Annotated in this window: 53 protein-coding genes, 2 tRNA genes and 4 pseudogenes (2 of these 59 running past the window's edge); 37 read left to right on the top strand and 22 right to left on the bottom strand. The window is 58.6% G+C overall.

Annotation, left to right across the window (positions count from 1 at the left end; translation table 11 throughout):
• The 9 genes and pseudogenes from BVL55_RS07445 to BVL55_RS07410 form a co-directional block, all read left to right on the top strand.
• On the top strand, positions 1-604 hold the 3' portion of the coding sequence (locus BVL55_RS07445) for a GNAT family N-acetyltransferase (RefSeq protein ID WP_083649431.1). Its footprint begins 5 nt before the window's first position; 604 of the gene's 609 nt are visible here — the last part of the coding sequence; its start codon lies off the left edge, out of view; its stop codon occupies positions 602-604.
• An 81-nt stretch (positions 605-685) separates the two neighbouring features.
• A complete protein-coding gene (locus BVL55_RS07440; protein ID WP_075996354.1) occupies positions 686-922 on the top strand; it encodes an HP1242/YdcH family protein in 237 nt (78 codons plus the stop codon).
• Positions 923-987: 65 nt separating this feature from the next.
• On the top strand, positions 988-2,433 hold the full coding sequence (gene lpdA, locus BVL55_RS07435; protein ID WP_075998000.1) for a dihydrolipoyl dehydrogenase: 1,446 nt from the start codon (positions 988-990) through the stop codon (positions 2,431-2,433).
• A 47-nt stretch (positions 2,434-2,480) separates the two neighbouring features.
• A complete protein-coding gene (locus BVL55_RS16475) occupies positions 2,481-2,645 on the top strand; it encodes a hypothetical protein (RefSeq protein WP_156892466.1) in 165 nt (54 codons plus the stop codon).
• 34 nt (positions 2,646-2,679) lie between these two features.
• Positions 2,680-2,928, top strand: coding sequence for a GlsB/YeaQ/YmgE family stress response membrane protein (locus tag BVL55_RS07430; RefSeq protein ID WP_075996353.1), 249 nt, complete (start codon positions 2,680-2,682; stop codon positions 2,926-2,928).
• Positions 2,929-2,951: 23 nt separating this feature from the next.
• Positions 2,952-3,281, top strand: a complete 330-nt coding sequence (locus tag BVL55_RS07425) for a hypothetical protein (RefSeq protein ID WP_156892465.1) — start codon at positions 2,952-2,954, stop codon at positions 3,279-3,281.
• 6 nt (positions 3,282-3,287) lie between these two features.
• Positions 3,288-3,566: pseudogene (locus BVL55_RS07420) on the top strand (GlsB/YeaQ/YmgE family stress response membrane protein); the annotation flags it as partial.
• Positions 3,567-3,722: 156 nt separating this feature from the next.
• A complete protein-coding gene (gene lipA, locus BVL55_RS07415; RefSeq protein ID WP_075996351.1) occupies positions 3,723-4,721 on the top strand; it encodes a lipoyl synthase in 999 nt (332 codons plus the stop codon).
• Positions 4,722-4,775: 54 nt separating this feature from the next.
• Entirely contained in the window at positions 4,776-5,198 is a 423-nt protein-coding gene (locus BVL55_RS07410) for a type II toxin-antitoxin system RatA family toxin (RefSeq protein ID WP_205410864.1), read from the top strand.
• Between the two features lie 403 nt (positions 5,199-5,601).
• On the opposite strand, the pseudogene BVL55_RS07405 reads toward BVL55_RS07410, so the two are convergent.
• A pseudogene (locus BVL55_RS07405) lies at positions 5,602-6,081 on the bottom strand (CinA family protein); the annotation flags it as partial.
• Between the two features lie 4 nt (positions 6,082-6,085).
• On the bottom strand, positions 6,086-7,348 hold the full coding sequence (locus tag BVL55_RS07400; RefSeq protein ID WP_075996348.1) for a bifunctional 2-C-methyl-D-erythritol 4-phosphate cytidylyltransferase/2-C-methyl-D-erythritol 2,4-cyclodiphosphate synthase: 1,263 nt from the start codon (positions 7,346-7,348) through the stop codon (positions 6,086-6,088).
• Positions 7,349-7,628: 280 nt separating this feature from the next.
• Here BVL55_RS07400 and dusB point away from each other — a divergent pair, with 280 nt between their 5' ends.
• From dusB to hflX, 11 genes and pseudogenes are all read left to right on the top strand, one after another.
• Entirely contained in the window at positions 7,629-8,630 is a 1,002-nt protein-coding gene (gene dusB / locus BVL55_RS07395) for a tRNA dihydrouridine synthase DusB (protein WP_428977282.1), read from the top strand.
• On the top strand, positions 8,630-9,826 hold the full coding sequence (locus tag BVL55_RS07390) for a two-component system sensor histidine kinase NtrB (protein ID WP_075996347.1): 1,197 nt from the start codon (positions 8,630-8,632) through the stop codon (positions 9,824-9,826). The genes dusB and BVL55_RS07390 overlap by 1 nt, the downstream gene beginning before the upstream one ends.
• Positions 9,823-11,259 (top strand): nitrogen regulation protein NR(I), encoded by a 1,437-nt coding sequence (gene ntrC, locus BVL55_RS07385; protein ID WP_075996346.1) that lies wholly within the window; start codon positions 9,823-9,825, stop codon positions 11,257-11,259. The genes BVL55_RS07390 and ntrC overlap by 4 nt, the downstream gene beginning before the upstream one ends.
• Before the next feature lie 172 nt (positions 11,260-11,431).
• Positions 11,432-13,432 (top strand): sensor histidine kinase NtrY-like, encoded by a 2,001-nt coding sequence (locus tag BVL55_RS07380; protein ID WP_156892464.1) that lies wholly within the window; start codon positions 11,432-11,434, stop codon positions 13,430-13,432.
• The gene (locus BVL55_RS07375) at positions 13,429-13,794 is read left to right on the top strand and encodes an ATP-binding protein (RefSeq protein ID WP_075996344.1); all 366 of its coding nucleotides are present in this window, start codon (positions 13,429-13,431) and stop codon (positions 13,792-13,794) included. The genes BVL55_RS07380 and BVL55_RS07375 overlap by 4 nt, the downstream gene beginning before the upstream one ends.
• Positions 13,794-15,152 (top strand): annotated as a pseudogene (ntrX, locus tag BVL55_RS07370) (nitrogen assimilation response regulator NtrX); the annotation flags it as partial. The gene BVL55_RS07375 and the pseudogene ntrX, both read left to right, overlap by 1 nt.
• Before the next feature lie 204 nt (positions 15,153-15,356).
• On the top strand, positions 15,357-16,733 hold the full coding sequence (gene trkA / locus BVL55_RS07365; RefSeq protein WP_075997998.1) for a Trk system potassium transporter TrkA: 1,377 nt from the start codon (positions 15,357-15,359) through the stop codon (positions 16,731-16,733).
• 8 nt (positions 16,734-16,741) lie between these two features.
• Entirely contained in the window at positions 16,742-18,208 is a 1,467-nt protein-coding gene (locus BVL55_RS07360; protein ID WP_075996343.1) for a potassium transporter TrkG, read from the top strand.
• 49 nt (positions 18,209-18,257) lie between these two features.
• Positions 18,258-18,674, top strand: coding sequence for a hypothetical protein (locus BVL55_RS16470; protein WP_156892463.1), 417 nt, complete (start codon positions 18,258-18,260; stop codon positions 18,672-18,674).
• A gap of 61 nt (positions 18,675-18,735) precedes the next feature.
• Entirely contained in the window at positions 18,736-18,984 is a 249-nt protein-coding gene (gene hfq, locus BVL55_RS07355; protein WP_075997997.1) for an RNA chaperone Hfq, read from the top strand.
• Positions 18,981-20,330, top strand: a complete 1,350-nt coding sequence (hflX, locus tag BVL55_RS07350) for a GTPase HflX (RefSeq protein ID WP_075996342.1) — start codon at positions 18,981-18,983, stop codon at positions 20,328-20,330. The genes hfq and hflX overlap by 4 nt, the downstream gene beginning before the upstream one ends.
• A gap of 19 nt (positions 20,331-20,349) precedes the next feature.
• Here the strand turns inward: hflX and mazG are convergent, their stop codons facing one another.
• Positions 20,350-21,195 carry a nucleoside triphosphate pyrophosphohydrolase gene (mazG, locus tag BVL55_RS07345; protein ID WP_075997996.1) on the bottom strand — a complete coding sequence of 282 codons (846 nt, stop codon included), beginning with the start codon at positions 21,193-21,195 and terminating at the stop codon, positions 20,350-20,352.
• 1,489 nt (positions 21,196-22,684) lie between these two features.
• Here mazG and BVL55_RS07340 point away from each other — a divergent pair.
• Positions 22,685-23,941 (top strand): L,D-transpeptidase family protein, encoded by a 1,257-nt coding sequence (locus tag BVL55_RS07340; RefSeq protein ID WP_162841466.1) that lies wholly within the window; start codon positions 22,685-22,687, stop codon positions 23,939-23,941.
• A gap of 315 nt (positions 23,942-24,256) precedes the next feature.
• Here BVL55_RS07340 and BVL55_RS07335 read toward each other — a convergent pair whose 3' ends face one another.
• The 9 genes from BVL55_RS07335 to BVL55_RS07295 all read right to left on the bottom strand — a co-directional run bounded on the left by BVL55_RS07335 (position 24,257) and on the right by BVL55_RS07295 (position 34,497).
• Positions 24,257-25,114, bottom strand: coding sequence for an MBL fold metallo-hydrolase (locus BVL55_RS07335; protein WP_075997994.1), 858 nt, complete (start codon positions 25,112-25,114; stop codon positions 24,257-24,259).
• A 5-nt stretch (positions 25,115-25,119) separates the two neighbouring features.
• Positions 25,120-25,920, bottom strand: a complete 801-nt coding sequence (locus BVL55_RS07330) for a TatD family hydrolase (protein WP_075996341.1) — start codon at positions 25,918-25,920, stop codon at positions 25,120-25,122.
• 21 nt (positions 25,921-25,941) lie between these two features.
• Positions 25,942-26,427 (bottom strand): YbaK/EbsC family protein, encoded by a 486-nt coding sequence (locus BVL55_RS07325; RefSeq protein WP_075996340.1) that lies wholly within the window; start codon positions 26,425-26,427, stop codon positions 25,942-25,944.
• Positions 26,424-27,974, bottom strand: coding sequence for a methionine--tRNA ligase (metG, locus tag BVL55_RS07320; RefSeq protein ID WP_075996339.1), 1,551 nt, complete (start codon positions 27,972-27,974; stop codon positions 26,424-26,426). The genes BVL55_RS07325 and metG overlap by 4 nt, the downstream gene beginning before the upstream one ends.
• A gap of 147 nt (positions 27,975-28,121) precedes the next feature.
• Positions 28,122-29,162 carry a DNA polymerase III subunit delta' gene (locus BVL55_RS07315; RefSeq protein ID WP_075996338.1) on the bottom strand — a complete coding sequence of 347 codons (1,041 nt, stop codon included), beginning with the start codon at positions 29,160-29,162 and terminating at the stop codon, positions 28,122-28,124.
• A 24-nt stretch (positions 29,163-29,186) separates the two neighbouring features.
• Positions 29,187-29,888, bottom strand: a complete 702-nt coding sequence (gene tmk, locus BVL55_RS07310) for a dTMP kinase (RefSeq protein ID WP_244530633.1) — start codon at positions 29,886-29,888, stop codon at positions 29,187-29,189.
• Positions 29,889-30,080: 192 nt separating this feature from the next.
• Complete coding sequence (locus BVL55_RS07305) at positions 30,081-31,268, bottom strand: D-alanyl-D-alanine carboxypeptidase family protein (RefSeq protein ID WP_244530605.1); 1,188 nt, start codon at positions 31,266-31,268, stop codon at positions 30,081-30,083.
• Positions 31,269-31,467: 199 nt separating this feature from the next.
• Positions 31,468-32,706, bottom strand: coding sequence for a septal ring lytic transglycosylase RlpA family protein (locus BVL55_RS07300; RefSeq protein WP_244530604.1), 1,239 nt, complete (start codon positions 32,704-32,706; stop codon positions 31,468-31,470).
• Between the two features lie 162 nt (positions 32,707-32,868).
• Positions 32,869-34,497: a trimethylamine methyltransferase family protein gene (locus tag BVL55_RS07295; RefSeq protein ID WP_075996335.1), complete on the bottom strand. Its 1,629-nt coding sequence runs from the start codon at positions 34,495-34,497 to the stop codon at positions 32,869-32,871.
• A gap of 411 nt (positions 34,498-34,908) precedes the next feature.
• On the opposite strand from BVL55_RS07295, the gene BVL55_RS07290 reads away from it, so the two are divergent.
• The 3 genes from BVL55_RS07290 to BVL55_RS07275 all read left to right on the top strand — a co-directional run bounded on the left by BVL55_RS07290 (position 34,909) and on the right by BVL55_RS07275 (position 38,776).
• A complete protein-coding gene (locus BVL55_RS07290; RefSeq protein ID WP_075996334.1) occupies positions 34,909-35,220 on the top strand; it encodes a PilZ domain-containing protein in 312 nt (103 codons plus the stop codon).
• Between the two features lie 280 nt (positions 35,221-35,500).
• Positions 35,501-36,211, top strand: a complete 711-nt coding sequence (locus BVL55_RS07280) for a BRO-N domain-containing protein (RefSeq protein WP_075996332.1) — start codon at positions 35,501-35,503, stop codon at positions 36,209-36,211.
• Positions 36,212-36,958: 747 nt separating this feature from the next.
• On the top strand, positions 36,959-38,776 hold the full coding sequence (locus BVL55_RS07275) for a phage tail tape measure protein (protein ID WP_075996331.1): 1,818 nt from the start codon (positions 36,959-36,961) through the stop codon (positions 38,774-38,776).
• Between the two features lie 14 nt (positions 38,777-38,790).
• Here BVL55_RS07275 and BVL55_RS07270 read toward each other — a convergent pair whose 3' ends face one another.
• Complete coding sequence (locus BVL55_RS07270) at positions 38,791-38,967, bottom strand: helix-turn-helix domain-containing protein (RefSeq protein WP_244530632.1); 177 nt, start codon at positions 38,965-38,967, stop codon at positions 38,791-38,793.
• 130 nt (positions 38,968-39,097) lie between these two features.
• Here BVL55_RS07270 and BVL55_RS07265 point away from each other — a divergent pair, with 130 nt between their 5' ends.
• The 7 genes from BVL55_RS07265 to BVL55_RS07235 all read left to right on the top strand — a co-directional run bounded on the left by BVL55_RS07265 (position 39,098) and on the right by BVL55_RS07235 (position 44,244).
• Positions 39,098-39,559: a hypothetical protein gene (locus BVL55_RS07265; RefSeq protein WP_075996329.1), complete on the top strand. Its 462-nt coding sequence runs from the start codon at positions 39,098-39,100 to the stop codon at positions 39,557-39,559.
• Positions 39,560-39,648: 89 nt separating this feature from the next.
• Positions 39,649-39,834: a hypothetical protein gene (locus tag BVL55_RS07260; RefSeq protein WP_156892462.1), complete on the top strand. Its 186-nt coding sequence runs from the start codon at positions 39,649-39,651 to the stop codon at positions 39,832-39,834.
• Positions 39,835-39,846: 12 nt separating this feature from the next.
• On the top strand, positions 39,847-40,104 hold the full coding sequence (locus BVL55_RS07255) for a hypothetical protein (protein ID WP_075996327.1): 258 nt from the start codon (positions 39,847-39,849) through the stop codon (positions 40,102-40,104).
• Between the two features lie 145 nt (positions 40,105-40,249).
• Positions 40,250-40,828, top strand: coding sequence for a hypothetical protein (locus BVL55_RS07250; protein WP_075996326.1), 579 nt, complete (start codon positions 40,250-40,252; stop codon positions 40,826-40,828).
• A gap of 54 nt (positions 40,829-40,882) precedes the next feature.
• The gene (locus BVL55_RS07245; protein WP_075996325.1) at positions 40,883-42,766 is read left to right on the top strand and encodes a phage major capsid protein; all 1,884 of its coding nucleotides are present in this window, start codon (positions 40,883-40,885) and stop codon (positions 42,764-42,766) included.
• 174 nt (positions 42,767-42,940) lie between these two features.
• The gene (locus BVL55_RS07240) at positions 42,941-43,144 is read left to right on the top strand and encodes a hypothetical protein (RefSeq protein ID WP_075996324.1); all 204 of its coding nucleotides are present in this window, start codon (positions 42,941-42,943) and stop codon (positions 43,142-43,144) included.
• Positions 43,141-44,244: a tyrosine-type recombinase/integrase gene (locus BVL55_RS07235; protein ID WP_075996323.1), complete on the top strand. Its 1,104-nt coding sequence runs from the start codon at positions 43,141-43,143 to the stop codon at positions 44,242-44,244. The genes BVL55_RS07240 and BVL55_RS07235 overlap by 4 nt, the downstream gene beginning before the upstream one ends.
• 22 nt (positions 44,245-44,266) lie before the next feature.
• Here the strand turns inward: BVL55_RS07235 and BVL55_RS07230 are convergent.
• Positions 44,267-44,343 (bottom strand) — tRNA-Arg (locus BVL55_RS07230).
• Between the two features lie 227 nt (positions 44,344-44,570).
• Between BVL55_RS07230 and BVL55_RS07225 the strand changes: the two genes are divergently transcribed.
• Both BVL55_RS07225 and BVL55_RS07220 read left to right on the top strand, forming a co-directional pair.
• Positions 44,571-44,647: transfer RNA gene (locus BVL55_RS07225), tRNA-Pro, on the top strand.
• Between the two features lie 45 nt (positions 44,648-44,692).
• Complete coding sequence (locus BVL55_RS07220; protein WP_075996322.1) at positions 44,693-45,004, top strand: ETC complex I subunit; 312 nt, start codon at positions 44,693-44,695, stop codon at positions 45,002-45,004.
• 2 nt (positions 45,005-45,006) lie between these two features.
• Here BVL55_RS07220 and BVL55_RS07215 read toward each other — a convergent pair whose 3' ends face one another.
• The 7 genes and pseudogenes from BVL55_RS07215 to BVL55_RS07185 all read right to left on the bottom strand — a co-directional run bounded on the left by BVL55_RS07215 (position 45,007) and on the right by BVL55_RS07185 (position 53,733).
• On the bottom strand, positions 45,007-45,471 hold the full coding sequence (locus tag BVL55_RS07215) for a DUF192 domain-containing protein (protein ID WP_083649641.1): 465 nt from the start codon (positions 45,469-45,471) through the stop codon (positions 45,007-45,009).
• 113 nt (positions 45,472-45,584) lie between these two features.
• The gene (scpB, locus tag BVL55_RS07210; protein WP_075996320.1) at positions 45,585-46,343 is read right to left on the bottom strand and encodes an SMC-Scp complex subunit ScpB; all 759 of its coding nucleotides are present in this window, start codon (positions 46,341-46,343) and stop codon (positions 45,585-45,587) included.
• Positions 46,344-46,353: 10 nt separating this feature from the next.
• Positions 46,354-47,151: a segregation and condensation protein A gene (locus tag BVL55_RS07205; protein WP_075996319.1), complete on the bottom strand. Its 798-nt coding sequence runs from the start codon at positions 47,149-47,151 to the stop codon at positions 46,354-46,356.
• Between the two features lie 138 nt (positions 47,152-47,289).
• The gene (nagZ, locus tag BVL55_RS07200) at positions 47,290-48,306 is read right to left on the bottom strand and encodes a beta-N-acetylhexosaminidase (RefSeq protein WP_075996318.1); all 1,017 of its coding nucleotides are present in this window, start codon (positions 48,304-48,306) and stop codon (positions 47,290-47,292) included.
• Between the two features lie 142 nt (positions 48,307-48,448).
• Positions 48,449-50,218 (bottom strand): SPOR domain-containing protein, encoded by a 1,770-nt coding sequence (locus tag BVL55_RS07195; protein ID WP_156892461.1) that lies wholly within the window; start codon positions 50,216-50,218, stop codon positions 48,449-48,451.
• Between the two features lie 440 nt (positions 50,219-50,658).
• Positions 50,659-52,433 (bottom strand): annotated as a pseudogene (gene argS, locus BVL55_RS07190) (arginine--tRNA ligase).
• 82 nt (positions 52,434-52,515) lie between these two features.
• Positions 52,516-53,733: a deoxyguanosinetriphosphate triphosphohydrolase gene (locus BVL55_RS07185; protein WP_162841532.1), complete on the bottom strand. Its 1,218-nt coding sequence runs from the start codon at positions 53,731-53,733 to the stop codon at positions 52,516-52,518.
• Positions 53,734-53,882: 149 nt separating this feature from the next.
• On the opposite strand from BVL55_RS07185, the gene BVL55_RS07180 reads away from it, so the two are divergent.
• The 4 genes from BVL55_RS07180 to BVL55_RS07165 all read left to right on the top strand — a co-directional run bounded on the left by BVL55_RS07180 (position 53,883) and on the right by BVL55_RS07165 (position 56,624).
• Positions 53,883-54,215 carry a HesB/IscA family protein gene (locus tag BVL55_RS07180; RefSeq protein ID WP_075997991.1) on the top strand — a complete coding sequence of 111 codons (333 nt, stop codon included), beginning with the start codon at positions 53,883-53,885 and terminating at the stop codon, positions 54,213-54,215.
• 85 nt (positions 54,216-54,300) lie between these two features.
• Positions 54,301-55,089, top strand: a complete 789-nt coding sequence (gene xth, locus BVL55_RS07175) for an exodeoxyribonuclease III (protein WP_075996316.1) — start codon at positions 54,301-54,303, stop codon at positions 55,087-55,089.
• A gap of 52 nt (positions 55,090-55,141) precedes the next feature.
• On the top strand, positions 55,142-56,125 hold the full coding sequence (locus tag BVL55_RS07170; protein WP_156892460.1) for a DMT family transporter: 984 nt from the start codon (positions 55,142-55,144) through the stop codon (positions 56,123-56,125).
• A 160-nt stretch (positions 56,126-56,285) separates the two neighbouring features.
• Positions 56,286-56,624 carry a hypothetical protein gene (locus BVL55_RS07165; protein WP_075996314.1) on the top strand — a complete coding sequence of 113 codons (339 nt, stop codon included), beginning with the start codon at positions 56,286-56,288 and terminating at the stop codon, positions 56,622-56,624.
• An 80-nt stretch (positions 56,625-56,704) separates the two neighbouring features.
• Here BVL55_RS07165 and BVL55_RS07160 read toward each other — a convergent pair whose 3' ends face one another.
• A protein-coding gene (locus tag BVL55_RS07160) for a tetratricopeptide repeat protein (protein ID WP_075997990.1) crosses the window boundary here: on the bottom strand, positions 56,705-57,448 show its 3' portion. It continues 84 nt past the right edge of the window; the window shows 744 of its 828 coding nt (coding positions 85-828); its start codon lies off the right edge, out of view; it ends in the stop codon at positions 56,705-56,707.

Below are 57,448 nucleotides of genomic sequence, written 5' to 3'. Positions count from 1 at the left end.
GGCGGCAGACGCAATCACCATCCGCCCGGCAGTGCGGCGCGATGCGGCCGATCTTGCCATCATTGACAACATGGCAAGCCACGGGTTGTCGCTGGCCTTTTGGCAGCAGGCTGTTGGCCGGGGCGAAGCGGAAGATCCCCTGAGCTTTGCCCGGGAGCGTTTTGCCGATGACCATGCCGTGTTCGGATGGCCGAATGCGCTGGTGGCAGAAGAGGACGGCAGGATCATCGGTGGCTGCACGGGCTATGAAGCGGAAAAAGGCGAGGATGCTGTTGACGACTTCAAGAGTACCTTTCCGGCCTTTGTTCCGGTTTTTGAACTGTTCGCCCGGGCCGTTGGCGACTGGTTCGTCGACGCCTTGGGCGTTTATCCGGCAGCGCGCGGCAGGGGCATTGCGGGCATGTTGCTCGATGCGTGTCTTGCCCGCGGGAAAGGCGGCAAATACCGCCAGGCTTCGCTGGTGGTCGAAAGCGACAATGCGCCGGCCGTGCGGCTTTACAGGAGCCGTGGCTTTGCAATACGCGGCAGCCTGCCATTTGCCGGAAAAACGAATGACGGTGACCGGAACTGGCTTTTAATGTCCGCTGATTTGGCAGCGAAGTGACTGATATGATTGACATGAATCAAGGAGGAACAAGTCGGCGCAACTAGGCTGGTCTTATCCAACACTGGAAGGAGACATTGCATGTCAAACGTGCCGCATGAACTGGCCGAGGAATTTCCCGAACAGGCCGGCAAGATTCACGAAATGAAAACGGGCAATGCCCATTTCGCGAAGCTTTTCGACGAATACCATGAGGTAAACCGGGCAATCCACCGGGCCGAAACCGATATCGAGCCGACCGACGACTTCCACATGGAAGAAATGCGAAAACAGCGCATGCGGCTCAAGGATGAACTGTACGGGATGCTGGCAGGCTGATCACGGCCATTTGCATCCCGGACCTGGCCGGACGCAGCAAGCCGGCCCAGCAAAGGAGCATGCAAGTGGCAGACAGTTACGACGTTATCATCATCGGTTCGGGACCGGGCGGATACGTTACCGCGATCCGCTCGGCACAACTGGGGTTCAAGACCGCGATTGTCGAGCGTGAGCATCTGGGCGGCATCTGCCTCAACTGGGGCTGCATCCCGACAAAGGCCCTGCTGCGCTCGGCGGAAATCAAGCACTATGCCGACCATATCAAGAATTACGGGCTGAAGCTGGAAGGCACCGTTACCGCTGATGTCAAGGCAGTGGTGGAGCGTTCGCGCGGGGTTTCGGCACGGCTTAACGGCGGTGTCGGGTTTTTGATGAAAAAGAACAAGATCGACGTCATCTGGGGCGAAGCGAAACTCGCCGGCAAAGGCAAGATCAAGGTCTCCAAATCCTCGAAGAAGCCGATGGAACCGCAGCATCCCGCGCCCAAGGGGACGCTGGGGGAGGGAGAGTATTCGGCCAAGCACATCATCCTGGCCACCGGCGCAAGGCCGCGGGCCCTGCCGGGTATCGAACCGGACGGCAAGCTGATCTGGACCTATTTTGAAGCCATGGTGCCGCCGGAACTGCCGAAGAAGCTGCTGGTGATGGGGTCGGGCGCCATCGGCATCGAATTTGCCTCTTTCTACAATGCCATGGGCTGCGATGTGACGGTGATCGAGCTGATGCCCACCATCATGCCGGTTGAAGATGCCGAAATCTCCACCCTTGCCCGCAAGCAGCTGGAGAAGGCCGGCTTGAAAATCCATACCGACGCCAAGGTCAGCAAGGTCGAAAAAGGGTCCAACTCCGTCAAGGCTACGGTGGAAGTGAAGGGCGGAAAAACCGAGATAATGGAAGCCGACCGGCTGATCTCGGCCGTCGGCGTTCAGGGCAACATCGAAAACCTCGGTCTTGAAGACCTTGGCATCAAGACCGACCGGGGCTGTGTGGTGATCGACGATTACTGCCGCACCAATGTGGACGGCATCTATGCCATCGGCGATGTGGCCGGCCCGCCCATGCTGGCACACAAGGCCGAGCATGAAGGCGTTGTCTGCGTTGAGAAGATTGCCGGGGTTCCGGGCGTTCATGCCATGGACAAAAACAAGATTCCCGGCTGCACCTACTGCCATCCCCAGGTTGCCTCGGTCGGATTGACGGAAGCAAGGGCCAAGGAAGCGGGCAGGGACATTCGCGTCGGGCGGTTTTCATTCGGCGCCAATGGCAAGGCGATTGCGCTTGGCGAGGATCAGGGCATGATCAAGACGATCTTCGACAAGAAGACCGGCGAACTTATCGGCGCGCACATGGTCGGTGCGGAAGTCACCGAACTGATCCAGGGGTTTGTCGTTGCCATGGGGCTTGAGACCACCGAAGAAGAACTGATGCACACCATCTTCCCACATCCAACGCTTTCTGAAATGATGAAGGAAAGCGTACTGGATGCCTATGGCCGGGTGCTGAATGCTTAAAACAGCCGGTCCGGCGGTCTTAAGTCACATATGCGTGGAGAGAAAACATGGCGAATAATCCGGCGCTGGTGGTTGTATGGGCGGTTCTTGGATTGCTGATCGGCGGTGCCATGTATTTCGTTCTGGGCGGTAATCCCTATATTCACATGATGATCGGTGTTGCCGGCGGGATTGTCGGCGGCAGCTATGCGGCAAAGCGCAGGCGGTCTTGAGCCCAAACACCGGAACCGGCAAAGGAGCAAGCAAATGGACGCAAAGGCAATTTTGATCTTTCTGGCAGTGGGTGCGATCGCCGGCCTGCTGGCAAGCATAGTGGTAGGCGGCGGCGGGCTGTTCTACTACGTCATCATCGGCGTGATCGGCTCGTTTGTTGGCGGCTTTTTGTTCAATGCCCTGAACATCAATATTGCGACCGGCAGCGTGATCGCCAACCAGATCATCACATCGACGATCGGCGCCATCATCGTGGTGATCCTTGCCAGGGTCATTGCCTGAAGGCTCAATGAAGGTTTGAAACCGTGACAGCCGCCCAAAAACCACGATGGCCCTTGCCGCTGCTGGTCGGCGGCTGGATTTTTCTGGTGATAACGCTGCTGGGGCTTTTGGTGGGAACGCTGAACCTGCTCAACCCGCAGGCCGTTCACATTCCCTTCGGGCCGAATGGTGAAAGCGCCGAGGGGCTGGACGGGGTTCTGGCCTCGGTCGCATCGAGCGCGGTTCTGGGGCTTGTGCTGGGATTGCCGGCGGCACTGATATTCAAGCTGGTGGCCGGCGGAAAACCTCCCAACCAGAACAAGGCGATGGCGGCGGATGAAACTGCCAGTGGACAGAAAAAGAAGGCGCACTAAGTCATGATGCATGCATACGGACCGGAATTCGGGATCATGGGCATGGCCGGGGTTGGCTTTTTCGGCATGCTGCTGATCGGGTTTCTTGCCGGATGGATCGCAGAACGGGTCATGAACCGCGATCACGGTCTGCTGACCAATATCCTGGTCGGCATTGCCGGTTCGTTTGTGGGTGGTACGGCGGCCGGTTTTGCCGGATTTCAATGGTACGGGTTTTTCGGCAATCTGGTGGTGGCAACCCTGGGCGCCATCGCAATCCTTTGGCTGTTCGGGCGCAGCGGCAAGGCGCCTCGCATGCGCGAACCGCAGCCGGGAGACTGGCCGACCGGCACCACGAACATCCCCGCAAATGATCCGGGCAGGAGCGATGCCCGAAAGAACGAGGCGGGCAAGGGCGGCGATACCCCCATCTATCATACGAAGGACGGCGAGAAATAAGCCATGGTAACCCTGATCGACACGGCACCGCGCACCGAACCCGGTTCCGGTGAGAACAAGAGCAGCGAAAACAGGCCGCGCCACCCAGAAAAGGCGAAGCGGCCCGACAATGACGTGCTGCGCAAGCCGGACTGGATACGCGTCAAGGCCGGCGGCACGCCGGTCTATGAGGAAACGCGGAAAATCGTGAAGGAAAACAACCTCGTGACCGTTTGCGAGGAAGCCGGGTGCCCGAACATTGGCGAGTGCTGGTCAAAAAAGCACGCCACGATGATGATCATGGGCGAGATCTGCACCAGGGCCTGTGCCTTCTGCAATGTGCGCACGGGACTGCCCGGCCCGCTTGATCCCGACGAACCGCGAAATGTCGCCGAGGCGGTGCTCAAGCTCGGCCTTAATCATGTGGTGATCACCAGCGTCGACCGGGACGATCTTGACGACGGGGGTGCACAGCATTTTGTCGAAACGATCGGGGCAATCCGGGCCGCTTCACCGGCTACGACGATCGAGATATTGACGCCCGATTTTCTGCGCAAGGAAGGCGCGCTGGAAACCGTCGTTGCAGCCAAACCCGACGTCTTCAACCACAATCTGGAAACCGTGCCGTCGAACTATCTGACCGTTCGTCCCGGCGGGCGCTATTTTCACTCGATCCGGCTGCTGGAGCGGGTCAAGGAAATCGATCCCGCAATCTTTACCAAATCAGGCATCATGGTGGGGCTTGGCGAGGAGCGCAACGAAGTGTTGCAGTTGATGGACGACTTGCGCACCGCGCAGGTGGACTTCATCACCATCGGGCAATATCTGGCACCATCGCGCAAGCACCATCCGGTAAAGCGCTTCGTTACACCGCAGGAGTTCAAGTCCTACGAGACGATTGCCTATACCAAGGGCTTCCTGATGGTTTCATCCTCACCGCTCACCCGTTCCTCCCACCATGCCGGCGAGGATTTCGCCAGACTGCGCAAAGCGCGCGAACGGCAGCTTCAAAAAACCGCCTGAACCACCTTGCCAGCCTTTGCCAAAGTTCATCCGGTACGCCATACGGCACAGGACATGTTCGATCTGGTTGCAGACATCGAGCAGTATCCCGAGTTCGTGCCGCTTTGCGAAGCGCTGGACGTGCGCTCGCGGCGCGAAAAGGGCGGCCGCATCATCCTGATCGCCGACATGTCGGTGGGCTATAAGGCCATCCGCGAAACCTTCACCAGCCAGGTGCTGCTCAACCCGGCAGCGCTGGAAATTCATGCCAAATATCTCGACGGGCCGTTCCGCTATCTCGATAACCACTGGTCCTTTTCAAACACCGGCCCGCAAAGCTGCAACGTCCATTTCAGCATCGATTATGAGTTCAAGAGCCGGGTACTGGCGGTTTTGATGGGAAGCATGTTCGAAAGGGCGTTTGCCAGGTTTACCCGTGCCTTCGAGGAGCGCGCCGATGCCATTTATGGCAGGCCGGGCAAATCTTCCTCCGCATAGGGGCGCTGAAAAGAAAAGACCCCGGAGTGTGGGGAGCACTCCGGGGCACTTTTGGCCTGATGCGGGGATGGGGGGACTGGAGGTCAGGCCAATGAGTTTTGTTTCTTTTTCACCGGTATTGGTTCGTTACCGATGAACCCAATATAGGGTGTCAATTATGGCAAGTGTGTGTATTTCGTCACACTCCAGCACTTTTTTTCATCATACGCGCTTTTTCTTCGCCGTAAACCGGAAATTTGATCACAGCTGCGTGTACAGAAGCCGCCCATGACGATGAACAAGGTTTTTCCAGTAAAAACAGAGCTATAGACGGGGCAGACGGAACCATCCAGAAATGTTCTGCTTCCGCCTCAATTGAATTCCGGCTCTTGGGGGATTCTCCCTCTTCCTCATCAAGGCCAAAGGCAACGAGCATTTCCAGGGCTGCCTGGGCGGTTTGGGCGCGAATCTGTTCCCGTCCCACCGCGCCGAGCTGCAATTCCTCCACAAACAGGCCCATGGGGCCGGCTATGCCGACAAAAACCAGCCCCACCGGCTTTTCGGCGCTGCCGCCGCCGGGCCCGGCAATGCCGGTAACGGAAACCGCCACCGTGGCCTTTGAGCGGGCAAGCGCGCCCTCGGCCATTGCCATGGCGGTCTCGGCCGATACAGCGCCGTGTTCTGCCAGCGTTTCAGCGTGCACACCAAGGCAATCGATTTTCGCTTCGTTGGAATAGGTGACGAAGCCCCGCTCGAATACATCGGAAGCACCGGCACTGTCGGTCAGCAGGGCTGCAATCAGCCCGCCCGTACACGATTCGGCAGAAACAATGGTCTGGCCTGCTTCGCGGAAAGCGGAAAGGACATACCGTGCGGTCTCCCCCAGTTCCGAAGTCACGATCATCGCTTTATCCTTGTGCGGTTTCCTCTTCGCCGGCCACCAGACCGGCAGACATGGCCGGCATCATCACCGTCGCTGTTGCCATGGCAGCAATGCCTTCGCCCCTGCCAATTGTGCCGATGCGCTCATGGGTCGTGGCCTTTACCGATACATGGCTGGCGGAAAGGCCGCAGATCCCGGCAATACGGCTGCGCATGGCATCGCGATGAGGACCGATTTTCGGCGCCTCGCAGATCAGCGTAACATCGAGATGGACAATGTCACCGTCTTTTTCCCGCGCCAGCCGGCAGGCATGGGCAAGGAAACGGTCGGATGAAGCACCTTTCCACCGGGGATCGGAAGGCGGGAAATGGCTGCCGATATCGCCATCGCAGATCGCTCCCAGGAGTGCATCCGTCAATGCGTGCAGCCCCACATCGGCATCGGAATGGCCATCGGCCCGCAACTTCGAGGCAATCTCGATGCCGCACACCACGATCGGTCCGCCCTGAACCAGGCGGTGCACGTCATACCCGTGACCAACATGCGGATGCTTTACATCAAGTTTTTTGTTTACTTGCATGATATCAAAAGCTTTATTCAAATCCCGTTTGGTTGTAATTTTGAAGTTCTCAGCATTTCCAGGCACGATGACGGTGCTGAGCCCGGCCCATTCGGCGACGGCGGCATCATCGGTGAAACCTGAATGCCCTTCGGCTGCCGCGTTATCATGGGCTGCCAGCAAATCGCCGAACAAAAAACCCTGCGGGGTTTGCGCCAGATAAAGCCCGTCCCGGGAAAGGGTCTCCTCGATGAGGCCATCGCTCCTGGCCCGTTTGACGGTGTCCGGCACGGCAAGCCCCGGCAGGGCGCCGGTGCTTTCTTCAATGCCCTGCAAAACTGCGGTGATCGTCGATGCGCTGATGAACGGGCGGGCCGCATCGTGAACCAGAACCGTGTCCGGTTTTGTCTCACGTTCAGCCAGTGCCTTGAGTCCGGCATGGACACTTTGCTGGCGCGTTGCGCCGCCAAAGACCGGCGCGAGCAGATCGGGATGGGGCGACACGGCTTCGTTGAACAAGGAAACATCGCCGGGGTGGATGACCGGCAATACCACAGCCACATCGCCATGATCGAGGAACGCCTTGCAGCTATGGGCCAGCAGCGATTGTCCGCCGAGCCGGGCATATTGCTTGGGCGCAGAACCTGCATCGCCCATTCGGCTGCCGCGTCCGGCTGCAACAATGATGGCGGCGGTGAAGCCGGCCGGGGACTGAGAGCTGCCTGACACGCGAATTCCTTTGCTACCAGGTAATAAACAAACCTTGCCTTGCTGCGGCGCCCCATGACCTACGCGGTGCCCTGCGGCATTTCAACCATTGTGCATCCAGGTTCAAATGTCTAGAAAAGCGGCAATCTGGAACTCGGATTAATTTATGGGCAATTCCCCGGCAAGCAGGACGGCCCAAAACGGGCGTAAAATACCGGCTGAGGCAGGAGCAATCCCGCTGGATCGTTCCGTGGCAGGCGCCGGCACCGATGCTAACCCTGACCCTGACACTGGCACTGGCATCGTTCGTCCGCTGACCATTGGCGGCGTTCAATGGCGCAACAATGTCCTGCTGGCGCCAATGTCTGGGGTAAGCGATGTGCCGTTCCGCCGGGCTGCCTGGCGCTGTGGTGCCGGCATGGTGTTTTCGGAGATGGTGGCAAGCGAAGCGCTGGTTACCGGCCACATGGAAATGCGGATGAAGGCGGAAAGCGCCGGATTGCCCTTTCATGTGGTGCAACTGGCCGGGCGCCAGGCCAAATGGATGGATCATGCCGCCAGGCTCGCCGAAGCCAATGGTGCCGACATGATCGACATCAACATGGGGTGTCCCGCACGCAAGGTGACCAACGGGCTTTCAGGGTCGGCGCTGATGCGCGATCTGGACCATGCCATGACGCTGGTCGAAGCGGTGACCGGGGCCGTAAAACTGCCTGTCACGCTGAAAATGCGGCTGGGCTGGGATCACACTTCCATCAATGCGCCGGAACTGGCGCGCCGCGCCGTTGACGCCGGCGTTAAGATGATCACGGTGCATGGCCGCACGCGCTGCCAATTCTACAAGGGCAGGGCGGACTGGCATGCCGTTCGGGCGGTGTGCGATGCGGTCAGGGTTCCCCTTATCGTCAATGGCGACATCGGGTGCGCGCAAACGGCTCACGCCGCAATGGCTGCGTCAGGCGCTGACGGTGTCATGCTGGGCCGTGCCTGTTACGGGCAACCCAACCTGCCGGGAGACCTTTCCCGCGAGCTTTCAGGCGAGGTGCTCAGCAGCGAACATTGCTATTCCATCGTCGAGCACTACCGCGACATGATCGCCTTTTACGGCGAACCCCTGGGGTTGCGGTGCGCGCGCAAACATGCCGGCTGGTGGATGGAACGGCTGCCGTTTGCTGTAGCGGGGGGGGTGAAGCGGGAGATCATGACCAGCCGCAGCGCCGCCCTGGTCGAGGACAGGCTGGCGGCCCTTGAACGAGAACTGTACAGCGGTGTTCTGCCCGGCACCGGGAAGCGGGTTGCCTGATGGGGGCACGGCAGACCGAGCGGGCAAACGGCACGGCGATCCTCGACTCGCTGCCGCATCCGGTATTGCTGGTCGATGCTGACAACCGGCTGCGCCATGCCAATCTTGCGTCGGAAGAATTTCTGCGCTCTTCGGTGCCGTTCATCTGCCGCCAGGAGATTTCCTATTTTCTGCCGTTCGGCAGTCCGGTCCTTTCCCTGATCGAACAGGTGCGGGTGGAACAGTCCGGCATCAGCGAATACCGTATCGATGTTTCCTCGCCCCGCCTCGGCAAGGAGAAGGTGGTCGACGTCTTTGCCGCCCCTCATGGAGAAGAGGCGGGATGGGTGGTGTTGCAGTTTCTTCCCAAAACGGCAGCAGAAAAGCTCGACCGCCAGCTGACCCACCGCAATGCCGCCCGCTCGGTGACCGGGCTTGCCGCCATGCTGGCGCACGAAATCAAGAACCCGCTATCGGGCATTCGCGGTGCAGCCCAGCTTCTGGAAATGTCGGCGGGCACCGATGACCGGGCTCTCACATATCTGATCAAGGAAGAAACCGACCGCATCGTCCACCTGGTCGACCGCATGGAGGTGTTTTCCGACGAACGGCCGCTGGAAAAGGATCCGGTCAACATCCATTCGGTGCTGGAACAGGTGCGCCTGTCGGCCCAGTCGGGGTTTGGTGCGGGCGTATCGTTTCGCGAACTGTATGATCCCTCCCTGCCGCTGGTAACGGGAAACCGCGATCAACTGATCCAGGTGTTTTTGAACCTGGTGAAGAACGCCGCAGAATCGGTTGAAGCGGCCGATGCGCCGGAAATCACGCTGACCACCGGCTACCGGCCGGGCATTCACCTGTCGATCCCCGGCGCAGGGGAGCGCGTGGGGCTGCCGATTGAAATCTGCGTGCGGGACAACGGCCCCGGCATTCCCGAAGACCTGCGCGGGGGACAGATTTTCGATCCCTTTATCACGACCAAGACCAACGGAACCGGCCTTGGCCTGGCACTGGTTGCCAAGATCATCGGCAATCATGGCGGTGTCGTGGAATGCGACAGTGAAGGCGAGGGCGCCTGCTTTCGCATCCTGCTGCCGGTGCACCGTACCGATCATGACCGCACGGCTGGCGATAGGGTGAAAGCGGGGGCCGGGGCGTTGCAACAAGCCGGGCACGATGCTGCCCCTGGACCGGCAAAAAGCGGAGATATCGCATGAGCAAGGGGCTGGCATTCATCGCCGATGACGATGCGGCAATCCGGACCGTGGTAAGCCAGGCGCTCAGCCGGGCAGGGTTTGAAGTAAGGATCACCTCGAACCTGGCCACGCTTTGGCGCTGGATTTCTGCCGGTGAGGGCGACCTCGTTGTTACCGACGTCATGATGCCCGATGGGGATGCCTTCGAATATCTTCCCAAGTTCCGGCGCAGCCGCCCCGAACTTCCGGTCATCGTCATGAGCGCCCAGAACACGTTCATGACGGCCATAAGGGCATCGGAATTTGGCGCCTATGAATATCTGCCGAAGCCTTTTGACCTGCAGCAATTGATTGCCATTGCAGAGCGCGCGGCAAGCGAGACCCATGGCAGCAAGGGGGAAGCCGACAGCGCGGCTGCACCGCCCGACATGCCGCTGGTGGGGCGCTCTGGCGCCATGCAGGACGTCTACCGCGTGCTGGCGCGGCTCATGCAGACCGACCTTACCCTGCTGATCAGCGGCGAATCTGGAACCGGCAAGGAACTGGTCGCCCGCGCCCTGCATGAATACGGCAAGCGCAAAAACGGCCCGTTTGTTGCCATCAACATGGCGGCAATCCCGAGAGACCTGATAGAAAGCGAATTGTTCGGTCATGAGAAAGGCGCCTTTACCGGCGCACTGACCCGTTCGAGCGGGCGGTTCGAGCAGGCCGAAGGGGGCACGCTGTTTCTCGATGAGATCGGCGACATGCCGATGGAGGCGCAAACCCGGCTGCTTCGCGTCCTTCAGCAAGGAGAATACACCACGGTTGGCGGGCGCACGCCGATCAAAAGCGATGTGCGCATCGTTGCGGCTACCAACAAGGATCTTCGGTCGGCCATCAAGAACGGTGAATTCAGGGAAGACCTGTTTTTCCGGCTCAATGTGGTGCCGCTTCGCCTTCCGGCCCTGCGCGAGCGGCGTGAGGACATCCCCGATCTGGTGGAGCACTTTCTGGCGCTCAACGAACGCAACGGCCTCGACAGAAAGGTGGTCGATGCGGGCGGGATTGAAGCCATGCGGCGCTATGACTGGCCGGGCAATGTGCGCGAACTGGAAAACCTCATTTTGAGACTCTCCGCCCTTTATTCACAGGATACCATCGGTGGCGAGATTGTCCGCCGTGAATTGTCCACGTCGGAAGCAGCGCCGCCGGCGGTTTCCAGCGCCGGCGATTTTGCCGACATTTCACTGGCCACCGAAAACTGGGTGGCAAACCACTTCCAGGCCTATGAAGCGGGCAACGCACCGGGCGGCCTTTACCGGGACGTGCTGAAGCGCCTTGAAAAGCCGCTCATTCTCGGCACGCTTTCCTATACCCGCGGCAACCAGATACGGGCCGCGGAGGTCCTTGGTCTCAACCGCAACACGCTGCGCAAGAAGATTCGCGAGCTGGATATCGATCCGCGCCGCTGAATAACAGGCCGGCAGGGATGCAATGCGCCGGAACGCTTAGCGATGGCTTCACGCAATTCGTTTGATTTTGTGTTTCCTTTTTGCCACATTCGCGTTGCAGAGATGCAACAGGTCATCCATGGGGGCGGCGTGACCCCCGGCGCATTTCGTTTAACCACTGGAATAGGGCAGCGTGAGCAACACTACGGTTTCACCGGCCATGGAGAACGCCCGGATGGCAGGCGGGGAGAAAACGCGCGAAGCGCCGGCTTCCGCCGCCGTCAATCCGTCTGAATACCGCTCCATAACGCGCAAGCTCGGCACCGTGACCGTGGTTTCGCTGCTGATCACCGGTGTTTTCAGCTTTCTTATCCTTTTCGGTCTGACGCCTCTGGAGCCAAACCGGACCGTTGTAACGATTGCCCTTGCCGCCAATACGCTGCTCGCGCTCGTGCTGGCCTCGCTGATCGGCATGGAAGTCGCACGGCTGCTGCGCTCCCGCCAAAAGGGACGGGCGGCGGCAAGACTGCACATACGCATTGTCGGCCTGTTTGCCCTGGTGGCCGCGCTCCCGGCGATCATGGTTGCGATCGTCGCCTCCATCACCCTCGATCTCGGCCTCGACCGCTGGTTCGAACTGCGCACCAAGGCAATCGTCGAGGGGTCGATGTCGGTTGCCAATGCCTATCTCGACGAAAGCACGCAGGTTCACATCAACGCGACGGTTTCCATGGCCAGTGAGCTTGACCGGGCGCGGCGGCTCTACAGCCTGGACCGGACGGGCTTTACCGAGTTGATGAGGCTGCAGACGCGGGGCAGGGGCATGATCCAGGCGCAACTGGTCCGCGCCGACGGCGAGCCGATCATCACCACCAATGTCAATCCGGACATCAAGGTACCCGAAGTTCCGCCCGAATCATTTGAGGCGGCGGAAAGCGGAGACGTGATCTTCATCCCCCATGGCAATTCAAACCTGGTGGGGTGTGTGTTGAAGATGCGGGTCATTCCCGACGCCTTTTTGTACACGGTAAGACCCTTGCGCGAAGACGTGCTGTCAGCCGTGCGGCAAATGGAAGCCAACACCAATGAATATAACGAGCTGGAGCTGAGCCGGCTTCCCGTCCAACTCACCTTTGCCGTGCTGTACCTTGCCATGGCGCTGATGATCCTGCTGGCGGCGATCTGGATGGGCATTTCCGTTGCCGACCGCTTCGTGCGGCCGATCCGGCGGCTTATCGGCGCGGCAGACGAGATTTCACATGGCAATCTCGATGTTCGCGTCGATACCAAGCACAATGAGGGCGACTTCAAAAACCTTGGCGACACCTTCAACATCATGACCACGCAGCTCAAACAGCAGCGTGGCCAGTTGCTGCAGGCCAACAAGGACATCGACCGCCGGGCACGCTTTACCGAAGCCGTGCTTTCCGGCGTTACCGCATCGGTGATCGGCGTTGACAACGAGGGGAAGGTGGGCATTGCCAATTCGGCGACAGCCTCAATCCTCGGGCAGCCGCTTGCGCCGGGCACGCCGATCGGCAAGGCCTTTCCCGAACTGGGCGAGGTACTGGAAAGAGCGCGCAAGGGCGGCCGCAGCGAACACCGTGAACAATTGACCTTGCTGATCGGCGGGCAGAGCAAGACGCTGAACGTACAGGTGACCCAGGAAAGGGAGGAAACGAAACAGCATTCCTTTGTCATCACCATCGACGATATTACCGAGCTTGTGGCCGCCCAGCGCAGCACCGCCTGGTCGGATGTTGCACGCCGCATCGCACACGAGATCAAGAATCCGCTGACCCCCATCCAGCTTTCCACCGAACGCATCAAGAAGCGCTACAGCAAATACATTACCGAAGACCGCGAAGTCTTCGACCAATGCACCGATACGATTATCCGCCATGTCGGCGATATCGGCAGAATGGTCGACGAGTTCTCTTCCTTCGCCCGTATGCCGAAGCCGGAAATGCGTGAGGGGGATCTGTCCTCGACCGTACAGGAAGCGCTGTTCAGCCAGAAGGTTGCAAATCCCTCCATCCAGTTCGAGCTTGATCTTGCCGAGGCTGCCAATCCTGCCCTGTTTGATGAACGGCTGCTTTCCCAGGCGCTGATCAATGTGATCAAGAACGCGGTGGAAGCCATTGAGGGGGCATCTCCGCCCCGGATGAGGCCAATCCGGGCCGCATCCAGGTGAAGACCTGGCATGACCGGGACATGATCGTCATCGACGTGACCGACAACGGCAAGGGATTGCCGGAGGAAAATCGCGAGAAGCTGCTGGAACCCTATATGACCACCCGTCAGAAGGGGACCGGGCTTGGCCTCGCCATCGTGCGAAAGATCATGGAAGACCATGGCGGCGGCATCGAATTGATGGATGCGCCGCAGGCTGCGGAAGGCGGCCGCGGCACGAGAACCCGGCTGCGCATACCTTTGTCCGGAGAGGGGCAGATGGCTGCAACCGGCGAGGAGGAGCAGGCTGACGACACGGCTGCAAAAGGCTCCAAAACGAAACCGGCAAGCGGACAATCGAAAGAAAGGAAGAAGGCGTCCTGATGGCTACCGACATTCTGGTAATCGACGATGAACAGGATATCCGGGAACTGGTCGCGGGTATTCTGGAAGATGAGGGACACGGAACCCGCACCGCCGGCGACAGCGATTCGGCACTGGCTGCCATTGCCGAACGGCGGCCGAGCATGGTGTTTTTGGATATCTGGCTGCAGGGGTCGAAGCTGGACGGGCTGGAACTGCTGGAAATGGTAAAGAAAGACCACCCCGACCTGCCGGTGGTAATGATTTCCGGCCACGGCAATATCGAGACCGCCGTTTCGGCCATCAAGAATGGTGCCTACGACTTCATCGAAAAGCCTTTCAAGGTCGACCGGCTGCTGCAGGTTGCCGACCGGGCCCTGGAAACCTCAAGCCTGAAGAAACAGATTCGCGAACTTCAGGAAAAAAGCACCGACATGCCGGAACTGATCGGTTCTTCACCGGCCATGGCGGCGCTTCGCCAGACGATCGAGAAGATTGCGCCGGCAAACAGCCGGGTGATGATCATCGGCGGGTCGGGGGTTGGCAAGGAACTGGTGGCGCGCACCATTCACCGCCTGTCGGCCCGTTCAAAGGGCCCGTTCACCGTGCTTAATGCGGCCCAGATCACGCCGGACCGGATGGAATACGAGCTTTTCGGCAGCGAGGGGAGCGACGGCACACCACGAAAGGTTGGCGCGCTGGAAGAGGCCCATGGCGGAACGCTGTATATCGATGAAGTGGCCGACATGCCGCGCGACACCCAGAACAAGATATTGCGGGTTCTGGTAGAGCAGCAGTTTGAGCGCATTGGCGGTTCGAACCGCGTCAAGGTGGATGTGCGGGTGCTTTCCTCGACCGCCCGCGATCTGGAAAAACTGATGGCGGAGGGCGCGTTTCGCGAGGATCTGTTCCACCGTCTGGCGGTGGTGCCGCTGGCCGTCCCCCCGCTCAGCGACCGCCGCGAGGACATTCCCGAACTGATCGAAGCCTTCATGGGGCAGATTTCCCGCCAGTCGGGGATACGCAAATGCACCATGGGCGAGGACGCGCTTGCCGTGCTGCAGGCACACAACTGGCCAGGCAATGTGCGCCAGCTGCGCAACAATGTGGAGCGGTTGATGATCCTTTCGCGGGTAGGCGAGGGGGAGGTTATCAGCGCTGACATGCTGCCGAGCGAAATCGGCGAAATGCTGCCCTCGGTCGACAGCGGCGAAAGCGAACACCTGCTTTCGCTTCCGCTGAAAGAGGCCAGGGAGTGCTTCGAGCGCGATTATCTTGCCGCCCAGGTAGCACGTTTTGGCGGAAACATCTCGCGCACAGCCGCATTCGTTGGTATGGAACGCTCCGCATTGCACCGCAAACTGAAGATGCTGGGGCTGTTCGACAAAAAGCGCGGGAGCGATTCCCAAAACGACGACGAGGGGGCAGTGGACGATGGAACGGATGAGGCAAAAAGCCCGTCAGCCGCAGCCAGTTGAACGTTCCACTCCTGGTCCAGTGTACTCACAGCAGCGGATATGGGGAGCCAGACTGGAAATGAACTCCGCAATGAACTCCGCTATGAACTTCGCTCCGGGGGCGTCATGAAGATCATCATATGCGGAGCCGGCCAGGTGGGGTACGGCATTGCCGAGCGGCTTGCCAAGGAAGGCAACGATGTTTCGGTGATCGATAACTCCGCCGAGCTTGTGCAGAACATTCAGGACAAGCTGGATGTGCGCGGCTATTACGGCCATGGCTCGCATCCTGACGTGCTGGCCAGGGCAGGGGCCGAGCAGGCGGACATGATCATCGCCGTCACGCTGTATGACGAAGTGAACATGGTAGCCTGCCAGGTTGCCCATTCGCTGTTCAACGTTCCCACCAAACTGGCCCGGATTCGTGCCCAGAGCTATCGCCAGCCCCATTGGCAGAACCTGTTCGCCCGCCAGCACATGCCGATCGATGTGATCATCTCGCCGGAAATCGAGGTGGGGGAAGTCATTTTGCGGCGCATCGCCCTTCCCGGCGCACGCGACATCGTTCCCTTTGCCGATGAAAAGGTGGCGATGCTGGCCATTGACTGCGATGAGGAATGCCCGGTCATCGACACGCCGCTTTCCCAGTTGAGCGAATTGTTTCCAGACCTCAACGCGACCGTTGTCGGCATTTCGCGCAACGGCAAGATGATCGCTCCAAGATCGGGCGACCAGATCCTGTTCGGCGACCTGGCCTATGTGGTCACAGACCGCAGCCAGGCACGGCGGACCCTGTCGATCTTCGGCAAGGAGCGGGGAGAGGCCAGCCGCATCGTGATCGCCGGCGGCGGCAATATCGGCCTTTATCTGTGCCGCAAGATCGAGGAAATGATGCCGTCTGCAAGGGTGCGGGTGATCGAGCGTTCTCGGGAAACCGCAGTGCGCATGGCAGAAGGGCTCGACCGGACGGTAATCCTGCATGGCAGTGCCCTGGACGAGTCCCTGCTGATGGAAGCGGGCATCAACCAGACCGATCTGATGGTTTCGATCACCAATGACGATCAGGTCAACATTCTGGCCAGTGTGCTGGCGAAGAAACTTGGATGCGGTTCCAACCTCGCCCTGCTCAACAATGCCGGCTATCACGGCTTTACCAAATCACTGGGCATCGATGATTATATCAATCCCCGGTCGGTGACCATTTCACGGGTACTGCAACATGTGCGGCGCGGCCGCATCAAGGGCGTGTATTCGATCCAGAACGGCCTGGCGGAAGTTGTCGAGGCACAGGCGCTTGATACTTCGCCGCTGGTGGGCAAACCGCTGGCCGAACTCGATCTGCCGGACGGCATCCGCATCGGCGCCATCCTGCATGAAGGCGAATTCGTGCAGCCTGGTGGCAACACCGTGATACGGCCACGCGATTCAATCATCATTCTGGCACTTGCCGAGCGCGTTAGACAGGTGGAACAGATGTTCCGTGTCAGCCTCGAATACTTCTAGGGCACTGCGTGTTTGCGCTGTTCAACTATATTGGCCTGGTTGGCACGTTCATCAGCGCTGTCTTGCTGGTTCCGGCGCTGACGGCGTTCGGCTTCAACGAGACGGAAAACGGGTTCTCGCTGCTGATCTATGCGGCGCTGGGCGGGTTTTTATCGGTCAATCTGCTGGTCGCCACCCAGGACAGGGGAACCGTGCTCAAGCGCAGTACCGCGCTCATGCTGGCGGTTTTCGGCTGGGTGCTGTTTCCCGCAGCCATTGCCTTTCCGATCGCCGGGACGTTCGGCATTCCCTATTCCCATGCCCTGTTCGAGGCCGTTTCGGCGCTGACGACCACGGCGGCAGACGGGCTTGGAAGCCTGGAAACGCGCCCTGCCTCCGCCATCGTTCTTCGCGCCAGCCTGCAATGGACCGGCGGCCTGCTGACGATCCTGACCTTCCTCGTGCTGCTGGGGCCCACCGGCGTTGGCGGCCTGCCGAAAACGCGGCGCAGTATCGGCGAGGGGCCGGGCAGGGCATCCAGCGGCATAAGCCGGATGACGAACAGCCTGACGCGCTATTATGTCAGTGCGACGCTGGCCTGTTTCGCCCTGCTGTTGATGACGGGCGTTTCCCCGTTTGACAGCCTGATCCTGTCGGCGACAGCCATCAGTTCCGGCGGCTATCTTCCGCCCGGCGGCCAGCTCTTCGAACTGGGCACACCGGCAACCCTGCTGGTTATCGCCGTCTTCTTCATGCTTGCCTCCACCAGTGTCTATTGGCACCGCATGGTGGGCCGCTGGCAGGTGGACAATCTGCGCCGCCACCGCGAATCCTACTATCTGATCGCCATCATGCTGGCGATCAGCATATTCTTGATGATGATTTTTCTGACCACGCCGGGCATGCGCCAGGCGGCGGGCACGTTTTCCCTGATCAGCGAAGCCATCTTCAATGCCGCCTCGCTGGTTGCGACCTCCGGCCTGCAAAGCAATGCCGGCATCTTCACCCTGCTGTCACCGGCCTTCGTCTTTGCCATTCTGCTGATCGGCGGCGGCACCTATTCTGCAGCCGGCGGTCTCAAATTCTACCGTGTCGGCGCCATGCTGTTTCACGCCAGGCAGGATCTGGCCAAGCTGGTCTATCCCCATGCCGTGTCGCCACGGCGTTTCGGCACCGAAACCTACAACCTGCAGATCATGAAGGCGATCTGGGTGATGTGCATCTCCAGTATCGTGACGATTGCCGCCGGCGCCGGGCTGCTTGCAGTCCTGGGGCTGGATTTTCAGGCGAGCATCACGGCAAGCGTGGCAGCGTTCACCAATGCGGGCCCGGCCTACTCTCCGGACTGGGCGGCACGCGGCGCAGAAGGCTGGCTTGCCTATCATGAAATGGGTATCGGCATGAAAGCGGCGCTGGCTGCCATCATGCTGATCGGTCATCTGGAAGTGGTCGTTTTCCTGGTCGTGATCAATCCTTTCCGCTGGCTGGGGCGCTAGATATTGAGCCCAAACAGCAGCTGAGCGTGTCCTGGTTGGATGGAATCGTTTGAACGCCGGTTACCGGGTCTTCGGCAAGGCGCAAAAAGCGCAGCAGTGCAGGTACTCTCAGCGTTTTGCAACGCAGCCCAAAGACCCGGGAACCAGGTTCAGGCGATTGCAGAAAACAGAAGCTATTCAACATGGTATTGCATCACCTGTGGTGTCTTTGCGCGCTGGCTTCGTCGAAATCCTCGCAGGATGGATAAACATCCTGCTGTGGTATTCTCCTTGCCAGAGGCGAAAAATCCATCCATTCAAACTGCTTCCAGCTAACCAGGACACGCTCTGGCGGCAGCAGTTCATCGCCTGCCCTGTGACATCAAGGTTGAGGATTGGTGACAAGTTTCGCTTGAATACCTTCCTTCATGCAATTTATATGCGCTCATCGGCCTGCAAACGGCGGCACGGCTCGTGCCGCCGATAACAAGAACGAACACCGCAAGGTCGACATGGGGGCGGCGTTCGTTGCAACCAATGCAGGACCCATGGCGGACAAACAACAAAACCTACAAGATGCCTTTCTCAACCAGGTACGCAAGCAGAAGATTCCGCTGACCATCTTTCTGGTCAACGGCGTGAAGCTGAACGGTGTGGTAAGCTGGTTTGACAATTTCTGCGTATTGCTGAAACGCGACGGCATTGCACAACTTGTCTACAAGCATGCCATCTCCACCATCATGCCGGCCACTCCGGTCAATCTGGGGCCGGACAGCGACAGCGGGGATGATCGTTGAGTGAACCCACCGAAGGTGGGCGTGCCCGCTTTCAGTGGTCACAGGACGAAGCGCAGAAACCCGAACGCGCCATCGTGCTGGTGCCCGATCTGCGCGCCGGCCCCAATCATGCAGCGCCCAGCCGCTCCGCAGCCTCACGGCTTGAGGAGGCAAGGGGGCTTGCCGAGGCCATTCGCCTTGTGGTCGCCGAGGCCGGGGTCATTGCCCTGAAAACCATCAAGCCGGCGACCCTGATGGGAACCGGCAAGGTTGAGGAAATCGCCGGCATCATCAAGGCAGGCGAAATTGGCCTGGCAATCGTCGATCATGCGCTTTCGCCCATCCAGCAGCGCAATCTGGAAAAGGCCTGGAACTGCAAGGTGCTCGACCGCACCGGACTTATTCTGGAAATCTTCGGAGACCGGGCGCGAACCAGGGAAGGGCGCCTGCAGGTCGATCTTGCCCATCTGAACTACCAGAAGGGCCGGCTGGTGCGCCAATGGACACACCTTGAGCGCCAGCGCGGCGGTGCCGGTTTCATGGGGGGACCCGGTGAAACCCAGATCGAGGCCGACCGCCGGGAAATTCAGGCGAAGATCATCAAGCTTGAAAACGAGCTTGAAAAGGTGCGCCGCACGCGTGAACTGCATCGTGCGGGCCGCAAGCGCAGGCCCCATCCGGTGGTTGCCCTCGTCGGCTATACCAATGCCGGCAAATCAACCCTGTTCAACCGCCTGACCGGGTCGAAAGTACTGGCCAAGGACATGCTGTTCGCCACGCTCGATCCGACCCTGCGCCAATTGACCCTGCCCGGCGGCACGGAGGTTATCGTGTCGGATACGGTCGGTTTCATTTCCGACCTGCCGACCCATCTGATCGCCGCCTTCAGGGCAACGCTTGAAGAGGTTGTGGAAGCCGACGTGATCCTTCACGTGCGCGATATTGCCGATCCGGAAAATGCGGCCCAGGCAGAAGACGTCTATGCTATTCTCTCCGATCTCGGCATCGGCGAAGAAGGCAGACAAGGGGTTGTCGAGGTTCTCAACAAGATCGATCTTCTGCCGGCAGAGGCGCTCGCCGGCATTCGCGACACCATGCAGGAACAGGCCACGATTGCGGTCTCTGCAGTGACCGGTGAGGGCATTGAGGCACTGCTTGAGCGTATTGAAGCGGCCATCGGCAGCGATGCCCGTCTGGTAACGTTGCATCTGGAACCGGACGAGTTGTCGACGCTTCCCCAAATCTACCGCGACGGGAGCATTGTGACGCGCCGCGACAACGAGGACGGCAGCATCGACCTGACCGTGCGCCTGAATGCCAATGTGAGGGAAGGGCGCTATCGTGCCTTCCTGGCGCAGGCTTCGTGAAAAAAGCCAGGGTTTGGACCTATCTTCCGGCTGTTTTTGCTTCCTGCCAAAGCGCCTCCATTTCCTCAAGCGAGGCCGAGGACAAGGGCTTGCCGGTGCGCTGTTCGATGTTGTTTTCAATATAGGCAAAGCGCTTGCGGAATTTCCGATTGGTGCGCCGCAGGGCCGATTCGGGATCGATGTCGAGATGGCGCGCAAGGTTTGCCAGCACAAACAAGACATCGCCCAACTCGTCCTTGAGGGCTGAAACGTCCGGGCTTTCGGCTGAAAGTTCGGCCTCGAGCTCTTCGGTTTCCTCGCGCAGCTTGGCCAGCACAGCGCCGGGATCGTTCCAGTCGAACCCTACCTTTGCGGCCTTCTGCTGCAGCTTGACGGCCAGGGTGAGGCCGGGAAGGGCGGCAGGCACCTCATCGAGCAGGCTTTCGCCTTTCCTTTTCGGCGGCAAGCCCATTTCATCCCTGCGGGCCGCCGTCTCGGCCTTCTCCTCGGCCTTGATGCGTTCCCAGGTGCCGCTGGCCATGCCGGAGGCGGAGTATTCTTCGCCGCGCTTATCTCCAAAGACATGGGGATGGCGGCGAATCATCTTTGCGGTAATGCCCTCGACCACATCGCCAAAGTCGAAATGGCCTTCCTCCTGGGCCATGCGGGCGTGATAGACCGATTGCAGCAATAGATCGCCCAGTTCCAGACGCAAATCATCCATGTCGCCGCGCTCGATCGCATCGGCCACCTCATAGGCTTCCTCAATGGTATAGGGGGCGATGGAACGGAAATCCTGTTCCAGGTCCCAGGGGCAGCCGGTTTGCGGCGTTCTGAGTGCCGCCATGATCTCGATAAGCCGGGAAATGTCGCGGGAAGGGGTCATCAACTGAAAATCCGGATTTGTGGATGGATGGACGGTTCTTGCAAGATTGGCAGCCGTGCCGGTTTGAGGCGGTTTGCCGGTCCATTCCCTCAATCCTGCAGCCTTTGGTGTCAAGAACGGCTTGTCATTCATGCAAGATGATATCGGCAAAGCCAGGCATTCGGCTAGCGCGTGTCCGGCTTAAATGGAATCGTTTGAGCGTCGGGCGTTTGGTCTTCGGCAAGGAGGAAAATGCGGCGCAGTGCAGGCACTGTTAGTATTTTCCGGCGCTGCCCGTAGGGCAGGGAACCAGGTTCAAACGATTGCAGAAAACCCGATACATTGATGATGTTAAGTGCCCGGCTGTGGTGTCTTTTGCGTTCTGGCTTCGTCGAAATCCTCGCGAGGTGGCAAGGCACCGCGCTGCGGTGTTCTCCTTGCCGGAGGCGAAAAATCCATCCATGCAAACTGCTTTAATTTAAACCGGACACGCTCCAGGGGCTGACGGCCAGTTCAACAGAGCCGGCGATTCGTCTGCTGAGAAGATTGGCGGCAAGGAGCGGCAAGTGGTTCTTGCCGGGTAGCGCGGAGGTTCCCCACGATGATGATTGAGGGGGCAAGGCTCCAAGCGTGACCGGAAAAACGAAACGCCAGACACCCCATGCCGGCTGCCCGAAACCATGCATCCGCCAGTCGCATAAGATATATTATGGAACCATATTAATATGGCTGTTGAGTATGATCTTGCTTTATTTCAATGGTTTGCAGTTCTTTTCTAATTTATTTTCTCATCTCTTTGTATCTCTTTGTGCATCGCCCTACTGCTCCCGGCCTGGCTTGGACCGATCCCCACCGCGCCGCTTTGCGGGCTTCAAAAAACGCCTGTAACGCCTGTGCGGTAACAAAGCAGCGCACCCGGGCCGCAACTTCGATTGCCCTTCCGTGTGACAACGTCGCCCCATGGGTTGCGGCCTGGCTGCCACACGCGGGCGAAAGATGGGCAAACTGTCAGTTACTTTACCGAATTCAGACCGTCATTACAGGAAATCAAACAACGAACCGGTTAACATTGTGCACATGATTATCGCCCAGGATGCGGGTCACGCGGCCGGCAATGTTTCTGTCCGGCAAAAAGCCCTCCTGCAAAGGGGAACCCCTGGTACAAGGAAACCACAGCAACGGTTTTGAGCTGACCTGTGCTAACGTTGACCCCATTGGCAGGATTGATTGAAGATTGCGGACAGGCGCAGCGTCGTGGAGAAATTGGCGAGGACAAAAACCGGCAAATAGCTGGCGGATGCGCGAAACAAGGGCGCAAAACAAAACGGCGCAAAACAAAAGGGCGCAAAACAGGCGCGCAAGGCATTGGGGCACGGATGACTATGGTGATCTTGGGGGATCGATAAACGTGGTTTCAACGGCAATTTTCCGAACAGGTTTTCTGAACTCGGGCAAGCGCGGCGGTTTCCGCGTTCTGAGCAGCACTCTGCGATGGAATGGGAACAAGGCATTGCCGGCAGCAGCACTGTTGTTGTCCTCGGCGCTGGTTACCGCTGCACTCGCCACCTCTGCACTGGCCGCCAAACAGGCCGCGGGCAAATCGGGCCTGAAGGAACTTACCGTCCGCTCCGGCGAAGATGAAAGCCAGGCAAACGCCCCGGTGCTGGTGACGGTCTCCATCGATAACCAGCAATTGCGCGTCTACCGGGGAACGGACAAACTGGCGGCATCGAGGGTTTCAAGCGGCAAACCCGGATACGATACGCCAATGGGCGTGTTTTCCATCCTGGAGAAGAAGCGGCGCCATCGCTCCAATATCTATTCGGGGGCGCCGATGCCCTATATGCAGCGGTTGACCTGGTCGGGAATTGCCCTGCACCAGTCAAATTCCGTTCCTTCCTGGCCCGCTTCCCATGGCTGTGTGCGGCTGCCCGGCAAGTTCGCCAAACAGTTGTTCAACCTGACCGAGCGCGGCGCTCATGTGCTGATTGCCCGTGAAATGCTCCAGCCCGCACCGATCCGACACAAGGCGTTGTTTCAGCCGGGAGCGGCAGAAGCAAAAATGGCTTCGCTGCGCGATACCATTGACGGCATTGCCAATGGCGGGCTGCTTGAGGGCCTGCCGGTGGAAAAACCGGAACAGACGGCAGAAATCCCCAAACCGCTGCGGATCTACGCAACGCGGATCACACGCCGTGAAATCACCCGCGAATTGCAGCGTCTGCTGAACAGGCTGGGCCATGAAGCCGGCGAAGTAGACGGTCTTTACGGCAAAGGTACTGCCGAGGCGGTGATCCGGTTCCAGAAGGCGCAGGGCCTTGCTCCCACCGGGATGCTGAGCGAGGAACTGGTCGACACGGTCTACAGCACGGCAGGTGAAGAACGCCCCCTGCCCGGCATGATTTACGTGCGGCGTGGCCATCTGCCGGTGTTTTCGGCACCGATCGGCCTGCGCAACCCGAAAGAACCGCTCGGCACCCATTTCTTTCTGGCTTCCGGCGACAAGGAGCAGCTGAACTGGCTCTCGGTATCCATGGCAGGCCGGATTCCGCCTTCAGTGGTTCGCGATCACAAGCTTGAGGTTGAAGGTTCGGGCCAGCTGGTTCGTTCCAATCCCCGCACTGCCCTCGACCGCCTGATCATTGATGCAAAGACCCGCGAGCGCATCGCCCTGATGATCGGCCACGGAGCCTCCTTTTCAGTTTCCGACAACGGTTTGGGAACGGAAACCGGCTGGGGCACCGATTTTATCGTTCAGCTTCGCTAGAGCGTGTCCGGTTTAAATGGAAGCAGTTTGCATGGATGGATTTTTCGTTTCTGGCAAGGAGAACACCGCAGCGCGGTGCCTTGCCACCTCGCGAGGATTTCGACGAAGCCAGAACGCAAAAGACACCACAGCCGGGCACTTAACATCATCAATGTATCGGGTTTTCTGCAATCGTTTGAACTTGGTTCCTTGCCCTTCGGGCAGCGTCGGAAAATACTGACAGTGCCTGCACTGCGTCGCATTTTCCTCCTTGCCGAAGACCAAACTCCCGGCGCTCAAACGATTCCATTTAAGCCGGACACGCTCTAAAGCGTGTTAAATTTTCAATTCCACTACCAACCCGTCATAGGCCGGCTCGACGTGATCGGGGGTTTCATTCTTCACGGTGGCATAGTCCAGCGGAATATGCATGTGGGTCAGCAATGCGCGGGCCGGCGAAAGGCGTGCGATCCAGTCGAGCGCCTCGGCAAGGGAAAAATGGCTGATGTGCTCCCGATATTGCAGGGCGTCGACGATCCACACATCAAGCTTTTCAAGCTGGCCGGCACTTTGCGGCGGCAAATCGCTGACATCGGGTGAATAGGCAAGCCCGCCGGACAGCACAAGCTCGCCGGTTTCAGGATCAACCGGCCCGAAGCGAAAACCGAGCGAATGGATGGGGCCGTGAATCTGGTGCACTGGCAGAAGGGCGACCGGGCCGCCCCTGCCTTCAATCACCGTGGTTTTTCCCGGTTTCAGCTCGTGCCAGTCGCAGATCGGGGGATAGATCGAACCTTCGGCGGAGTTGAATATATAGCCGAACTTTTCCGCCAACTCGCCGAAGGTTGCGGTATCGGCATAGACGGGAATGCGCTGGTGCTGCGCGATGGCATACTGGCGCAGGTCGTCTATGCCGTGGATATGGTCGGCATGGGCATGGGTGAAGATCGCCGCGTCAAGGCTTTGGGCTCCAGCATCGATCATCTGCTGGCGGAAATCCGGGCTCGTATCGACCACGATACGGGTAACCTCTTCCTTGCCGCCGCCCTTTCGGAAGCGCTCGACCAGCAGCGAACAGCGCGTGCGGCGGTTTTTCGGGTTTTTCGGGTCGCATGCCCCCCACTCCCCCGTAATGCGCGGAACGCCGGGAGAGGATGCGCAGCCCAAAACGGTAAAGCGAAGGGTGTCCGTCATGCCGTTCAAGCGCTCATCTGCGTACCGGCCGGCGGCGGAACTTTGGAGAACAGCCGGAAAAAGTTCTCGGTGGTGATCGATCCGATGCGCTCTTCGTCAACGCCCTGGCATTCTCCCAGCACCTTGGCGGTGTGGGTAACGTAGGACGGTTCGTTGCGTTTTCCCCGCCAGAGCTGTGGCGCCAGATAGGGAGCATCGGTTTCCACCAGCAGGCGATTGGCCGGCAGGGTCGCTGCGATCTGGCGCAATTCCTCGGACCGCTTGAAGGTCAAAATACCGGAAAAGGAAACATAGCCGCCCAGTTCCACCCCGGTTTCGGCCAGTTTCCTTCCAGAGGAAAAACAGTGCAGCACGAAGGGAAAAGCACCCTTCCCTGTTTCTTCGCGCAGGATTGCGGCCATGTCATCGTCCGCATCACGGGAGTGAATTACCAGCGGCAGGCCACTTTCGCGCGCCGCGGCGATATGGGTGCGCAGGCCCTGCGCCTGTTCTTTCGCATGGTCCTGCCGGTAAAAATAATCGAGACCGGCTTCGCCGATTGCCACCACCTTGGGGTGGCTGGAAAGTTCCAGCAGCTTATCCGCCTTGACGTCCAGTTCCTCATGGGCGTTGTGGGGGTGGGTGCCGACCGAACAATAAACCGGGTCGAATTTTTCAGCCACCGCCAGAACCTGGGGAAACTTGCTCACCCAGGTGCAGATGGTCACCAGGCGGGCGATGCCGGCAGCGCTGGCACGGGCCACAACATCGGGCAATTCCTCCTCAAAATCGGGGAAATCGAGATGGCAGTGGGAATCGACAAGCATGAAAGCAGCCCTGTATCGGATTTAACAAACCTGGACAACGCTGCCCCGGGTCAGTGCCACCAGGTCGGCAGGTGTCAGGCGGAAGACCGCATTGGGCTTGCCGGCAGCCGCCCAGATCTCCTCATATTGGCGAAGATCGCGATCGATGAAGGTCTTCAGCGCCTTGATGTGGCCAACCGGTGCGACACCGCCTATGGCAAACCCGGTTTCAGCCCGCACAAAACCGGCATCGGCGCGGCCAAGCGGTTCACCGGCCGTCTGCGCCATACGGGTTTCGTCGACACGATTGGCGCCGCTGGCCAGTACCAGCAGTGCCTTTCCGCTGGTCTTGCCGCGAAATACCAGCGACTTGACGATCTGGGCAACCGTGCAGCCGATGGAATCTGCTGCCTCCTGCGCCGTGCGGGTGCTGGCTTCCAGTTCAACCACCTCCAACGCCAGACCGGAAGCAGCAAGCGCTGCCCTTACCCGCTCGATACTGGATGTTTTCGCTTCCGCTTCGCTCATGCCGGCTCTTCCGTTTCCACGTAGCGGGGGAAAATACCCTGCGGCTTGGGCAGTTCGGTTCCGCCAGCAAGCGGCGTTTTTGTATCGGCGAACCGGCGTGCATCCTGCGGCACGGCAAGAAGATCCAGCAGTCTGCCAGCACTTTCAGGCATGACCGCCTGCACCATTACGGCGACCACGCGGATTACTTCCGCCGTCACATAAAGCACGGTTGCCATGCGCTCAGGATCGGTCTTCTTCAGCGCCCAGGGCTCCTGGGAGGCAAAATAGCGGTTGGCATCGCCCACCACCTGCCAGATCGCCTCAAGCGCCTTGTGGATGCGGAACGCCTTCATTTCCTCGCGGGTCTTGCCGCCGAGCCCATAGGCTGCCTCCAGCAATGCCTTGTCCTCGTCGCTGAATTCACCGGCCTCAGGCACCCTGCCCTGACAATTCTTGGCAATCATTGACAGCGAACGCTGGGCGAGATTGCCCAGATCGTTGGCGAGATCGGCATTGATGCGGGCAACGATCGCCTCATGGCTGTAAGAGCCGTCATTGCCGAACGGAACCTCGCGCAGGAAAAAATAGCGCATCTGGTCAACGCCATAGGCCTCGGCCATGGCAAAGGGATCGACGACATTGCCGACCGATTTCGACATTTTCTCACCCTTGTTGAACAGGAAGCCATGGGCATAAACCTGCTTGGGCAGGGCAAGACCGGCGCTCATGAGAAAGGCCGGCCAGTAAACGGCGTGAAAGCGCAGAATGTCCTTGCCGATGATGTGGGCATCGGCCGGCCAGAATCCGGCCTTTTGCGCGCTGTTCTCCTCATTGTCCGGCCAGCCTGTGGCGGTAACATAGTTGGTCAGCGCATCTACCCACACATACATGACGTGCTTGTCATTGCCGGGCACCGGCACACCCCAGTCGAAGGTGGTGCGCGAGACGGAAAGATCGCGCAGACCGCCTTTCACGAAGCTGACTACCTCGTTGCGGCGTTCAGCAGGGCCGATAAAATCGGGATTGTCCTCATAATGCTTCAGCAGCCGGTCGCCATAGGCTGAAAGCCGGAAAAAATAGCTTTCCTCCTCGACCCATTCGACGGGCGAACCGAGCGGCTCGCGGCGCACGCCATCCTCGCCGACCTGCGTTTCGCTTTCGTCGAAATAGGCTTCCTGGCGCACCGAATACCAGCCGCCATAAGTGTCGAGGTAAATGTCGCCATTGGCATCCATGCGGCGCCAGATTTCCTGACAGGCTTTCTTGTGGCGTTCCTCGGTGGTGCGAATGAAATCATCATTCGAACAATTGAGCGCTGCCACCATCTTGCGAAACGCGTCTGAGTTGCGGTCGGCGAGTTCGATGGGCGCAATGCCTTCCTTTTCGGCCGTGCGCTGCATTTTCTGGCCGTGTTCGTCCGTGCCGGTCAGAAACATCACCTGCTTGCCGTCGAGACGGTTGAATCTGGCAAGAACATCGGTGGCAATCGCCGTATAGGCGTGTCCGATATGGGGAATGCCGTTGGGATAGAAGATCGGCGTGGTGATGTAATATCTGTCTGTCATGGCACTTTTGTTCCGAACGGTGCGCGGGGCATTTCATGCAAGCGCTTTTCGGCCCAAGCACATAGTGTGGCAATGGCGGTTTGTCGACCGGTTTACCGTGGAAACGGCCGCGTTGGAATGGTTTGTGTTCGCCGGGGCAGGCTTTTGCTATACTCGCCTCAGATCAGCGTAGAGCCCGAGGACCACCTGTTTGCGGTCCAAATTCCAATAGACCGCTTTTTCGTGGTCGGCGCGCACCTTGTCCCAAATATCGCAATACCCGGCGAGCTTATCCATCGGCACCTGGTCGTTCAGTGCCTTTTCCCGCGTCAGGGCGGCCAGCCGCTCGAATACCAGGTCAATGAAGAGGTGATAATCCTGCGCCCTGGCAGCCGGTGCGAGTGCCGAACCGATACGGTGAATTTTCGACCAGTCTGGCTTTTTGTCCGTTACCAGATCGAAAAACTCGCCCACCATCGCCGCAACATCGCCCTGTGCCAGTTCAAGCGCCCTGCGCGCAGAGCCGCCGGCCAGGGCAATCCACCCATCCATCCGGTCTTCGGCAACATCCTCCATTACCGGCTGGCGGGCGATGACCTGACGCAGTATGTGATCCTCCAGCGGCTTCAGGCTCAAGGTCTGGCAGCGTGACCGCAAGGTCGCCAACAGGCCGCGCGGTGAGTGGGCAAGAATGAAAAACACCGTTTGCGGCGGCGGTTCCTCGAGTATTTTCAGCAATGCATTGGCCGCACTCGTATTCATGTCGTCTGCCGAGTCGACAATCACCGCCCGCCAGCCGCCCATGGCGGTCGTCGAACGCAGAAACGCGTTGACGTGGCGTACCTCGTCAACGGTGAGCCGCGTCATGAACTTCTTGTCCCTGGCATTCCACGGCCGTGACGCCGTCAAAAGATTGGGATGAGCGCCACGGCGCATCATCGCGGCGGTGTTGTCATCTTCAGGCTCAAGGCGCTGCGGCGCATTGCTGCCATCGGGATAACGCTGAAGATGAGCGGCGAACTGATAAGCCAGCGTTGCCTTGCCGATGCCGCGTGGCCCCGACAAAAGCCAGGCGTGGTGCAACCGGCCGGCAGCATGGGCGCGGGCCAGCAGGAAACAGGCTTCGTCATGGCCCATGACATCCGGGCTTTCAAAGGGCTGCAACACGCCCTCCATGGCGTCCCAGCTGCCGGGTGTTTCATTTTCCATTGCGTGCTGCATCCTGTTGCCGGGTTACGCTGGCGGCTTATTGCCCATCCGGCCGGCAGGTTTTCTTGCCGGTTTCTTTGCCGCTGTTCGTTTCGCAGAAGCGGCTTTACGGCCCTTGGCCTGTTTCACATCGCCGGCTTTGCCCACCCGGCCTGCAAGGTGTTTTTCGGCGGCTTGCCAAATTCGCTTGAAAACCGTCTGCGGCCTGCCGGCTGCGTCTACCACCACGCAGCGTTCCGGCTCCTGCCGGGCGATGTCAAGATAGGCTTTGCGGCGCTTGGCCTGAAGGCGGATTGATTCCTTCTCAAACCGGTCCGGCACCTCGCTCTCCTGGCGCCGGGCCGCAGCGCGTTTCATGCCCTCACGCGGGTCGATGTCCAGTATGATCGTCAGATCCGGCCAGGTATCGCCACAGGCAATATGCTCGAGGCGCCGCAGCATTTGGGTGTCCACCTCTCCCGCCGTGCCCTGATAGACCCGTGTCGAATCAATAAACCGGTCCGAGATGACAATTTTTCCCGCTTCCAGCGCGGGACGAATGACCTGGTCGACATGATCGGCACGCGAAGCGGCAAAAAGCATCGCCTCCAGTTCGCCGCCAAACGGTTCGGCTGCTCCCGACAGCAATACATGGCGCACGGCTTCCGCGCCGGGCGAGCCGCCGGGCTCACGCGTGGTGATGACCTGATGTCCGAGGGATTGCAGCTTTTCTGCAAGCAATCGCATCTGGGTGCTCTTGCCGCTGCCCTCTCCGCCCTCAAGGGTGATGAAAACGCCCCTTCCCTGGCCAGTGGAGCCTTTGGTGCGCACAGCAGCGCCCCTCTTGCGTGCCACACGCGCCGAAGCGGTCGACCGGACCTGTTTCTTGCCGGCAGTCTTTACGGCCATCCCAAACCCCTGTTGCCCCAAAGCCGTGGGTTATCTTGGTATCCAGGATGTGAGCAGTTCGGTCAAGGCATCTGTGGCCTGTTGCATGATTCCGCCCTGGGCAGAATCCTGCATGGCATAAAGCGGCGTTTCCTGACTGAGGTCATCGCCGATCCACACTTTCAGGGTTGCCACGCGATCGCCCTTCTTGACCGGCGGCATAACCGGATAATCATAGGCAATGCGCGCCCGCAGCCGGTCCCGATTACCGACCGGAAGGTAAATTTCGATGGAATCGCCGCCCGTCACCTCAACCGATCCGGGCTTGCCGCCATAAATGGGTATCTCGCCAACCTTCGCCTCGGCATCAAACAGGTTCAGGCGCTCAAATGCCCTGAAGCCCCAGTCGAGAATCTTTCTGGCCTCCTCGGCGCGTTCCTTGGCGGAGGTCATCCCGCTCAATACCGTGATCAAACGCTGCCCCTCGCGCACTGCAGAGCCGACAATGGCATAGCCGGACGCTTCGGTGTATCCGGTTTTCATGCCGTCTGCGTTGATGCTCATGCCGAGCAAGGGATTGCGGTTTCGCTGATTGATCCCGTTCCACTCGAATTCCGGCAGCGAATAATAGCGGTAGTATTCGGGATATTCGCGGATGATGTGCTGCGCCAGCCTGGCCAGATCGCCAATGCTGACATACTGGTTTTCGTCGGGAAGGCCCGTTGAATTGGTAAAGTGAGAGTTTTTGAGCCCGATGCGGCGGGCGCGCTCGTTCATAAGGTCGGCAAACGTCTCCTCCGTGCCGGCAAGGCCTTCAGCAATGACGATACAGCCATCGTTAGCCGACTGAACGATCACGCCCTTGATCAGGTTTTCCAGCTCGATTTCCGAGTTCAACTTGGCGAACATGGTCGAGCCGCCGGAATTGGCGCCGCCCTTGCGCCAGGCGTTCTCACTGACGAAAAACTTGTCCGTCAGCGTCAAACTGCCCTCCTTGAGTCGGTTGAACACGACTTCCATGGTCATCAGTTTGGCAAGGGAAGCAGGCGGAATTTTCGCGTCAATCTCCTTCGCCAGCAGGATCGTGCCGGTATCGGCATCCATCAGCATTGCCTGGGGTGCGGAGGTATCAAAGCGCTGGGCGAAGGTTTGGGTCCAGCCAGCTGCTGCCAGGGCGGCTACCGCCAGCAGGCAGATCAGCGAAATACGAAACGAACGGTATAGAGGCACCGGGTTCACGGAGATTACCTGTCAAATATCCCACATGCCCCACCCCACCATAGGCATAGAGTCCGGGTGGTTCAAGCCATTGAATCAGGAGAATTTTCACGGAAATGCGAACAGGATTTCCGCTTGGCCCCGTCTTTGAGGCGAAGCGCGGTGATGAGGCAGGCCGCTATTTCGGGATATGCTTGGAAAATGCCGCCCGGCAAGACAGCTATCGAAAACGGGCGTTGTTAAGGCCCAACTGCCTGACAAAGGCCAAGGCGGCGTTGGCCGATTGTTCAACGACACCAAGTTCCATTTCGCCCGTATCAGGGTTCTTGCCCACGGTGCCAAGATCACCCAGCAGCTGTTTCATCAGGGCGGCGCTGCGCGCGTCGGCGGGCAGTCCGAGCACCAGTGTCACCGGATTTTCGGGAGCCTCGCCCATGTAGTGGATGAAAGACCCTTCCGCATGCGCCATGCCTGCGGAAGCAAATGCCAGCGGCCTTGGAGCCGGTCCGCTGACGACCGTTTCAATGGCCTTGATCGTGCCACGGTAAGCGGTATTTCCGTCTGCAAGGGGAATCCCCTCAAACAGGGCCGGCCGCTGAGCTGGCACCGGCAAGGCGCCGTCAAGCGACAAACCGCCCTGCCCGAAGCCCTGGTCAATTGCCCGCGCCGGCGAGCCGCCGAGGCTTGAGACGGGTTTTACCGGATCGGCCATGGCAATCATGGTGCCGGAGGAAGTTCCGCCAAGACCGGGAAGAACGTCATTGCCCGGCTGTTTTGGCCCCCGGTAGGTGGCCAGCAACATGGATTCATCCAGTCCGTCCATGCGGGCGCGCCCGGCATATTCGACCTTCACCTTGGTCACGCCCCTGGTCTTGAAATCGAGCAGTTCGGCAGCCTTTGCCGACAAGTCGATAACGCGGCCATGGGCATAGGGTCCGCGGTCGTTGACGCGCACCATCACTTCGCGGCCATTGGCCAGATTGGTGACCTTGGCATAGCTGGGCAGCGGCATGGTGGGATGGGCGGCAGACAGCGAATACTGGTCGTAGATTTCTCCATTGGCGGTCAGGCGGCCATGAAAATTCGGACCATACCATGAGGCCAGCCCGGTCTGCCTCAGACTGGTGTCTTCCTTGGGATGATACCACTTGCCGCGTATCTTGTAGGGCTTGCCGACCTGATAGCGCCCGCCCCCCTTTCGTGGCCGCTTTACCGCGGTAACCCGCGGGCTGGCCGCTACCTGGTACTCGGCAACGGAAAACTTGCTTTCATTGTTGATGTGTTCGGAGCGCAGCGGTTTGTCAGACTTGGAATCCAGCACGCCCGATCCCGTACAGGCCGACAATACAAGACCGGCCCCGGCGAACAGAACCACACCGGCAAAACAATGACGGGCGGTGAAGAGGATATCTCCAGCCGCCGACATGCGAAGAAAATTGTGCCGGGTTCGATTTGCCATGCCGTTCAGATCAGCGAAAAACAATGCTACGCGCCTACTCATGCATTGCGACGGCAATACGGCCAACCGCAAACGCCATTACTATGACCAGCGCAGCTTGAGGAAGGGTTAATGCAATGTCACCGAGCCTGTGTCAATTTTGGGCAGTGTCAGCAATACCTATTAAAAATCGGTCGGTGCGCCGCCCTCGCGCTTGCGGCGCTCGACAAACTCGGAAAGTTCCTCGCGGATCGCCTCGTCCATCGGCGGTGCCTCGAATTCCTCCAGAATTTTCTTCCACAGGATGTTGGCGCGTTTGACCGTTTCCACGCTGCCGCGGTCACGCCAGTTCTCGAAGTTCGACCAATCGGAAAGAAACGGGCTGTAAAAGGCCTTCTCGTAGCGGTCCTGGGTATGCTGGATGCCGAAGAAATGGCCGCCATGGCCGACTTCACTGATCGCGTCGAACGCCAGTTCGCCCTCGTCCCATTTAGCGGGTTTGGAAACATAGGTGATGATCTGCTGCAATTGCTCGCAGTCCATGACGAACTTTTCATAGCCAGCACAAAGACCGCCTTCGAGCCAGCCGGCTGCGTGATAGACCATGTTGGAGCCGGAGGTGATGGCGGCAAACAGCGAGTGGGAGCTTTCCCAGGTTGCCTGATTGTCCGGCGCATTCGACACACAGGTGTTGGAGGAACGAAGCGGCAATCCGTAATAGCGCGCCATCTGGCCGGTCATCTGTGTCGTGCGCATGTAGTCCGGCGTCCCGAAGGCCGGTGCGCCGGTCTTCATGTCGACATTCGAGGAAAAGGTTCCGAACCCGCAGGGACAGCCGGGATTGACCGTCTGGATCAGCGCGATGGCGCACAGCGCTTCGGCAATTGAGCTGGAAACGGTTCCTGCCAGCGTGATCGGCGACATGGCGCCGGCAAGCGTAAAGGGCGTTACCACGGTCGCCTGGCCCTTGCGGGACAGACGCAGAAGCCCGTCAATCATCGGCCAGTCGTGCTTTAGCGGCGAGGTGGAGTTGATGTTGGTGTACATGCAGGGCGTGGCGGCGAATTCTTCATGGGTCATCCCGCCTGCAATGCGCACCATCTCCATGACGTCCTCGACCCGCTCACTGCCCAGGGAATAGGCATGAACGACCTTGTCGGTAAGCGTCAGCTTGTCGTACAGGCAGTCGAAGTGGCGCACCGACGGGTGGATGTCCATCGGCTCCACCGGATAACCGCCGGCAAAGTGAATGCAGTTGAAATACTGGGTCAGCTTGATGAAATCTCGGTAGGCTTCCCGATCCCCCGTGCGCCTGCCCCGGTCAAGATCGTGGCAGTTGGGCGCCGAAGATACATTGCCGAACAGGATATGGTTGCCGCCGATGGTAATCTGCCGGTCGCGATTGCGCGGCGTAAGGGTGAAACTTGAGGGCGCAAGGGCGATTTTTTCCATCACCCAGGCACGGTCCATCTTCACAACGGCGCCCGTGGTGCTCTCATTCTCGATGGTGCAGCCTTCCTTGCGGAAGATCCCGACCGCCTCCGGGTTGAGGAACTCGATGCCGACTTCCTCCAGAATGCGCATGGCATTGTTGTGAATTGCCTCGATGCCTTCGGGAGGCAGGGGCTCGACCGGCTTGTCGAGATTGACCGGCACGCTCCAGGGAATTTGATCGATGATGGCGCCCTTGCCCCGGGTATTGCCGGCGCGCCCGCCACCGCGGCGCCCTACTGCCCTTAACCGCTTTTCGGTGCGTAATGTGGGGGCGCCGGCTTTTTTGGCGGCGGTGTCGGCTGGGTTATCGTCCGTCATGATGCAAGCGCCCTATTCTCCCGCGCCCTGGGTACCGGACGCACTAAAAGATACGACACCCTGTTTGACCATCAAAAAAGCAGAAAACAGACAGATGTTTTCGCAACCCGGACTCATTTGCCGCTGAGGGTTGACCGGATCTGCTGCAAGCTGAAAATTAATTGCAACAAACGCGAAGCTGCACCAAAGCCGCACAACCGTTACGCCTCCGCTAACCATGTAAAAATACCGGGCTTTAACAGGTGCGCGCTAAGGTCCGGGTGGCGGCGGCCATGGGCTGAGGCATGATACCGCCCCGCCAGCTCTTTGTAGCATGTTTGCGATTTCAGACCGGCATGGAACGGCCCGATGCCCTTTTTGGCAATTCTGGCCTGGGGTTGTTGCCTGTCTAAAACCGGGCGGCGAAACATAATGGCACCAGTGACCACTCCAAGAAGCCGGGGGCTTAGCGTCGATGAATATCTGAAATCGTTCGCAGAGCGCCGAAACAGCTCTCGAACGAGCGTATCGCGTGAAATCGTGATACAGATCGATCAGCAACCAATGCACACCGCCATTCTGGAAAACATCTCGCTGGGTGGCGCCAAATTCCGCATGATGTATCCGACACAGCTTCCAAAACAATTCGACATCATTGGAGCCGGCGACAACGAGCGGCCGGTTCCCTGTGAAGTTGTCTGGCAAAAACACGACCGCGTCGGGGTCAAATTCCTTACGGCCTAGGTTGAAGCCGGCGCGCATTCTTGCGGCGGCTTTGAACCATATCGGATTTTCAAACGCTGATTGGCGATCCCGGCAGAATTGCGGGATTTGTCATCATATCAAATATTTGCAGTTTCCCAACCGCGAATATCCTATCCCTGAAATCATTGCGGAATTTTTCCCGCTTCCCAACCGAAAATCAGCGTCCCTCCAGGGAGGAAAGGGCATCGCCGCCCTGTTTGTCCGCTTCAACTCTTAGGGGGTGCGGGGAGAACTCCTATCCCTCGATTAAAGGTGGCAAATGACACCTGTGATCCTGACGTTTGATTATCTCGGCGACGTGCTCCGCATAGCGCAAATCGGTGACGAATACTGGTTTGTCGGCAAGGATGTTTGTCGGTGCCTCGGCATTCGTGACGTTGATCGTGCGATGGAACGGCTAAGCCTGGATGAACGACGAGAGAACATTCCAACAAGCCAATTCCGGCCTTCGGAAAGCACATCGATCGGGATCAGCGAATTGGGTGTGTACCGTTTGATTTTCACTTGCCGGCAGCCGGATGCAGAGCGTTTCAAGCGATTTATTTTTGACAAGGTGATTGCGCCACTCCGCTCGACCGATGGCTACGCCCAGTGCGCACCCAACGAGGAAATGAGTTTCCGCGACAAGATTGCGGCTGTCAGAGAGGCTCGATTAGTGCGCGGCAGACGCGCAGCATTGGACACCTGGAAAGCACTCGGCCTACCCGCTGCCAAGGCCGGGCACGCAGGCACAAGGACCGGAACTGACTTTAGCAATATTTGCCAGTTCCTGAATGAGCGAACTGTGCCGGATAGCGCTGCCGATATCTGGGCGAGCGACCTTTACGCCGTCTATCAGCGGTGGGCGAAACAAAATGAACTGCCAATTGTAAGCCGTAACCCGTTCGGAAAGTATGTTGTCCAATCCGAGCAGGTTGTTGTACGCAAATCAGGCACCACTAAATATTGTGGCTTGCGGGTGCGGAAATGAACAGCCAGCCCCTTTCCCCGTCTAATTGGCAGCCCCTCTCCCCCAATCTTAGGACTCGAATGGATAGTCAAAACTGGCACGTCCAATTGGATAGGCATTCTTGGTCATCTTTTGGGGAAGCAAGGGAAGGAAGAGGCGAATGCAAAATTTTCCATCCCCAAGAAAAAGATAAGTAAATCAACAAGTTTGGACGCTGGGGAAGCAGGGGAAGCAAAATTACGCGTTACACGTATGAAAAACTAACAGCTTGAGTGAATAAGGCGTCTTCGCGCATGCATTACCCCCAGATTATCTTCCCTTGCTTCCCTTGCTTCCCCAAAAAAAAACGAAAACGAATAAAAACAATGATTTAAAAAATTTAACTGGGGAAGCAAGGATGAAGATTAGGGAAGCAAGAGGTGGTTTTAGGGAAGCAAGGTCGTCTTTAGGTTGAGGCAGTTGGATTTCAATAAACCGAAAATAGAGATGGTAGCTATGATCGTTGGACATCGGCCTGACACAAGCGATGTTGCAGGCCAATCCACCAGCATTCGGCGATGCAAGCCGGTCGAGACATCGAAGGTTTACCGGGGCCTGCCCCGCAGACATTGCCGGGTGAATGGGTCCTTCCTGGCCCTCCCTAAACACGGGGCGGGACGACCCCGAAATATCGCTAGTGATCCTGTTCCGAAACTGGGTTGACAAGGTTGACCAAAAACAGAGCCGGTTGACATCAACCGAAGATCAGCAACGAGAAAGGTTTGATAGATGGCAAATCGAGAAATTGAGGCACGGCTAAAGCTGTCGGCGAAGGACAACACCGCTGCGGCGTTTCGATCGGTCAGCAAGAATCTTGATAGCGTCAATCGGCAGGCTGCAGCCTATAACAAATCCCAGCGCGACACGGCCAGAAACTTCGTAGCTTTCGGCAGGGCAGCGGTTGCGACAACGGCTGCCATGACCGTAGCCAGCGTATCGGCCTACAAGAAATTCTCCGGCGATGAGAGAACCCTAACCCGCATCGGCAACAAGCTGGATGCTAATCGCGATCAAATGAGGGATCTGGGTGATCAGATTTTTGAGGTCGCTAGGCGTTGGAGCTTGTCGCAAGAAGAGGTGATCGGCACAGTAGATGCGATGGCCGAAAGCGGCATGGAACTTGATGAAATCCGTACTCGGATGGATGCCTTAGCGAAGTCGCAACAGGCGATTGGAGCAAGTGGCCAGCAAATCGCAAATACTTTCGATGCAGCCAGGAAATCGCTGGGGATCGCGGGTGGTGAAGCAGAGAGGTTTTTTGACATCATTGCGGCAGGTGGCGCCGCCGGCAAATTCGAAGCGTCAGACTTGGCCACTTATCTACCCAGCCTAGCTCCCATAGCTGGGAACTTGGGCTTTGAGGGGCTTGAAGGCACCGAGCGCATAGTTGCCCTATTGGAAACCATGCGCGATTTCACCGGCGGTTCGCAGCAGGCCGCAAATGGCTTCCGAGACTTCATGGAGAAGATCACTTCGCCTGCTGTGCAAAAATCGTTTTCGAAACTCGGAATAAACCTGGAGACGGAACTTACAAAAGCCCAAGAAGCAGGGGAGAGAATTGAGCTTACCATGCACCGGCTAATCAGGCGTGCGACCGGTGATGATGCGACCAAGCTATCCCAGTTGTTTGGCGAGGTTGATTCTAGGAACTTTGCCCGCGTTCTTCTTCAGCAAATGGATGAAATCGAAAAACGTGTCGATACGATCCGTTCGAAGTCAAAGGGTATGATCGATGCCAATGTGAAAGCCGTGCTGGAGGATAATCAGGCTGCATTGGACAGGATGATGGCTTCGATCAGCCAGCTATCCTCCAATGTCGGCGCATTCGTCGCGCCGGCAATTACCGGAGGTGTGGATGCCATAAACGAAAGCATCGACTATCACTCCGCGATCGCAAAAGCTCATAAGGAAATGGGGCTATCAAGTTGGGATCGACTGGCAAGCGGTCTTTACAGCAACGCTTACAAAGACCGCATGGCACGAATTGGAGGATATGCGCCTGATGAAGTCGCGAAGCTGGCGCGAGATCGAAACAGGCAGGCTTACGAGCTACTGGGTAGAAACCCCATTCGCCCTGGACAGAACAAGAGCGGTGAAGCGGCACTCCCCAGAACTCCGCAGGATGTAATCGACAACTACGAGTCCAACGAGCGCTATTTTCGGCGCCATCAGACGCAGCGAGATTTGGCAAGGGCTGAGGGAAGCGCCACCCCCCTGCCCTCACCGGGGTCTGGACGCTATGCCAGGCAGCATGCGAGGCGCTCGACCGATTTTGCACCGATCGACCTGGACGATGAATCAATCCAAATCGAAGTCGATGCAGAAACCAGCGCTGCCGATGCCGCCGTAGATGATTTCACGAGGCGAGCGGAAAAAACAGTGGTGGTGAAAGTCGATGCCGATACGAGTGCTGCTGAAGCAAAAATGCGGGCTTTGGAAAAGCGGCGCGCTGCGCTCAATCGGTCGCTTGGATTTGCCGGCCCCGGCAGTTCATCAACCGCCCGTAGTCTGGGAACCACCATGCCGGATGCTGGCAAGAAAAAATGAACCGTCGCTCGAAACTACCTTTTTTGAAACCTCAGCCGAGCCCCAGTTCCATCGCCGTTGATGATTTCAACGTTGTGGCGGGCCAATGCTTGAACGATCGCCGACGCTGTAGCGTCTCGAGGAACCGTCCCGCTTTCAATTTTTGCGATTGTCGAAAAACTCAATCCTGCTGCAGCAGCTAAGTCACGCATCGACCAATTCAAGAGTGCTCGGGCAGCTCTCAGCGCTTCTGGTGTTAGTTTAGCCATATTACACACTTGTGTATTTTCGGAAATCTGATTAAGTGCACAAGTGTGTAAATTCTAACTTAAGGAGCTGAAAATGCAAAACCTGAAACTGGTCGAATGCGAGGAAAACATCATGGCAGCAATCAATTCTTCCGCAGGTCCCAATCGCAGTGCCTCCGAGATACTGCATATGTTGGAAGACAAGAGAGCGAACGGACTGACTCTTTTCGAGGGCGCTGCACTCCGCTTCCTTAGGTTATCTGCCGCACTGGATGAAGCGCGCGCAAAACAAGATACCGTCGAAGATGGGGCCTCACCGAAAGGATTGGCGGCGGAACGCGAATATGAGACGCTCCTCGATCGCTATGGTCGACTCGAGGAGGTCATGTACAGCTGCGAAGTTTACGACTTTGCCGATCTTCTCCTCAAGCTTGAAGTCATTCGTTTGACCCCTTCGTATCACGATGATGCGTTCGAGTGGACGCATGAAGAGACTGCGGCTCTACAGATTTGCAGATCCCTGATGCCGCTCCTGAATACCAAGGCCCATCAATAAGCAGCATCAGAACTGCGCGCGGATACCTCAGGCCGCGTTGCTAGATGATCTCTGCGGGATCGTTTGGAAACATTCAGGAGGATGCGAGGGTGGCACGCCAGATCAAACGTGATTCAATTTTTTACCCGATGCACAGCCTTTCGCGCTGCGAGTCAGCCTGCTGCATTGGCGTGCCACCTTCCAAATTCGATCAGATGTCGCGGCAAAAAGTGATGCCCATCGCCAAGCATGCCGGGCGCGTGGCCTGGGATCGCACTTCCAAATCAAGCCAATGAAAGGAACCATAGATGTACAAATTGCTCGAAACCAACATCCAAATCCGCGAATGGCTGCATGCCTTCGACTTCACGATCAATTCTCCCGAATTCCATGAACGGTTTGAAACGCTCTATGCCCGATTGCAAAGCGGAGAAGATGGCACCCTGGGTCCAGAAGAGATTGCTGAGGCACTCGATATTCCGCCCGAAGCTGCCCAGGTGCTGATTTCCTTTTGGCAAGTGACAGCCAGCGTTTCCGATGGCCACTCGACCACCGGCATTCAGTGAAGCCGCAAGGGACGCAGCCCGTGTTTCGTTCGTTTTCAAAGCGCAGGGGTGTGGGGTAGACAATATCGTGACGGTGTCACGTATTTCTTGACATGATGAGAGTCACGTAGTAATCGTGACAGCGTCACAAATTGGGAAATTGATAATGACGAAGTCAATTTACATCTTTTCGACGCGAGCACTTATGTTGGCCGCTGCTGGTGCGGGAACGGATACTGGAAGAGCGTGGCGCAGCCGCGGTGTGCTCAATGGGTATGGTTTCGGTAAGGGGCATAAAAAGTATTCCTTGAAAGAATTGTGTTCGGCTGCGCTCGCATACCGACTTTACACCCTAACAAACGGTGCCGATCTTGGATGGTGGTTTCAAGAAATTCGTGTATCCCATTATTGGCAAAATATCATTGACCAAGAAATTCGAAACCGGCGTGATGAAAATCGCGAGGCGGCAATCTGGCGTGTGGTCTTTTACACCGATAGTCATGGGTTCGCGCAGTCTGTGGTGAAACCTGAAGAACACGCCACCCTTGAAAGTCTTTGGCTGCCTGTTTTGGACAATGTAACCGGTAAGACTTATCCGGTCGAAGCGGTAATTGAGATCAGTATCTCCAACATTATTGCACGTGTTTTTACGCTTGTTCGCAGCCAGTTGGGATCGGATGAGTTCCACGATGAAACGTCTCATTCTGAAGACGCAAGTGGTGACGTAACTGACGAAAAGAAATGAAGTTCACCAAAACGCTCCCTCACTAAAGGGCAGCGCAACGCAAGGATTGTTGAAATGAATATCCAAGCCCACAAAAATGAACTCTCACACCCAATACTGACGCGCTCACTTGATGGGCAGGTGGCGACGCGCTTGTTGAACCTTTCGCCATCTTCATTCAACCAGGACACGAACACAGTCAAAGCGGTGATTGCTACCGGCAAACCCGTCCGGCTTGGCCCGTCTTTGACCGAGACGCTTTCAATGGACAAGGCAAGCGTTGACCTCAGTCGCATCATTGGGGCTCCTCTGCTTGATACTCATCGGTCACGCGAGAGCATCAAAGCAATCATTGGAACAGTCGAGGACGTCTGGTTTGAGGATGATGGTCTGATCGCCAGACTTCGGTTTTCAAACAGCGCCGAGGGTCAGTCTGCAGCTGAGAAGGTGAAAGAAGGGGTTATCAAGAGCGTTTCAATCGGCTTGTTTCGGCTCGATGAAGAAGAAACTACCGGTAAGGACGGTATAACGCACGTCACAATTACACGCTGGCAACCGTTCGAGGTTTCTTTGGTTGCCGTCCCCGCCGATCCCAATGCGAGAATTCGCTCCCAGGAACATCCCAATCCGGCAGGAATGCCAAGCCCAGCGGCGATTGGCGTCAGCGGCGGCAGTGAGATAGCCTATTTCCGTAACCATGCGCTCGATGCCGGAATTTCAGAACGGCAAGTGGATGAAGCATTCGCGAGTGTTCGGAATAAGGATCAAGCCCGCATTGTGCTCTTCGATTTGCTTTCTGCTCACGCGGCGGCAATCCAGACGATACCAAACCGTTCCGGAGCACCAGCACAGCATCGCAGCCACGATATCGAAGCACAAATTATTGATGCCTTCGCCGTCCGTCTTGGAGCCCAAAGTTCTCTCGCCGGTAATCCGATGGCGGGAATGTCTACCGGTGAACTGGCTAGAACCATGCTGGAACTCAACGGACAATCCACGCGGGACATGCGGGATCGTGATGTGGTCGAACGTGCGCTAGACGATAGTTTTTGGAGCTCCTCCGAGCGCGGCCTTCACACTACGTCGGATTTTCCATCGCTGTTGCTGGAAGGGGGTAGCCGCGCACTGCTAGAGCGCTTCGGCGCTGAACTGACGCCGTTGAAGCGGCTCTCCCGCCAGCGAAACGCCAATGACTTCCGACCGCAAAAAATGATCCGGCGCGGGGAAGCGCCGCGCCTGGAGAAAGTTGCGGAAGACGGTGAAATCAAGCGCGGCACAATGGAGGTCGAAGACAACGCGTTTCAACTCAGCGAATATGCCAGGATTTTTGGCCTTAGCCGAAAGGCGATCATCAACGATGATCTGGACGCTTTCGGCGACTTCATTCAATCGTTCGCGGAATCTGCGGCCACGACGGAAGGCGACGAGTTCTTCGAACTTCTTTCGCAAAATTCCTTCAACGGCAAAAAACTGACCGATGGGAAAACACTATTCCATGCAGACAGAGGGAACCTAGCCGATACGGCGGCAACACTTTCGGTTGATAGCCTTTCGGAGGCTCGAACGGCGATGCAGCTCCTTAAGAACGTCAACGGCACCGGTCGCGCTGGTACGGTTCCCGCCGTAATCGTAACCGGGCCGAGGATGCAAACTGCCGCTGAGCAACTTATTGCATCGCTGTCGGCAGCCCAAGTATCGGAGGTCAACCCGTTTTCCGGCAAGCTCCGTGTTGAGGTCGAGACCCGATACGAAGGCTATGGTTGGTGGATCTTCGCTGATCCGGAAACCAGGCCAGCGTTCGTTCACGGTTACCTGGATGGCAATGACGGGCCACAGATCGAGAGCCGCGACGGCTGGGGAGTTCGGGGACGCGAATTTCGCGCTTGCCTGGACTTCGGTTGCGGTGTCGGGGACTGGCGGGCGGTTTACTTCAACGCCGGCATTGATCCAAACGCGTAAATATCGAGGTACGGGGTTCTCCGATGATGGGCAAGTGATTGACCCTCAAGCATTGCATCCGCCCCGTATAGGTGAATTGAAACACCACCTTCATGTATGGTGCAATGCATATCACCCCCCCATCCGGTCGAATTTGGCGATCGCACCGGATGGGGGATTTAAAAAGAAAGAATCATGTCGAAGGTGAGCTACAAACAGGCAGACTTGGAAAGAGGTATTCGCGCTGCCAAAGCGCAATCGCTTCCGATATCCTGCATCCAGATCACATCCGACGGCACCACGCAGATCATTATCGGCGACCCTCTCCCCGCCAGAAACCTGGCACAGGTCAGGGATGGCGAAATAAATGAATGGGATGCAGAGTTGGGGGCGGAATGAGGCGCCGCACTCTCCCCAAACATGTAACCTGGGCCAAAGACCGGCATGGAAAGAAGCGCCTTCGTTTCCGCCGCAAGATAGGCGGCGTCTGGCAATCCCGATACCTGCCAGGGCCAGTATACTCCGACGATTTCAACAAGGCTTATCAGGATGCATTGGGAGATCTGGAAGTTGCGGCGATCGAGCCTGGCGCCAGCAAGACAAAATCAGGAACACTTAACGCCGCGATCGTCGCCTACCTTTCTTCCGCTGCTTATCAAAACATCCGCGACAGCAGCAAAGGGGCCAAGCGCCCGATCATTGAGAAGATTCGAACCGCGCATGGCGACAAAAGAATCGTACTGCTAGAGCCACGGCATGTTCAAAAACTGATCGATGGCATGGCTGACCGGCCTCACGCGGCAAATCGCTGGCTATCTATTCTAAGGCAGATTTTGGATCACGCTGTGCTGATCGGGATGATCCGCAGAAACCCTGCTCACGGGATTAAGGGCTATTCCAAGAAATCCGCAGGCTGGCGGGCCTGGACGGAAGCCGACATTCAGCAGTTTACTGCTTCGCATCCAATCGGAACTGCCGAGAGGCTGGCCTTCGATCTTCTTCGATACACGGGCCAGCGGCGATCGGACGTTGTGAAAATGGGCTGGCAGCACGTCGAGAACGGACGCCTAAAATTCAACCAAAGCAAGACAGGCGCGCCGGTGGATATTCGCGTTCCGCCTGAATTGTGGGCTTCCATCAACTCCGTTCCTAAGCGCAACCTGGCCTTCCTTCTGACCAGCCGTGGCATGCCGTTCACAGCGGCCGGCTTCGGAAATTTTTTCAGGGCAGCGTGTGACAATGCAGGTTTGAAGAATTGTAGTGCACATGGGCTTCGAAAGAGGATGGCAAAAAGGCTCGCGGAAAGCGGCGCCACTGCTAATCAGATAAAGGCTGTCACCGGCCACACGAGCCTTTCAGAAGTCGCCAGATACACCGCCGCTGCTGAAAGTGCGCTTCTCGCCGACCAGGCATTCGATCTTCTTTCCGATACAAAAACAGAACAGAAAGTTTCCCAACCTAAGGCGGTGGTTGGGAAAAAATCGGGAAAATGCAAATGAAAACAGAAGCCTATAAAAAGGATGGCGATCCCGGCAGGATTCGAACCTGCGACCGTCCGCTTAGAAGGCGGATGCTCTATCCAGCTGAGCTACGGGACCGGATTCGCCGCAAATCTAGTGTGTGTGGCACGCAAATGGAAGCAGTTCTCCACCGCGAATGCACGGACGACGGCGCTGTTGACGCATGGCGGCGCGGGATTTGCAAGCCTTGCCGGGGGCGTGTTCAGATTTCTGCAATTCCCACGCTGCGCAACCGCATCTGCGCCCTTGCGGTTGGCCGGTGCTTCGGCTAAGGAACCCTTCGCAATTCCCTGCGAAAACAACTTCGGAGCGTAGCGCAGCCTGGTAGCGCATCTGGTTTGGGACCAGAGGGTCGGGAGTTCGAATCTCTCCGCTCCGACCAGTTTTCCACCACGGGATTGAGCCCAACCTGCGGGGAGAAGCTGCGATGACTGCCAGAATATTCAGTCCGTCCAAAACGGCCATGCAGTCGGGCCGCGCGAAAACCGGCAGCTGGGTGCTTGAATTCGAGCGCGAGACGGCACGCCGCATCGAGCCGCTTATGGGCTATACTTCGTCATCGGACATGAAGTCCCAGATCCGGCTGGAATTCGACAGTCAGGAAGAAGCGGTGGCCTATGCCGAACGCGAGGGTCTCGACTATCGCGTGGAACCTGCCCCCCCTGCCCGCAAGGCCCGCAGGGTCATGTCCTATGCCGACAATTTTGCCTATTCGCGCAAAACACCCTGGACGCACTAAAACTACTGTTCGAACGAAGCATGCTCCACCCTGTCGCCGGGCTGCAGGCCGATGAGGCGGACAATTCCGGCATTGAGTTCCAGAACATGGGAAATCGGCCCGCCTGAATCGATGATTGCATCGGAAAACGGCGTGGTGCGCTCGGCAATGCTTGTAACGGTACCGGTTTCATCAAGAAACACCATGTCGAGGGAGAGCGGCGTGTTGCGCATCCACATGTGAACCGGCCGCACCTCTCCGAAGTCGAACAACATGCCATGCTTGGGCGGCATGGATTTGCGAAACATCAGTCCGCGCGAGCGCTCCTGCGGATCATCGGCAATCTCGGCGGTGAAGCGGAACCGGCCCGACTTTGTGACAATCCAGATTTCCTCAGCCTGACGGCCTTCGACCTCCAGTGAGGACGGCGGCGGGGCGGGGATTGCCTCCTGCTGTGCGCCGGCGGGCGATCCGGCAACGAGAAGCATTGCTGCAACCACGCTCAGGAAAAAAATTGTAACGAGATTTCGCATCGGCGGGATTACCCGTGGACAAACCGGTCAAGGGTATTTGCCGCATGCAAATGCGGCCTTTGCGTGGCCTATTCCCCGTCCTCATCACCGCCCGTGGGCGGCAGCAAGCCAAGCTCTTCCAGATCGTCCGGCGTAAAGGGGTCTTCGTCCTCGGCCAGGTCGTCAACGCCATCCGGCACGGGAATCTGAAAATTGGCCGGCAGCCTGCCCTGCAGAAGGCCGGCACCCTTTAGTTCATCCAGCCCCGGCAGATCACGCAATTCGGCAAGTCCGAAATGATCCAGAAATGCATCGGTGGTGCCATAGGTCACCGGCCGGCCCGGCGTCTTGCGCCGTCCGCGCATCTTCACCCAGCCGGTTTCCAGCAATACGTCCAGTGTCCCCTTGGACGTTGCAACGCCACGCACCTCTTCCACCTCGGCGCGGGTAACCGGCTGATGATAGGCGACGGTTGCCAGCACTTCCAGTGCCGCACGGCTGAGCTTTCGCGTCTCAACGGCTTCGTTCTGCAGCAAAAACCCCAGATCGTCGGCCGTCCTGAAAGCCCAGTTACCGCCGATGCGCACCACATTGACACCGCGCCCGGCATAGGCCTGCTGCAGTTCAGCCATCAAGGCATCGAAATCGATGCCGTCGGGCATGCGTTCGCGCAGCGCCTTTTCAGAAACCGGTTCAGAGGAAGCAAACAGAATTGCCTCGATCATTCGAAGCTGCTCGCGCAGGTCGCGAGCATCCATCGCCTCGCCGGCCACCTTTCCCGGAGGGGCAAAGGGCAGGATGGTTGCCTGTTCCTGTTCTTCTTCGGCAGCGGAGCCGCGTTCGCCCATTTCCTTGTCCTCAGTTGACCTGTTGTTTCAGATAGATCGGCTCATAAGCCCCTTCCTGACGCACGTCCAGCCTGCCCTCGCGGACCATCTCCAGCGAGGCGGCAAAGGAGGAAGCAAGCACGCTGGCCCGCATTTTCGGATCGGGAATGTAATCAAGCAGAAAGCTGTCGAGCGGCGTCCAGTCCTTCAGACCGCCAATCATGCGTTCGAGGATTTCACGCGCCTCGCTGAGCGACCAGACCTGGCGCTGGGAAATCGTCACCGTCGAAATGGCGTTGCGCTGGCGCTGGGCGGCATAGGCCGTCAGCAGGTCATAGAGCGAAGCCTCATATTGCTGGGTCTTTTCGGTGACGATGGGCTCGGGCATGCCGCGGGGGAAAAAATCCCGCCCCAGCCGGTTGCGATTGATCAGGCGGGAGGCGGCCTCGCGCATCGCTTCCAGGCGCTGCAGGCGGAAAGCAAGCTGGGCGGCAAGTTCTTCACCGGAAGGACCTTCCTCGTCATCCTCATGGTCAGGAAGCAACAGACGCGATTTCAGATAGGCAAGCCATGCCGCCATCACCAGATAGTCCGCTGCCAGTTCAATGCGCAGCTTTCTGACCTCGGCGATGAATTCAAGATATTGTTCGGCCAGGGCCAGGATCGATATCCTTGAAAGATCGACTTTCTGGCGGCGGGCAAGCTCCAGCAGCAGGTCGAGCGGGCCTTCAAAACCGTCCACATCAACCACCAGAAGCGGGTCGGACACAGCGCGGTCCTCATCGCGCCTCGCCCAGAAATCCGGCTCATTGAATGGATTGTCGCTCATTATGCCCGTCTTGCCCTGGATAGTACGTTGTTTCCTGCAGCGTTTTGCGCGCCATACCACTGTGCGTCACGCCGCTGTCTTGCTGTCAATTTGTCCAGGTCTTTGTACTGACAGCCGTTAGCGCATGATCCTAGCCGATCAGACGGCAGGTTCCAACAAGTCGCGGTAGCGTGCCCTTGCGGCATCCACATCAATTTCACCGGACTCAACCAGCAGGGCCTCTGCATTTTCGGCCCGCTCAAGCGCCCTGCCCTCCAGCACCGGGCAGACCGAGGCGACTTCCGTCATTTCCCGCATGTCGCCATTGCAATGCAGGACCATGTCGCAGCCCGCGCCAATGCTGGCTTCTGTGCGATCGGCCAGTGTGCCTTCCAGCGCCTGCATTGAAAGATCATCGCTCATCAGCAGGCCGTCAAACCCGATTTCGCCCCGGATAATGGCGGTAATGATGCTTTGCGACACCGTTGCCGGATGTTCGCGGTCGAGGGCATGAAACCGCACATGGGCGGTCATGGCGAGCGGCATGTCCGCCAGCGCCTTGAACGGTGCGAAGTCAGTGGCCGAAAGCGCGTCATGACCGGCATGGACTTCCGGAAGTTCCAGGTGACTGTCAGTGCTGGCGCGGCCATGGCCGGGAATGTGCTTTACCACCGGCAAGACGCCACCTGCCAGCAGCCCCTCGCAAGCCATGCGGCCCATCGCCGCCACTTCCTGCGGATTGCTGGAATAGGCCCGGTCGCCGATGATGTCATGGCTGCCCTCAACCGGCACATCGAGCACCGGCAGGCAATCGACATTGATACCCAGATTGAGGAGATCGAATGCAATCAGGCGCGAATGCAGGCGAATTGCTTCCTCACCGGCTGCTGGATCGTGGCGCCACAAATCCCCCAATTGCCGGGCCGTCGCATAAGCTTCCCAATGAGGCGGGCAAAGGCGCTGAACGCGGCCGCCCTCCTGATCGATCAGTACCGGCGCATTGCCCCTTCCGACGCTTTCTCGGAATTCATCGACAAGGCGGTGGACCTGCCTTGGTTCCTCGATGTTGCGCGCAAACAGAATCAGTCCCCAGGGATGCTCGTGATCGATGAAGCTGCGCTCTTCGTCACTAAGCGATGTTCCCGCTACACCGGTAATGAATGCCTTGATTCCCATCGCGGGGAACTTAGAGCGTGTCTTGAGCAAAGAAAAGCGGTTTTGATGCCGGTCAATGGCATTGGAGCCCGCCGCCAAAATGACAAGGCGAAAGCGTGCGGCAACCGATATCAGGCAGCTACAAGCGTCAAACCTTGCCGGGTCAGCGGGTTACGAAACAGCTGCCGCCTGCCGATTTGAGCCTGCCGCAGATATCGGTGGCGTCCTTGCGCGAACTGGCCAGGACTTTGACCCTGTAGAAGGTCCCCTTGCCCTCGATGTCCGCGCGCTCGATCGCTGCCGTCCGGTCACCCAGAATGGAGGAAAAGCGGCGCTTTATGTTGTCGAAGGAGGATTCTGCTGCACGGCGCGAACGCTGTGAGGAAACCTGTATTTTCCATTCACTGCTGGTAACCGCCGGACGGGCGGCAGCAGGTTGTGGGCTGGCCGGCGCAGAGGCGATCTGCGTCGGCGCGCCAGGATCGCTCTGTGAATCGCTCTGGGCTGCAGGCTGCGGGGTTTGTGCTGCAGGTTGGGGTGTCTCGGGTTTTGGCGCGGGTGCCGCAGCCTGCTGCACAGGAGCGGGAAGCGGGCTTGGTGTGGGGATGGCAAATCCGCCTGTCGATTGTGCACCATCAAGTGCGATGACAGCCGGCTCAGCCGTTTCCTGCGCCCCCGATCCAGCACCCTCTTGTGCAGCGCCAGGCTGTGCCAAAGCCAGGGTTTGTGCAGTTTGCGAGGAAGGTGCGCTGCCAGCCGTGGCGTTTACAGTTGCCGGCTCGCCATTCGAAACGATGGTTCCGTCCGGCTTTACGACAAGGGTGCGCACTTTTTTCGGCGGAAGGCCGAGCGGCGCCGGGGAAGCATCGCCGGCAGAATCCGGTGACAGCCTGCTTGCGGTTTTTCCGGCCACATCGACCGGCTGCTCACGGCTGGTGATCAGTTCTTCCTGGGTGTTGTTTTCCGTGCCCTGGCCACCGGCAACGCGCTCATAAACCTGGTTTTCCTGATTGGCGATAACCCTGCCGCCCGGATCTTCCGGCTTGACCTTGGCAGGCTCGCTGTCGGCCCGGATCACCGGCGGTTCGCCGTCAGCGCCTGGTCCTGTATCGGTGAACGTGCCCCATGCAACAACGCCGGTGCCGACCAGCAGGGCGACAATCAACGCGCCAACGGCCAGGCGAAAACCGCGATTGGGACCTGAGGTCCGGCTTGCAGCTTGTTCCGCATCGGCGGCCGGCGCGGTTTCAGCCCGTGTATCAAATCCGCCTTCGTTCAGCGTGGCATCATGGTGCACCCCGCCATCATCAATGCCGGAATCGTCAATACCGGGCACGATGGAGGGCGCCTCGCCGGCAGCATCAATCGCAAGTTCCTGGGCAAAGGCATCGGCGAAGTGGTTTTCAATCGGGTCGGCAGGTTCGCCCTGATCCTTGGCGGCACCATCGCCGGAAGTAGCCTCGCCGGTGTCTTCGAGGCCGAGTTCGGCGGCAAACACTTCTGCGAAACCGGATTCCAGATCGGCTTCCGCGTCCCCCATTCCGTCTGGTTGAGCGGTTTGCTGATCGATCAGCGAGTTGCCGGGCGAAATACCATCCAGTTCATCCGGCGCCGTGCTCTGCCGGGGCGTGGATTGTTCCACGGCGGCACTTGCACCATCAGCAAAATCCGCAGGTTCGCCCGTCAGCGATTTCGCAACGGCTTCCAGCCGGGCAAGGGCAGCATCGGCGTCACCAGCCGGTTCGGCGGGCGGCGGCGTGGCGGGCGCCTCAGGTTGAGCATCCTGCGGCACCGTGGGCGTTGCACGGCTCATCATGGCAGCAGGTTCAGCCTGTGCGCCCTGTTGCAGCGCAACGGCAGGCCCCGGGGCCGGATTGGGTGCTGTGCCGGCAATTGGATCGGGGCTGGCCCCCTGCCCCATCTCGTTGAGCAACTGGTCTTCCAGGCTTGGTTCCGCTTCGCGGGCAGGCTTGGTTCCGCCTCGCGGGGTAGGCTTGGTTCCGCCTCACGGGACATGGCAGGCTCTGGGCTGCCGGCTGCAGGCGGCGGGTCAAGTTCCTCTGCCAGGGCGGAAGCAAAATCGGAAGTGGAGATTTGCGGTTCGGAGGCGGCATTTTGTGACCTTGCGGCCGGCTGGCCCACATTGGGATTGGACGAATTTGCCGGAACGTCTCCCGAAACGATGCGGGCAAGTTCTGCCAGCGGATCGTCTTCTTCCGGCTGAGTGTCGTAATCCCCCGGTAAACGGTGTTCTGATCGGTCATCTACGCTACTACCCGTTTTCTGCCTTCGCGAGCCGGACAAACTGGCTGACAAAAAAGGCGCCCCGATGCGCGCATTGTGACGGTTTTGCGGACTTTTTCAGCCCTCAGCCTAGCGCATCTCCTGAGGTGCGCTAACCCCTACAATTCCCAATCCGGAAGCCAATACTTCCGACAATGCAAGCAACAATGCCATTCTGGCCAGGGTCAAATTTGCATTTTTAGGGTTAATAAAGCGTAATTCTGACATTTCTTTGCCCCGATTCCAATGGGAATGCAGGTCAGAGGCCAGCTCATGCAGATAAAAAGCAATGCGATGGGGCTCGTCGGCAATGGCAGCCTGCTCGACCATGCGCGGGTATTCCGCCATCTTTTTGATGAGGCCCAGTTCCCCCTCATCGTCCAGCAGCGCCATGTCGGCCCTTTCCAGTGACGATCTTGAAAGATCGATGTCCGGAATTTCCGCCACCGCCTGGCGCAACACCGAACAGCACCGCGCATGGGCATACTGAACGTAGAAGACCGGATTGTCCTTGGACTGCTCGGTAACCTTGGCAAAATCGAAATCAAGCGGCGCCTCGGGCTTGCGGTAGAGCATCATGAAGCGCACGGCATCAACGCCTACCTCTTCCACCACCTCGCGAAGGGTGATGAAGTCCCCGGCCCGTTTCGACATGCGCACCGGCTCGCCATCGCGATAGAGCCTGACCAGCTGGGTCAACAGCACATCGAGTTCAGCCTTGTCGCCGGCAACGGCCCTTGCGACCGCCTTGAGCCGTTTGACATAGCCGCCGTGATCGGCCCCGAGCACATAAACCATGCGTTCAAAACCGCGCACGAACTTGTCCCTGAAATAGGCGACATCGGCGGCAAAATAGGTATAGGAGCCATCCGACTTGATGAGCGGGCGGTCCATGTCGTCTCCCACCTCGGTTGAGCGGAACAGCGTCTGTTCACGGTCTTCCCAGTCTTCGGGCACTTCGCCCTTGGGCGGCGGCAGGCGGCCGTCATAGACATAGCCCGCTTCCCGCATTGCCTTCAGCATGCGGTCGATTTCGGAAACGCCGTCCTTTTTTTCATGCAAGGTGCGTTCTGAAAAGAACACATCGTGATGCACGTTGAGCAGTGCCAGGTCTTGCTTGATCAGCGCCATCATGGCGGCGATGGAGCGATCACGCAGGATGGCCATGCGTTCTGCTTCGCCCATTTGCTTCAGCCTGTCGCCGAACTCCTGCGCCAGTGCCTCGCCGACGGGCACAAGATAGTCGCCCGGATAAAGCCCTTCGGGATGGCGCCGATCTCCTCGCCAAGCGCCTGGCGGTAACGCAGCTCCACCGAACGGGCCAGAACATCGATCTGCACGCCCGCATCGTTGATGACGTATTCCTTGGTGACGTCAAAGCCGGCGAAGGCCAGCAGATTGGCAAGGGAATCGCCCACCACCGCGCCGCGGCAATGGCCCACATGCATGGGGCCGGTCGGGTTTGCCGAAACATATTCCACATTGACCTTCTTGCCGCCTGGAACAATGCCGCGGCCAAAATCCGCGCCAAGGCCGACAATGTGGCGCAGATGTTCGCCCCACCACGCACTGGTGAGGCGCAAATTGATGAAACCGGGGCCGGCCACCTGAGCCGATTGAACGCCCTCCTCGCCCTCAAGGCGGTCAGCAAGCCTTGCGGCAAGATCGCGCGGGTTGAGCCCCAGCGGCCTGGCCAGCACCATGGCCGCGTTGACCGCCAGATCTCCATGGGCAGGATCACGCGGCGGCTCGACCGCGATGCGCGATAGTGCCTGATCGGTAATCCCTTCAAGATCAAGCTCTTGAAGATGTTTTTTAACTTGCTGGTTGAAGTGCTTGAAAACACTTGCCTGCGCAGCGGCCATATCGGTCATGATGAAGTGTTTCTTGCTGGCGGAAATGGGCTTCCGGAAACCGGTTCCAGGCTGTTGGGAAATCGGCGACTGCCTACCGCAATTCAGGGGTTGCGTCAAACCAGTGGCGGTGCTGGAGGATGGCATAGCGATCGGTCATGCCGGCCAGAAAATCGCCCACCAGGCGGGCGCGTTTTTCCTCATCCAGCCGCTGGGCGGTTTCCTGCCAGTCGCGCCCCCATTCATCGGGCATTGGCGCCTTGCCGGAATAATAGACCTCGAAGAGATCGCGAATAACCTGCCTTGCTTCCCGGCGCACCTTCATGACGGAGGGCGCGCGGTACATGCGTTTGAACAGGAAGGCCTTGATGGCACGCTCCTTCTTGCGCATGGGTTTTGAAAAACCCACCATTGCCTGCCCTGCCCTGCGAATGTCCTGCTGTGTTGCAGGGGCAAGCCTGGCCAGGTTTTCCTGACTTGCAAGAATTACATCCTCCACCATGACGGTGATCTGACGGCGCACGATTTCGTGCACGGTGCGGCTGAATTCAAGACCGGGATAGTGCTCCTGGACTTGTGAAAGATGCTCGCCCACCAGCGGCAGCTCCGCAATGTCCTCCAAGGAAAACAGGCCGGCGCGCAAGCCGTCATCAAGGTCATGGGCGTTGTAGGCGATGTCGTCGGCAATCGCCGCGCACTGGGCTTCCAGCGCAGAATGATGCTCAAGATCGAGGTCAAACTGCGCGTTGAACTCCGCAATCGGCAATGGCAGGGGCTTGTCCCCCCCGTTCGGGCCGGCAGGCGGGCCATTGTGTTTTACAAGCCCTTCCAGGGTTTCCCAGCTCAGGTTGAGCCCGTCAAAATCCGCGTAGCGTTTTTCAAGCTTGGTGACGATGCGCAGCGACTGGGCATTGTGGTCGAACCCGCCGAAATCCGCCATCAGCTCGTTGAGCGCTTCCTCGCCGGTATGCCCGAAGGGCGTATGGCCGAAATCATGCGCCAGCGCCAGCGCTTCTGCGAGGTCTTCGTCCACGGCGAAAGCGCGCGCCAGCGCCCGGGCGATCTGCGCAACCTCGATGGAATGGGTAAGACGGGTGCGGAAATGATCGCCCTCGTGATAGACGAAAACCTGGGTCTTGTGCTTGAGCCTGCGAAACGCGGTCGAGTGAATGATGCGGTCGCGGTCGCGCTGAAAGGGCGTGCGCGTGGGGGAATGGGTTTCAGGATGGAGCCTGCCCCTTGATTGCGCGGCATGGCATGCATAGGGCGCCAATTGCTGGCGGCCGGTGGATGCGGTCAGGCCTTTCTTGATATTGCTCACAACAAGCGCCGCGCTGAATATTTTCCCCGCACCAGCTATAACGGCTTCCCCCCGCCGCAAGCAACTTGAAGATCGCGGCTTTGAGGCTTATCTTTCTGACTGACCACAATTTGCGGTGAGCCTTTATGAACGCCCCGACCATGACCCCGGATGTAACTGTCACCGATGCCGCCTATGCGCGCATTGCAGCCATTCTTGCCGACACGCCGGATGCCAATGCCCTGCGCATCTCCGTTGAAGGCGGGGGCTGCTCGGGCTTTTCCTACAAATACGACCTGGTATCGGGAGCACCGGCAGAGGATGATCAGGTCTTCGAAAAGGATGGCGCACGCATCTATCTTGATTCGATATCGGCGATGTATATGGGCGGGTCCGAAATCGATTTCGTTGACGATCTGATGGGTCAGGCCTTTCAGATCAACAATCCGAATGCGGTCGCCTCCTGCGGCTGCGGCACCAGTTTTTCGATCTGACCTTCCCCACGTTTCGCTTTTTGCCGCCTTGTCAAAACACATCGGTAAACCGATAGTGCGGCGGTAACCATGCAAGCGGAACGCCATGAAAATCGCCACCTGGAACATTAACGGCATCAAGGCACGGCATGACAATGTCATCGCCTGGCTGAAGGAAGCTGAGCCCGACATCGCCTGTCTGCAGGAGATCAAGTCGGTGGACGAGGCCTTTCCACGGGGTGAAATCGAGGCGCTGGGCTATAATCTGGAAACCCACGGCCAGAAGGGGTTTAACGGCGTGGCGCTGCTGTCGAAACTGCCCTTCGACGAAGTTAACCGGGGCCTGGCTGTCCTGGATGGGGAGACCGACGACCAGGCGCGCTTTATCGAGGGGGTATTTACCGCGGGCGACAAACCCCTGCGGGTCGTCTCGCTGTACCTGCCCAACGGCAATCCGGTCGACACCGAAAAGTTTCCCTACAAGCTTTCCTGGATGGCACGGCTTGAAGCCTGGGCGCGGGAGCGCCTGGCGCTGGAAGAACCGCTGATTTTGGCTGGCGATTACAACGTCATCCCGCAAGCAGAAGACTGCCACGACCCGAACGTGTGGGAGGGTGATGCGCTGTTTCGCCCTGAAAGCCGGGCAGCCTTCCGGCAGTTGCTCAATCTCGGCTTTACCGAAGCGGTGCGCAACACGACCGATGCGCCGCAAACCTACACCTTCTGGGACTATCAGGCCGGCGCCTGGCAGAAGAACAACGGCATCCGCATCGACCATCTGCTGCTGTCGCCGGAAGCGGCCGACCGGCTTAAAGGCGCTGCCATCGACAAGCACACCCGTGCCTGGGAGAAGCCATCAGACCATGTGCCGGTGTGGGTGGAGTTTGCGGCGTAAAACGGCGATCCGCTGACACTGTCTCAGTACGAGTGTCTGCTCGGGGCCCAATTTGACCGATGCTGCACGGCCAACCAACGACTACTTTCTAAGGGCACTTGATCAAGTTATGCTATCGTCGCCGGTTGCCTTCGCGAAAGTGCCCGGAGAACAGGGGGGTCCTATCACCATCGCTTCGACTGATGAGATACCAGGAGACCGCATTCTGCTCGGCCTGGCGCTCATGGCGCTGGCGATGTTTCTGATTCCGGTCCGGGACGGGCTTGCGAAATACATGAGCGGCACGCTCCCGGTCTTTACGATCGCTTGGGGAACCTATTGCGCGGCCGCGCTCATCTCCGCTCCGATAGCAATCCGCAAGCATGGGCGTGGCGCAATCCTTCCTGCCGGCCTGCCGTCGCAGACTGCCCGCACGCTGCTGCTCGTTGGCGCGATGACCATGTTCTTCTTTTCAATCAGAACCGTGCCGCTGGCCAATGCCATTGCAGCCTATTTCGTCGCGCCTTTCGTCGCCGCGGCGCTGGCCCCGATTGCGCTGAAAGAAGAATTCACCTGGACCGTTGCAGGGGCGGTAACTATCGGATTTATCGGTGTGGTCGTCGTCCTGCGGCCTGACGGCAATTTCGACGCCAACATTCTCTGGGCCATTGCTGCGGGACTTTTCTTCGCCCTGTACATGCTCGCTACCCGTTTGGCGGCGCGACAGGCTCCACCGCTTGCCGCTCTGTCCTACCAGTCTGTTCTGGGCGCGATTGTCCTGACGCCATTCGCTCTTGTCGCCGGCGTCCAAGGTGCTGGCGCGTTTCTTGGCGTCTTCGCTTTGATCGGCCTACTCCAAAGCTCGTCGCACGGTTTATCCATCGCTGCTTTCCGGTTCGCGCCGGCCAGCGTTCTCGCGCCACTGGTTTATCTCGAGATCGTCGCGGCCGTAATCGTCGGGCTGGTCGCGTTTGGAGACTGGCCTGAGACGCAGACCTGGACTGGAATTGCGATCATCATCGCTGCCGGTAGCCTTGTTGCGCTGCGAAGAAACTGAGCTTTGCCCCACAACTCTTTTTTCAAAGCACCAAATGAGAAAGCCGTCATTCGTGATATTGCAGCGAAAGCCCGTTCCGTCCGCATTGCCGCCATCCTCTTAAAACCACAACCCATCCGCCATATTTGACAGAATCGGCCTTTGGGCGCAGAATTCCCTCATGCGAAGCATCCTGTATGCAGCATTGGCCGGTATCGTGTTCGGCGGAAGCGCCCTGCTCCCGCTGGCCGCTGATGCCGGGCCGAACTGTACCTGCCGGCATTCCGGCGGTGATGTGGAAGAAGGCCAGACCGCCTGCATCAAGGGCCCCAGGGGCATGACCATGGCGCGCTGCGAACGCGTGCTCAACAATACAAGCTGGAAGATGCTGGATGCGCCCTGCCCCTTTGCAGGGGGCTATCAGCTCGGCCCGCCGCTTTCCCTTCCGGGCGACCGGCCGCAGGCACCAACACAGCTGGTGCCCATGACACCGTTCGACCGCACGCTGTTGCAGGGATAGCCTGCAGGCAACGCTCAAAATTCAATTGATGTGAAAGAGGGTTTGCGTGCGCCTGGTTGGGTACCCAATCGGGCTGGCGCTCAGTCTGCCTGAATTCTGGCAATTGCCTGCTGGCGCTGTTCGACGCTGGCAAGGGCAAAGGCGCTTTGCTGCAATTCGGCAATCCAGCCCCGCATTTGCGGCGTCGCGCCCTCATTGGCTTTTGTCAGCATGGTCAGGCCGCGCACCACATCCTGCTGAACGTATTCGCCCTCAACCAGTGCATGACCGAGCAGCGCCAGGGCGCCCACATGGCCTTTCTGGCGGGCAAGCTGCAGCATGCGGATTGCCTGGCGGGCCTCTTCCGGGCTGCTTTCGCCTTCAAGCAGCAGTTTGGCCAGTTCGAACTGGCCATCGGGATCGCGGAAATACATCGCCGCGGTGGTATACATCACCCGCGCCTCATTGCCGTCCTGGATGATGCCGGCTTCCGGCAGGCCTTGCGAATAGTAATGGCCGAGCGCCACCATGGCCTTGCCGGTAATTGCCCATTCCGGCGTGTTGGGGCGCGCTTCGCCGTAATTGTCGGCGATCTGCTTGTAGAAGTGAAAGGCTTTTGCCGCATCGCGCGGCACGGTGTCGCCGGCCTCATACATCTTGCCGAGTTTCCACTGGGCGGTCTGGTTGCCCTGATCGGCAGCGTATTCCAGCACATCCATCGCCTCTTCGGTGTCGCCTTCCTTCTTCTTTTTCAGATAGAAGCGGAAAATATCGCGCACCGAGGGCTTTTCCTCCTTGAAGACCTTGGAGGGATCGAACGCATAAGCGCTGCCTGCCATCTCGAC

The organism is Salaquimonas pukyongi (assembly GCF_001953055.1).
GTDB classification, from domain to species: domain Bacteria; phylum Pseudomonadota; class Alphaproteobacteria; order Rhizobiales; family Rhizobiaceae; genus Salaquimonas; species Salaquimonas pukyongi.
The sequence above is the reverse complement of the archived record's forward strand: the minus strand, read 5'-3'. Positions and strand labels throughout refer to the sequence as shown.

Coding starts and splice junctions, on each gene's coding strand:
- BVL55_RS07440 (WP_075996354.1), top strand. CDS start 686: ATGTCAAACGTGCCGCATGAACTGGCCGAGGAATTTCCCGAACAGGCC.
- BVL55_RS16475 (WP_156892466.1), top strand. CDS start 2,481: ATGGCGAATAATCCGGCGCTGGTGGTTGTATGGGCGGTTCTTGGATTG.
- BVL55_RS07430 (WP_075996353.1), top strand. CDS start 2,680: ATGGACGCAAAGGCAATTTTGATCTTTCTGGCAGTGGGTGCGATCGCC.
- lipA (WP_075996351.1), top strand. CDS start 3,723: ATGGTAACCCTGATCGACACGGCACCGCGCACCGAACCCGGTTCCGGT.
- BVL55_RS07410 (WP_205410864.1), top strand. CDS start 4,776: ATGTTCGATCTGGTTGCAGACATCGAGCAGTATCCCGAGTTCGTGCCG.
- BVL55_RS07390 (WP_075996347.1), top strand. CDS start 8,630: ATGGGGGCACGGCAGACCGAGCGGGCAAACGGCACGGCGATCCTCGAC.
- ntrC (WP_075996346.1), top strand. CDS start 9,823: ATGAGCAAGGGGCTGGCATTCATCGCCGATGACGATGCGGCAATCCGG.
- trkA (WP_075997998.1), top strand. CDS start 15,357: ATGAAGATCATCATATGCGGAGCCGGCCAGGTGGGGTACGGCATTGCC.
- hfq (WP_075997997.1), top strand. CDS start 18,736: ATGGCGGACAAACAACAAAACCTACAAGATGCCTTTCTCAACCAGGTA.
- mazG (WP_075997996.1), bottom strand. CDS start 21,195: ATGACCCCTTCCCGCGACATTTCCCGGCTTATCGAGATCATGGCGGCA.
- BVL55_RS07335 (WP_075997994.1), bottom strand. CDS start 25,114: ATGACGGACACCCTTCGCTTTACCGTTTTGGGCTGCGCATCCTCTCCC.
- BVL55_RS07330 (WP_075996341.1), bottom strand. CDS start 25,920: ATGCTTGTCGATTCCCACTGCCATCTCGATTTCCCCGATTTTGAGGAG.
- BVL55_RS07325 (WP_075996340.1), bottom strand. CDS start 26,427: ATGAGCGAAGCGGAAGCGAAAACATCCAGTATCGAGCGGGTAAGGGCA.
- metG (WP_075996339.1), bottom strand. CDS start 27,974: ATGACAGACAGATATTACATCACCACGCCGATCTTCTATCCCAACGGC.
- BVL55_RS07315 (WP_075996338.1), bottom strand. CDS start 29,162: ATGGAAAATGAAACACCCGGCAGCTGGGACGCCATGGAGGGCGTGTTG.
- tmk (WP_244530633.1), bottom strand. CDS start 29,888: ATGCGATTGCTTGCAGAAAAGCTGCAATCCCTCGGACATCAGGTCATC.
- BVL55_RS07300 (WP_244530604.1), bottom strand. CDS start 32,706: ATGGCAAATCGAACCCGGCACAATTTTCTTCGCATGTCGGCGGCTGGA.
- BVL55_RS07295 (WP_075996335.1), bottom strand. CDS start 34,497: ATGACGGACGATAACCCAGCCGACACCGCCGCCAAAAAAGCCGGCGCC.
- BVL55_RS07290 (WP_075996334.1), top strand. CDS start 34,909: ATGGCACCAGTGACCACTCCAAGAAGCCGGGGGCTTAGCGTCGATGAA.
- BVL55_RS07280 (WP_075996332.1), top strand. CDS start 35,501: ATGACACCTGTGATCCTGACGTTTGATTATCTCGGCGACGTGCTCCGC.
- BVL55_RS07275 (WP_075996331.1), top strand. CDS start 36,959: ATGGCAAATCGAGAAATTGAGGCACGGCTAAAGCTGTCGGCGAAGGAC.
- BVL55_RS07270 (WP_244530632.1), bottom strand. CDS start 38,967: ATGCGTGACTTAGCTGCTGCAGCAGGATTGAGTTTTTCGACAATCGCA.
- BVL55_RS07265 (WP_075996329.1), top strand. CDS start 39,098: ATGCAAAACCTGAAACTGGTCGAATGCGAGGAAAACATCATGGCAGCA.
- BVL55_RS07255 (WP_075996327.1), top strand. CDS start 39,847: ATGTACAAATTGCTCGAAACCAACATCCAAATCCGCGAATGGCTGCAT.
- BVL55_RS07250 (WP_075996326.1), top strand. CDS start 40,250: ATGACGAAGTCAATTTACATCTTTTCGACGCGAGCACTTATGTTGGCC.
- BVL55_RS07245 (WP_075996325.1), top strand. CDS start 40,883: ATGAATATCCAAGCCCACAAAAATGAACTCTCACACCCAATACTGACG.
- BVL55_RS07240 (WP_075996324.1), top strand. CDS start 42,941: ATGTCGAAGGTGAGCTACAAACAGGCAGACTTGGAAAGAGGTATTCGC.
- BVL55_RS07235 (WP_075996323.1), top strand. CDS start 43,141: ATGAGGCGCCGCACTCTCCCCAAACATGTAACCTGGGCCAAAGACCGG.
- BVL55_RS07220 (WP_075996322.1), top strand. CDS start 44,693: ATGACTGCCAGAATATTCAGTCCGTCCAAAACGGCCATGCAGTCGGGC.
- BVL55_RS07215 (WP_083649641.1), bottom strand. CDS start 45,471: ATGCTTCTCGTTGCCGGATCGCCCGCCGGCGCACAGCAGGAGGCAATC.
- scpB (WP_075996320.1), bottom strand. CDS start 46,343: ATGGGCGAACGCGGCTCCGCTGCCGAAGAAGAACAGGAACAGGCAACC.
- BVL55_RS07205 (WP_075996319.1), bottom strand. CDS start 47,151: ATGAGCGACAATCCATTCAATGAGCCGGATTTCTGGGCGAGGCGCGAT.
- nagZ (WP_075996318.1), bottom strand. CDS start 48,306: ATGGGAATCAAGGCATTCATTACCGGTGTAGCGGGAACATCGCTTAGT.
- BVL55_RS07180 (WP_075997991.1), top strand. CDS start 53,883: ATGACCCCGGATGTAACTGTCACCGATGCCGCCTATGCGCGCATTGCA.
- xth (WP_075996316.1), top strand. CDS start 54,301: ATGAAAATCGCCACCTGGAACATTAACGGCATCAAGGCACGGCATGAC.
- BVL55_RS07165 (WP_075996314.1), top strand. CDS start 56,286: ATGCGAAGCATCCTGTATGCAGCATTGGCCGGTATCGTGTTCGGCGGA.